This window comes from Marinobacter sp. (assembly GCF_040904845.1).
Taxonomy (GTDB): domain Bacteria; phylum Pseudomonadota; class Gammaproteobacteria; order Pseudomonadales; family Oleiphilaceae; genus Marinobacter.
The window spans coordinates 1-56,453 of the sequence record NZ_JBBDSR010000068.1; the positions used below are offsets into that span (position 1 = coordinate 1).

The window sequence follows — 56,453 nt, forward strand, 5'->3', positions numbered from 1 at the left end:
CACATGGTGCATAGGGCGTAGCGGCCGCCGCTGCGTTGCAGCTGGTGGGCAGCGGTCTGCAGCAGTCGTGCGCCGGACATGCCCAGAGGATGGCCCAGGGCGATGGCACCGCCGTTGGGATTCACCCGGGGATCGTCGTCGGCCACGCCCAAGTCACGCAGAACCGCCAGGCCCTGTGCGGCAAAAGCTTCGTTGAGCTCGATCACGTCAATATCATCAATACTGATGCTCTGTTTTGCCAGCAGTTTGCGCACTGCGGGTACCGGGCCGATGCCCATGACGCGCGGTTCCACACCGGCGGTGGCCATACCGAGGATTTTAGCCATCGGTTTCAGGCCGTGGGTTTTCACGGCGCTGTCGCTGGCCACCAACATGGCAGCCGCACCGTCGTTCACGCCGGAGGCGTTGCCAGCGGTGACGCTGCCGTTCTCGCGAAATGGGGTGGGCAGAGTGGCGAGTTTCTCCAGCGTGCTTTCACGAGGGTGTTCGTCGGTATCGAATACCAAAGGGTCCTGCTTGCGGCGCGGAATGGACACCGGCACGATTTCCTCGGCGAAGCGACCTTCCCTCTGGGCGCGTGCGGTTTTTTCCTGGGAGCGGAAGGCAAACAGATCCTGGTCTTCCCGCGAGACCTTGTACTGCTCGGCGACATTTTCCGCCGTTTCCGGCATGGAATCGATGCCGTACTGCTTCTTCATCAGCGGGTTCACGAAGCGCCAGCCGATGGTGGTGTCTTCAATCTTCTGGCTTCGGGAGAAGGCTGAGTCAGCCTTGCCCATGACATAGGGCGCGCGGGACATGGACTCCACGCCGCCAGCCAGCACCAGATCCATTTCACCGGCGCGGATGGCGCGAAAAGCGGTACCGACGGCGTCCATACCTGAGCCGCAAAGTCGGTTGAGGGTGGTGCCGGGTACGGAAGTTGGCAAACCGGCCAGCAGGGCAGACATGCGGGCGACATTGCGGTTGTCTTCACCGCCCTGGTTGGCGCAGCCCATCATCACTTCGTCAATGGCTGCCGGGTCCAGTTCCGGGGCTTGCTCCAGCACCGCTTTAAATATGTGAGCGGCGAGGTCGTCCGGGCGAACGGCGGCCAGAGTGCCGCCGAAACGACCGATGGCCGAGCGGCGGGGATGGCAGAGATAAACGTCAGTCATGGTAGTCCTCACTATTGGCCGGATTGCGATGAAGAGTGGTGGGCGTCGGTTCTTGCTTTTAAGTCACGCAGAACGTCCAGCTCTTTCGCGGTCGGCTCGGGCGTGGTTGCCAACTGATCGGCAAAGCGGATCTCCCAGCCGGTAGCCTCAATCACCTGTTCCCGGCTCACGTTCGGATGCAGGGAGGTGACGACCAGTTCTTTGGTGTCCGGGTCCGGCTTGAGTATGCACAGGTCGGTAATAACCACGGTGGGGCCCCGGCCAATGTTGGGCACGTTATCCCGGGCCTTGCCGTCACGGCCGAAGCCGACGGTGGTCACGAAGTCCACATCTTTCACGAAGGTGCGTTTGGAGTGCTTGACGGTAACGAATACTTCCTTCGCGTTGGTGGCAATCTCCGGCGCGCCGCCGCCACCGGGCAGTCGAACCTTGGGCTCGCGGTAATCGCCAATCAGGGTGGTATTAAGGTTGGCGAAACGGTCGATCTGGGCGGTGCCCAGGAAGCCCACACTGATGTGCCCGCCCTGCAGCCAGTAGCGGAACATTTCCGGCACGGCGACCGTGGTCAGGGCGGATTCACACAACTCGCCGTCGCCGATGGACAGCGGCAGTACGTCCGGCTTGGTCTGCAGAGTACCGGATTCGTAGATCAGGGTGACATCGGGCGCGTGGGTGAGTCGGGCCAGGTTGGCCGCCTCGCTGGGCAGGCCAATGCCGACGAAGCAGGTCATGTCGCTGGTCAGTGCGCGGGCGGCAGTGACGCTCATCATTTCCGAAGAGGTAAATTCAAGACTCATCACGCAGCTCCTTTTTCGAATACGTTGTCTGTCAGCCAGGCCTGGAAAGTGTCCCGGTCACGGGCGATGCCGTCCCATTCTTTGTAGAAGGCGTTATCACGGTCGTAATAACCCAGGGCGTAGGACGGGCTCGCGCCTTTCGGTGCTTCGGCAATGGCGGTGATAGCCCAGGACGGCAGTACGCAGGCGTTCACGCCAGCGTCCAGGTCGTCGACGATTTCTTCCACCGTCACGATGCTGCGCTTGGCGGCCAGCACCACTTCCTTCTGGATGCCAACGATGCCTTCGATCAGCACGTTGCCCTTGCGGTCGGCGCGCTGGGCATGAATCACTGATACATCCGGGCGCACGGAGGGCACGGCAGCCAATCGCTCACCGGTAAACGGGCAGTCGATGAATTTGATCTGGTCATTTACTTTTGGCAGATCGCTGCCGACGTAACCACGCAGGACCGCAAATGGCAGTCCGGCGGCACCGGCCTCGTAGGCACAGGCCATGGCGGCGTGGCTGTGTTCCAGAATCTCCAGTTTGTTGGGCCAGCCTTTTTCAACCGCGTCCCGCAGACGGTGCAGGGAACCCACGCCGGGGTTGCCGCCCCAGGAGAAGATCAGTTTCTTTGCGCAGCCGGCACCGATCATCTGGTCATAGATCAGGTCCGGGGTCATGCGGATCAGGGTCAGGTTACGCGTTTCCTGACGGATGATTTCGTGACCCGCCGCGAACGGAATCAGGTGCGTGAAGCCTTCCATGCAGACCGTGTCGCCGTTGTTGATATGGCGGCTCACGGCCTCCTGAAGGGAGAGGAATTCAGCCATTTAAGTGTCTCCATTGTGCTTTGCTTGATAAGTTCGATATACGAACATATGTTTAATATGCGAACATAATGGCGTGATTGGTTTGATGTCGTCAAGTACAAATATTCACCAGTTGGCAAAATTGCACGGATGTTCGGAGTGCGAACCAACTGATACCATGCGCTGATATGGAATTCCGAAGGCGCTGAAGGAGCCGGAATGGACGAACAGATTCTCAAGCCGGGTGACCGGGATTATGTGGGTGCCCTGGCTTCAGGGCTGGACGTGTTGCAGGCCTTCGACGCTGAGCATCCCCGCATGACCCTGAGCGAGGTGGCGGCACGGACGGACATGGACCGGGCCAAGGCGCGGCGTTTTCTGCTCACGCTCCATGCGCTGGGGTTCGTGAAGCGCACCGGACGGCAGTTCGAGCTCACTCCACGGGTATTGCAGCTCGGCTACGCCTACCAGGCATCGAACCAGTACCGGGCGGTGATCCAGCAATATCTGGAAGACATCACCGCCGAATTGGGGGAGTCGTCCTCGCTGGCGGTGCTGGACGGTGATGATGTGGTGTACGTGGTGCGTTCATCTGCCCGGCATCGCTTGATGGCTATTACTCTTTCGGTAGGAACGCGGTTACCGGCGGCCTATACGTCCATGGGGAGAGTGCTGCTGGCGCAATTGTCGGAAGCTGAGCGGGAGGCCTTTCTGGCGAGGGTAAAGCTTGAGGCGTTTACGGCTTCGTCTGTGACCAGTGCAGGTGTGTTGAAGGATGAAATCATCAAAGTCCGTGAGCAGGGCTATTCCATTGTGGACCAGGAGCTGGATTCCGGGCTTCGCTCCGTGGCGGTGCCGGTGTTTGCGGGTAACGGCGAGTTGCTGGGGGCGATCAACATCAGCACCAACGCGGCGCGGGTGGATATGGCAACGCTGATGGGGGTGTATTTGCCGCGCTTGCAGAGGGCGGCCGAGGCGGTGCGGCGGACGACGCAGTAGGTGGGAAAGTTTCGGTGTCCGGTTAGCTCCGTTGTCGGATTACGCTTTGCTAATCCGACCTACAGGTTTGCATATTCCGGCGTAGGTCGGATTAGGCGAAGCCGTAATCCGACACCATATCCGCAACGTCCCCCGTAGGTTGGATTAGAACCGCAAAGCGGTTCGTAAACCGACACGCCGCCCACGTATAGGGCGCACCTCTCTCACGGATACCGCCCCGTTAGCCGGTTCTCCACCAATTCATCCAGAATGGTATTGGCCAGCCGCATCACCGCGTTTGGATTCTCTCCCTGCCGCCGCGATGCGATCACCGGCACAGTAATGTTGTCGTCTTCCAGAGGCATGTAGTCCACCCCCTCCCGTTGCAAACGCCGGACCTGCTCCGGCACCAGGGTAAAACCCATATCCGACGCCACCAGCGATAGCGCCGTCTGCACATCATTTACTTGCTGGATCACGTTGACGCGTAAGCCCCGCCGGTGGAACAGGCCCTGGGTCAGGTCGGCGAAGTTGGGGCCGGGGCCGGAGGGGAAGGTGATCATCGGCCATTCAGACAGCTCTTTCATGGATGGTGGATGCCGGGTCAGCGGGCTGCCGGCGGGGATGGCGGCAATCATGGGCTCATCAAACAGTAGCTCCTGGTCCACATCCGGGTCCTCAATGCGCACCCGGCCAAAACCGATGTCGATCTTGCCCGCTTTCAGCGCATCCACCTGTTCCCGGGTCTTCAGTTCGTGGAGGATGATTTCCAGGTTTTTGTTACGCCGTAGCCGCCTGACCATCAGTGGTAGTTGCCCGTAGAACACCGAGGGCACGAACCCGATGGAGAACACCGTCTTGCGATGCTGGGCAATTCGACGGGTGTCGTTCACGGTCGCGGCCACCTTGTCGAGAACCTGTCGTGCCTGTTCCAGGAAATACTCGCCGCCGGTGGTCAGCTCCAGGCCCCGGGGTTTACGGATGAACAAATCGGCACCCACCTCCTCCTCCAGTTGTTTGATGGCACGGGTCAGCGGTGGCTGCGCAATAAACAGCTTTTCAGCGGCGCGGGTCAGGTTCAGTTCCTCTGCCACCGCCACGAAGTACCGCAGGTGTCTCAGTTCCATCCATACCTCCAGGGTATCGGTTAGTACTTAATCAATATTGGTTCATATCCGTGAAACTTCGTACTGTTCGAATCACAGCCTTTTTAACTTGCGATTCGGAGAGCCCATGTCCGCAACCATTCAGTCCATCGAAGCCATACTGGTCGATATTCCGACCATCCGGCCACACAAGCTTTCGATGACAACCATGGGCGTTCAGACCATGGTTATTGTGCGCCTGAGGGATTCCGACGGCATCGAGGGGCTGGGTGAGGCCACCACCATCGGCGGCCTGGCCTACGGCCCGGAAAGCCCCGAAAGCGTGAAGCTTACCATTGACACCTATTTCAAACCGCAACTGATCGGGCAGCCCTCGGATAACATCAATACCCTGAGGGTAATGTTAAACCGCTCAACCCGTGGCAACAACCTGGCCAAGTCCGCGATTGAAACCGCGCTGCTGGATTTTCAGGGCAAGCGGCTGAACTGTTCGGTGTCCGATCTATTTGGCGGTGCCGTGCATGGGCACATTCCAGTGCTTTGGACCCTGGCCAGTGGTGACACGGAAAAAGATATCGAAGAAGCTCTCGGCCTGATCGAAACCGGGCGCCACTGTGATTTCAAACTCAAGATCGGCTCACGAGCGCTGATGGACGACGTTCGGCATGTGGCTGCGATCAAGGCCGCCGTTGGTGAAACCGCCAGTGTCCGTGTTGATGTGAACCAGGCGTGGGATGAAGCCACCGCCGCCAGGGGCATGGCGGAATTACAGGCTGCAGGCATTGATCTGGTGGAGCAGCCCACACCGATGAAAGATTATGCCGCGTTGGTACGTCTGGCTCAGAAGTTTCATCTCCCCATTCTGGCCGACGAGGCGGTTGCCGATGCCAGCGAAATGTACAGCCTTGCCGCCGCCGGTTTTTCCGGTGCCGTCGCCCTCAAGATCGCCAAGGCCGGTGGCCCGGTGCGGGCCCTGGAACAGGCGGCCGTTGCGCAAGCGGCGGGTATCGGCCTCTATGGCGGCACCCTGTTGGAGGGCACGATCGGCACGGTTGCCGCCCTGCACGCCTGGTCCACTCTGGAAACCCTGCGCTGGGGCACCGAAATGTTCGGCCCGCTGCTGATGAAAGACGACATCGTGGTCAAGCCGCTGAACTTCCATAACAACGGCGTGGACCTGCCCAAAGGCCCGGGCCTGGGCATCGACATTGACGAAGACAAACTCGCTTTCTATCGCCGCAAAGACCAATAAACGGAGAAACGCACATGCTGTTCAAAGTTGAAATGAAGGTGAACATCCCGCACGACATGCCAGCTGACGTTGTGGCTGACATCAAGGCTCGGGAAAAGGCGTACGCCCAGGCTCTGCAAGAGCAAGGGAAGTGGCGTCACCTTTGGCGGGTGGCAGGCAGCTACGCCAACGTCAGCATCTTTGATGTGGAAGATAACACTGAATTACAGGATCTGGTCAGCAACCTTCCGCTGTTCCCCTATATGGACATTACCGTGGCGCCGCTATGCCGTCATCCGTCCTCGATTCATGAGGATGATCGTTAACCCCGTATTCGTCACTACCGACGACCGAAGAGCACGTTGTTGCCAACTGATGGGATGTCTTGAGCAACAAAAACAAAAGACCGAGGAGACCAACAATGACCGTTAAAACCATGCAAACCGCTGATGTGAAGGAGCTGCTGGAAAAAGTAGCCGGATTTGATCAGGACGGTGGTAACCAGCGAATGAAGAAGATTGTTCACCGCGTGATGCACGATATCTTCCAGATTGTTGAGGATTTCGACGTCACCCCTGAAGAATTCTGGAGCGCCGTTTACTACGTAGGCGAGCTGGGTGCCAACGGTGAAGCGGCCCTGCTGGCTCCAGGCCTGGGCATGGACCGTTACCTGGACATCCGTCAGGATGCCGAAGACGAACAGGCCGGACTGACCGGCGGCACGCCCCGCACCATCGAGGGCCCGCTGTACGTTGCCGGTGCGCCCATCAGCGATGGTTTTGCCCGTATGGACGATGGCTCCGACAACGACGCGGAAGTGATTCTGATCAAAGGTCAGGTTACCGACGAGAACGGCGAGCCATTGGCCAACGCCATTGTCGACATCTGGCACGCCGACACCAACGGTGCTTACTCCTACTTCGACCAGTCCCAGAGCGAGTACAACCTGCGCCGTCGCATCAAGACCGATGGCGAGGGTCGTTACGCTGCCCAGAGCATCATGCCGTCTGGCTACGGCTGCCCGCCGGAGGGTTCCACACAGCAGTTGCTTGACCAGCTTGGTCGCCACGGCCAGCGCCCTGCACATATCCATTATTTCGTGTCCAAACCCGGCCACAAGCACCTGACCACCCAGATCAACATTGCCGGCGACGAATACACCTACAGCGATTTCGCCTTCGCCACCCGCGAAGAACTGGTGGTGGAAGCCAAGAAAGTGGATCAGTCCGAAATCGGTGCGAAGCACGGTGTCACCGGCCCGATTACCGAGGTTGAGTTCAACGTGACCCTGGTGGCCACCGACAAGCCCGAGCTCCAGGAGCGCCATGCACGTCAACGCGCGCTGGAAACAGACGCGGCGTAAGCGCCACCCAAGAACAAGACGGAGTGAACGACATGACCAGCAAACTCGAAAAACTCGCAGACAAGGTCCGCAACGCCGTAGTGGCCGACCCGGAAACCGGCCGCTATCAGTGTGATCGCGGCATCTTCACCGACCAGGAACTGTTCGACCTGGAGATGAAACACATCTTCGAAGGCAACTGGGTATACCTGGCCCACGAGAGCCAGATCCCCGAGCCGGGCGACTACTACACAACCACCGTTGGCCGTCAGCCGGTGGTGGTCACCCGCACCAAAGATGGCGAGCTTCAGGCCATCCTGAACACCTGCTCACATCGGGGTGCGACCCTGTGCCGCAAGAAGCGGGGCAACAAAACCTCCTTCACCTGCCCGTTCCACGGCTGGACCTTCCGTAACGACGGTACCTTGCTGAAAGCCAAGGACCAGAAAAAAGGCGGCTATCCGGACAACTTCAATACCGATGGCTCCCATGATCTGAAGCATCTGCCGAAGTTCGAATCCTATCGCGGCTTCCTGTTTGGCAGCCTGAATAGCGATGTACTGCCGCTGGATGAGCACCTTGGGGAAACCACCAAGATCATCGACAACATCGTCGACCAGGCGGAAGACGGTCTGGAAGTGCTGCGCGGCGCGTCCACCTATACCTATGAGGGCAACTGGAAGCTCACCGCCGAAAACGGTGCCGATGGCTACCACGTGGGTACCGTGCATTGGAACTACCTGTCCACCATGGGCCAGCGCAACTACGACAAAGGCGGCACCGAAGCCGTGGACGCCAAGAGCTGGTCGGCCGAAGGCGGCTTTTACACCTTCGACAATGGCCACATCATGCTGTGGACCCGCCTGACCAACCCGGAAGTACGTCCGGTGTTCGGTCACCTGGAGCGGCTGGAGGAGCGCTTCGGTGAGGCCCGCGCTGACTCGATTGTGCGCACCACCAAAAACCTGTGTCTGTACCCGAATGTGTACCTGATGGACCAGTTCTCCACGCAGATCCGGGTGTTGCGGCCGATTTCGGTCAACAAGACCGAGGTCACCATCTATTGCTGGGCACCAAAGGGTGAGCCGGCGGCGGACCGCACCAAACGCATTCGCCAGTACGAAGATTTCTTCAACGTGACCGGCATGGGCACGCCTGACGATCTGGAAGAGTTCCGGGCCTGCCAGAAAGGCTACGAAGCCGAAGGCCTCAAGTGGAACGATATGAGTCGTGGTGCCAAGCACTGGATTGACGGCCCCGATGACCACGCTAACCAGCTGGGCATGAAGCCGATCATGAGCGGTGCCAAGCCGGAAGACGAAGGCATCTATGTCAACCATCACCAGCATTGGGTGGAAGAGATGACTCGTGCCATTCAGTCAGAGCGTGCCCGTTTCATCGCAGTAACGTCAGAGGAGGCCTCAGCATGAGCTTTAGCTACCAGGACATTCAGGCGTTTATTTTCCGTGAGGCCAGATTACTGGACGACCGCCAGTGGGATGATTGGCTGACCTGTTACAGCGAAGACGTCGTCTACTGGATGCCAGCGTGGGATGACAACGATGAGCTCACCGAAGATCCGCAGAGTGAGATTTCGCTGATCTATTACCCGAATCGCAACGGCCTGGAAGATCGGGTGCACCGGATCAAGACCGAGCGTTCCGGTGCCAGCTCCCTTCCGGAGCCCCGTACGACGCACATCACCAGCAACCTGGAAATCCTGTCACAGGACGGTGACACCATGGAAATCCGGTTCAACTGGCACACGCTGAACCAGCGTTACAACGAGACCTCGAGCTTTTTTGGCACCTCTTTCTACACCCTGGATGTCAGCGGCGAACAGCCACTGATTACTTACAAGAAGATGGTGTTGAACAACGATTACATCAATCAGGTTATGGATATCTATCACCTTTGATACCAAGCCCGGACATCACGGCCGATTGGTGGGGAGCCAAATATGAGTTACAACATCGCACTGAACTTCGAAGACGGCGTGACGCGTTTCATCGCCTGTAACGAGGGTGAAACCGTTCTGGACGCCGCATTCCGGTCACAGATCAACCTGCCCATGGATTGCTCCGATGGCGTCTGCGGCACCTGCAAGGGTGCCTGTCGCCAGGGCGAATTCGACATGGGTGATGAGTACCTGGAAGAGGCGCTGTCCGACGAAGAAGTGGCGCAGGGTATGGTCCTTACCTGCCAGATGGTGCCGTCCGGTGATTGTGTGGTGGAAGTGCCGGTTGCGTCTTCCATGTGCAAGACCGGGAACGCCGAAGTCAGTGGCACCGTTGCCGAGGTCAATCTGATCTCGGCAACGTCCATTGAACTGAAGATCACCGCCGACGACGATCTCGCGTTCCTGCCGGGTCAGTACGTCAATATCGGCGTGCCCGAGACCGAGGAAACCCGTTCCTATTCGTTCAGCTCGAAGCCTGGTAGCCGGGAACTCAGTTTTCTGATCCGCAACGTGCCGGGGGGGCTGATGAGCTCCTGGCTGGTGGGCAAAGCCCGCACCGGTGACAGGGTCAAACTGACCGGCCCCATGGGTAGCTTCTACCTGCGTCCGATCGAGCGCCCGGTGCTGATGCTGGCCGGTGGCACCGGTCTGGCACCGTTCCTGGCGAAGCTGGAGCACATGAAAGCCAACGGCTGCGACCTGCCGACCCATCTGGTGTACGGCGTCAGCAGTGAGGATGATCTGGTGTGTCTGGACATTCTTGACCGCTTCACCGAAGAGCTGGACAACTTCAGCTACGTCACCTGTGTCTCCGGTAAAGACAGCAACCATCCACGCAAGGGCTATGTGACTCATCACATGGAGGAAGCGCCGCTGAATGAAGGCGATGTGGACGTTTATCTGTGTGGGCCGCCGCCGATGGTCGATTCCGTGCTGAGCTTCTTCCGTGAGAAGGACATCCAGCCGCACTCGTTCCATTATGAGAAATTCACCCCGAGTGTGCCCGGGGCGGAGGAGAAAGTCGCATGAAAAATCGCTTCACCGATAAGGTCGTGGTGATTACCGGCGCTGCCCAAGGCATCGGCAAACGTGTGGCCCAGTTGGCCGCCGCAGAAGGTGCCAGGCTGTTGCTGGTTGATATCGCGGATTATGTACAGGGGTTCGCCGCAGAGTTGCGCGACCAGGGTGCCGAGGCCGTCGCCGTTCAGGCCAACCTGGAAACCTGGGCTGGTGCCGAAACCACCATGGCGGAAGCGCAAAAGCAGTTCGGCCGCATCGACATCCTGATCAACAACGTGGGCGGCACCATCTGGGCGCAGCCGTTCGAGCACTACACGCCGGAGCAGATTGAAAAGGAAATCCAGCGCTCGCTGTTCACCACCCTGTGGTGTTGCCGCGCGGTGCTGCCTTACATGCTGGGGCAAAAAGGCGGTGTGATTGTGAACGTGTCGTCGGTGGCAACGCGGGGTTTGATGCGGGTGCCCTATGGCGCGGCCAAGGGCGGCGTGAACGCGCTGACGGTGAATATGGCGTATGAGTACGCACCGCACAATATCCGTGTGAATGCCGCGGCTCCCGGTGGCACCGAGGCACCCCCGCGACTGACGCCACGCAATGCCAAAGAGCAGAGTGAGCAGGAAAAAGCGTGGTACCAGACGCTGATTGACCAGACCACGGACAACAGCCTCATGCACCGCTATGGAACCCTGGATGAACAGGCCGAACCCATCCTGTTCCTGGCATCGGATGCGTCTTCCTACATGACCGGTACTGTCCTGCCAGTGGCAGGCGGCGACTTGGGTTAGCCAATCACATAACTCCGCACAACAACAAACGCGGAAGTGAGAGATCATGAGAAACATCGACGTAAACGACGTTATTGATAACGCCGCATTCAACAAGTTTCACTGGAAGGTGCTCTTCTGGTGCACCCTGATCATCATCTTCGACGGCTACGATCTGGTAATCTACGGCGTCGTGCTTCCCATCCTGATGGATCAGTGGGAGCTGAGCCCATACGTGGCCGGCCTGCTCGGAAGTAGCGCTCTGTTTGGCATGATGTTCGGTGCCATGGGCTTCGGCATGCTGTCGGACCGGCTGGGACGGAAGAAAGTCATTATCGGCTGTGTGGTGCTGTTCAGCGTCACCACGGTGATCAATGGCTTTGCCACCACGCCCTGGCAGTTCGGCATTCTGCGCTTTATTGCCGGGCTGGGCATTGGCGGCGTCATGCCGAACGTGGTCTCGCTGATGAGTGAATACTCACCGGCGAAGCGTCGGAGTACTCTGGTGGCCCTGATGTTCAGTGGCTACGCGGTGGGCGGCATGGTGTCCGCTGGCCTGGGAATCTGGATTGTGCCCAACTTTGGTTGGGAGATCATGTTCTATCTGGCGGTCGTGCCGATGGCGATGCTGCCATTCATGCTTAAATTCCTGCCGGAATCGGTCGCTTTCCTGATGGCCCAGAAGCGTGAGGGCGAGGCCCGGAAGATTCTTACGCAAGTAGCTCCGTTCAAGCACATCACAGAGCAGGATGTATTGACCGTTCCACCGACCACGAACAGCAAGGCACCGGTGCTGGAATTGTTTCGCGATGGCCGGGCCATGAGCACGCTGATGTTCTGGGTAGCGTTCTTTTGCTGCCTGCTGATGGTCTATGCCCTGGGATCCTGGTTGCCGAAACTGATGTCCAACGCCGGCTATGCCCTGACCTCCAGCCTGATGTTCCTGATGGTACTGAACATCGGTGCGATTGTTGGTGCGGTTGGTGGCGGCTGGCTGGCGGACCGCCTGTCACTCCGCTCGGTGCTGGTGGCGTTCTTTATTCTGGGCTCGGGGTCACTGGTGCTGCTGGGGTATGAGAACCCGATGTGGGTGCTGTATACGCTGGTGGGTATTGCCGGTGCCACCACCATCGGTTCTCAGATCCTGCTGTACGCTTACGTGGCCCAGTATTATCCCACCAGCATCCGTTCCACGGGGCTGGGCTGGGCCTCCGGCATCGGCCGTAACGGCGCTATTGTCGGGCCACTGCTGGGCGGTGCGCTGCTGACCATGGCGCTGCCACACCAGATGAACTTCCTGGCACTGGCGGTGCCGGGTGCCATCGCCACGGTGGCCATTGCACTTGTTGGCCGTCGTGGTCTTGGCCTTGATACGGAGCCCGCGATGCAAAACGCCGGTATGGCAACGGGCAGTCAGTAACGAATTGGAGCGTTGATGCGACCCACGGGTAGACAGTCAGTCTGACCCTTCTTGGCCCCGGCGCACAAGCGTCTGGGGCCCTTTTTCGTTAAGACGAATCATAAAATCAATAATGGATTCATGCTTATGTCGAGATTTCTGAAAGACCTTTCCGTGCCCGCCATCGTCGCCGGGTTTCTGGCGGTACTGGTGTCTTATTCCGGCCCACTGGCGATCTTTTTCCAGGCGGGGTCCAGCGCCGGTATCTCCACCGAGATGATGACGTCCTGGGTCTGGGCCATTTCCATGGGCGCGGCGATCTCCGGCATCATCCTGTCTATCTGGCTGAAAGCACCGGTGGTTACCGCCTGGTCCGCGCCGGGTACTGCGCTGCTGGTGACGCTGTTCCCGGAATTGTCCCTGAATGAAGCCATCGGTGCCTACATCACCGCTGCGATTATTATCTTTATCATCGGCGTATCCGGCACCTTCGATGCCTTTGTGCGTGCTATCCCCAAAGGCATAGCCGCCGGCATGATGGCGGGCATTTTGTTCCAGTTTGGTGTGGGTGCGTTTACTGCTATTGAATCCACCCCGGCCCTGGCCATTGGCATGCTGCTCTCTTATGTGGTGTTCCGTCGACTGTTTCCTAAATACACCCTGGTGCTTTTACTGATTGCCGGTGTGGTCTTGGCCGTGGTGCTTGAAGGAGCGTCGTTATCCGGTGTTCGCTGGAGCCTGGCCGTACCGCAATTTATCGAACCAGAGTGGACGCTGGGATCGACCCTGAGCCTGGCGATCCCACTGGTTCTGGTCAGCCTGACAGGGCAATTCCTGCCAGGCATGGCCATCATTCAGGGGGCCGGTTATCCGGTCAAAGCCAAGCCCATTATTGGGGTTACCAGTCTGGTGTCGCTGCCCATGGCGTTTTTTGGCGGTATCACCACGGTGGTGGCAGCGATCACGGCGGCAATCTGCACCAGCAAGGACGCCCATGAAGATCCGTCCCGGCGTTATGTGGCGGGTGTGTTTAACGGGGTTTTCTACCTGGTGGGTGGCCTGTTTGCGGGCACCATTGTCAGCCTGTTTACCTCATTGCCTGCGGCGTTCGTGGCGGTGCTGGCGGGCCTGGCGTTGTTGGGGGCTATCGGCGGAAACCTGTCTGCGGCACTGGAAGACGCCAGCCACCGGGAAGCATCGCTGATCACCTTTGTTGTGACTGCCTCTGGCATGTCATTGTTTGGGTTGTCGTCGGCATTCTGGGGGGTGGTCATTGGCTATGGCTGCTATCTCGTATTGAACGGCAGTGCCGGCAGAAAATGATGGTTGGATGGGTTAGGCTGATGGCTTACCCATTTTGCAGATTGAGTGGCCATGACTGAATCGACCAACCAGCCCTTCCGCTTCCGTTTCCGCGTCCGCTACGGCGAGTGTGACGCCCAGAGCGTGGTGTTCAACGCGCGCTACGCGGACTACGTGGACATCTCCGTCAACGAATACATCCGCACCCTGTTCGGGGATTACCAGAACCTGCTGGACCAGGATCTCGACATTCAGGTGGTGAGCCTGACGGTGAACTACCGGGCACCGGCGCGGTTTGATGAGGTTCTGGAAGCGCGGATCAAGGCGGGGAGGCTCGGCAACACCTCATTCACCCTGCATCTGGAGTTTGTTCGCTATGGGGATGAGCAGCTCGTGGCAGAGGCGGATATTACCTACGTGCTGATCCAGCCCTCTGAAATGGCGAAGACACCCGTCCCGGCATCGATCCGGGAAAAGCTAGAGGTGGGAGCCCCCGGCGTGATGATTAGCCACGCCGGGGAATAGGGTCCTTCAGGCTTTGGTTCAGCCGTCCTGAAGCGCCTGAACCACTGCCTTGGCGGCACCTTCTGACGACGCCGGGTTCTGGCCGGTGATCAGCTTGCCGTCGACCACAATGTGGGGAGCCCAGTCGTCACCTTTGGAGTAGGTGGCGGTGTTTTCCTTCAGCATGTCTTCCAGCAGGAAGGGCACGATACCGCTCAGCCCTACAGCCTCTTCTTCGCTGTTGCTGAAACCGGTGACTTCGCGGCCGCCGACAATGTTCTGCCCCGGTTTTACTTCCACATTCTTGAACACTGCCGGGGCGTGGCATACCGCACCGATGACTTTGTCCTGCTCGTAAGCGGCTTTGATCAGCGCGATGCTTTTCTCGTCGTTGACCAGATCCCAGAGCGGGCCGTGGCCGCCAGGATAGAAAACGGCATCGAACTGGTTCATGTCCACATCCGCCAGTTTTTTGGTGCTGGCGAGGGCTTCCTTGGCGTGGGCGTCCTGCTGGAAGCGCCGGGTGGTTTCCGTCAGTGCGTCTTCGGTTTCGCTGTTAGGGTCTATCGGCGGCTGGCCACCCTTGGGCGTCGCCAGGGTTAACTCCGCGCCGGCGTTTTTAAAGACATAGTAAGGAGCGGTGAACTCTTCCAGCCAGAAACCGGTTTTATGACCGGAGTCACCCATTTGGTCGTGAGAAGTCAGAACCATCAGAACTTTCATAGAATCTGTCCTTGTGCGTGATGGATGAATGGGACTTCGTACTTTCGTTAACTGCCCTGGTGTAAGACCTTGTGGCCCGTGCCGTCAAATTCAACCGTCGGGTGCTCGAAGTAACAACATGGCAACGAGGCCGCCGGCGATAACCGACACTACAATAGTTGGCCCCGCAGGCAGGTCGTAACCCGCTGATAGCAGCAGTCCGGTCGTGTGTCCTGCGAAGCAGGTCAGCACCGTGGCTGCCGTGGAGCGCCCCCGCATGCAACCAATCAGCAGCGGCGTGGCAATCAGGGAGGCAAAGACGACGTAGATGCCGGCCTGGTTGACGCAAACCGTGACGGCGAGCGCAAACAGTGGGAGAAAGAGCCGCTCCTGCATGAGCCCTGCGAGCCGAACGTGCCAGGCCCAAACCAGCCCGGCGACGAGGGCCAGAGGAATCAGGCTGGAGCCAGTCACCCAAAGCAGGTCGCCGTTGAAGGCATCGTTCAGGCGCTGGGCTCCGTGAGGGTCGCGACTGACCAGCAGCGTTGCAGCGCAGGCACCGAGCACGTACAACAGGCCGATCATTGCTTCCCGGCGATCCGGTGCAATACGAATCGCGCCCTGCACCAGAACCACGGCAACCATCGCAAAGCCGAGGGCGGCCGCCGGCTCGAACCGTGACCAGGCGTTCGGCAGCAGTTGCCCGCCGGCAATGGCACCCAGTGCGGCCCATTGGGCAATGGCCAGGTCCGCAAAAACCACGTTTCGCTCCAGCACCCGTTGGCCCAGGGGTACCAGCGATGTTGCCATCAACAGACTCGCTGCGATGGGCAGCAGCAACCAGAACCAGTCAGTCATCACGCACCGCGGCCGTGGCGTTGGCGAGCTGGTGCAGTTCCTCCACCAGATAGGACAGCAGGTGTTCCAGGCTGATGACCGGGCCGTCCTCCGTGACTGTGCCTGGCAAAACCCGAACCGGCAGGCCGGTTCGTTGGGCGAGCCAGTCTGCCGGGCGGCTGTCCTGATACTGTGCAACGATGATACCGGAGGCAGTGGCGAGAGCCGGGTCCTGCAGCACAGTGTTCAGATGGGATGCACTGGGTGGCAGGCCCGGTTTTGGCTCGAGATCAAAGGCCACGTCGACGCCAAGCCAGCGCAGCAGGTAGTCGAAGTTGCTGTGCTGAACACCCACAGTCATGCCTTCCAGATCCCGGGCCTTTTCGCGCCATTCGCCTTTGCTCAGGTTCCAGCGAACCTGCCATTGCAGCAGCCGCCTGCGCACGTCGACTGCCTGATCAGGCGCAATCGTCGCGAGCCTGTCGGCCAGCGCTGTGGCGATCTTTGGCAGGGCATCCGGATCAAGGTGGACGTGCGGATTACCTTCTGGGTGAACGTCACCCATACTCCGGTCCACGTGGTCATGGGGCTGGTAAAGTGGCACCTGCTCGGCGGCATAGAACAGCCCCGGTTTGCCCTCCTGAATGTCGCGGTTGGATGCCTGGCGAATCAGTGACGGCAACCAACCCGATTCCAGGGAAGCACCGGTGCATACCGCGAGGTCGGCCGTGCGCATGGCGGCGATCAGGCTTGGCCGGGCTTCAATGTAATGCGGGTCCTGGAACGCGGAGGTGGCTACCGTGATGTCGGCGTCTGGCATCAGAACTTCCGTCAGGCTTGCCCACTCCGGTTCACAGGCGAAAATGGATAGGGACGCCTGGGCCGGCAGTGATGTCAGCCCAAGTGTCAGTGTCAGAACGAAACGCTTAGAAACCATGGGCACCGTGCGCTCCAAAGCTCATGACGTATTGCAGCATGACGGTGTTGTCAGCCTCATCAAACCCGTGCGCTTCCTGGTGGGTGTATTGCAGGCGTACGGTGGAAAAGTGCGAGTGGGACCAGGCCAGCATCACATCGGTCTCTTTCAGTTCCTGGTCGTGGAAGTGATCGCCGTGGGCTTCTTTCAGATCTACCTCGCCGTATCGAACACCGGCAGACCACTGGGGCGCAAACTGATAAACCGCTGAGGCGTACCAGCCTTCGTGCACGTCATCGGATGTCGCATGTTCGTCCAGGTCATCCACGTAAAGATACTCGCCACTGAGCGTCAGTTGCTGCTGGCGGTTATTGCCGCCCGGTGCCCATTTCCACACCAGGTCTGCCATGTAGAGATTCTCACCCGTGTATTCGGCACCGTGGGAATGGCCGCCGTGCTCGTCATCATGGCCAGGCTCTTCCTCATGGCTGCCATGAATCTGGCGATTGTTCAGGTAAGACAGGCCTGCCTGCCAGCTTTGTGATCGGGAGAGATCACCACCGAACCGGGTATTGACGGTATACACGCCGATGTCCTCTTCGCCCTCCGACAGCCGGTTACCGTCAAAGGCCTCAGCACCCACCTGCCAGTAGAATGGCGTGGGCAACAGCAGGTTCACGCGCAGCCCATCGTCAAAATAGTGGCTGCCAAGCAGCGCGCGGTAGGCGGCAGGCCGCTCGACAAAGTCGTCCTCATGCAGGTGACGGCTGTTCAGGTAACCGACTTGGGAAAGAAACCGGCCCCCGCGAACGCTGACGTTGTAGGGCAGGCCGGTGGTCTGCAGGAAAGCTTCCTCCAGTTCCAGTTCGGTTTCGCCTTCGTGATCTTCCACCACTGCGGTCAACCTGCCTTCAAACAGGTCGTCGATGGGTGAAGAAAGCGACAGCTCGGTATGGCCGAGCCCGAAGCCTTCCTCACGGTGCGACAGCGCGGTGGCGTTCTGTTTGTAATAGCCATCCAGAACCACGCTGAGATCCGGGTTCAGTTCGTTGGCGAGGGTTGGCAAGGGAAGTATGACCGCTGACCATAGAGCTAGATAACGGTGGTGCACAGATATTCTCCTTTGTGACGTTATAACGTTTCTATTATCTCCGCCTTAAATGTTATGTTATAACGTATAAATTGTGAAGTGGTTTTCAGAAGTCCCGTTATTGCGCTCTCTCATTGGTCCACGCGGATAGACCAAATGGCAATGGTGGTTCGCTTCCTATCTGTATAAAATCCGGAGAAGTGAATGGTTAGCCTTTCGGCTTAGGAAATGACTGGAATTGACTGGAGAGTACGGAAAAATGGCAATCTGGACCCAAACACCCAATCTTGAGCAGATGATGAAAGCCAGCCAGAACACGGCGGTGCACCACTTGGGCATTGAATACCTGGAGGTGGGAGAAGACTTCGTGAAAGGGCGTATGCCGGTGGATGAGCGAACCGTCCAGCCTTTTGGCATCCTGCACGGCGGTGCCTCGGTTCTGCTGGCCGAAACCCTGGGGAGCATGGCGGCCAACTGCTGCCTGAAAGACCCGAACACGGTAGCCGTGGGGCTGGATATTAACGCCAACCACATCCGGCCGGCCATGAAGGGTTGGGTCTATGGCACCGCCAAAGCCATGCACATTGGCAGCGCGACCCAGGTGTGGGAGATTCGTCTGGAAAACGAGGACGGCAAAATCACCTGCATTTCGCGCCTCACCATGGCAGTCACCAAGCGCCCGTAAAACCCGGACGATTGCGGTCAGCCCAGGAGTATCTCCGGCTTCGGGCGTGTGGTAAAACGGGACCATTGCTCGTACTTGGGAGCGTTGCCATGGCTGACCACCGCAGTGTTTCGCTCTGGTACCTGGCGCTTGCCGCCGGACTGGTGCCGTTATTGACCATTCATGCCACCTTTCTGGTGTCTGTGCTGGAAGGGCATATTCCGTTCTGTATCCCCTATTGGGACAGCTGCACCAGCATCAGCCGCACCGGTCGTTATGGCTTTTCCTATTTCATTTTCAAAGGCACGATGCTCCCTGCGGCGGTTTTAGGGGTGCTGTTCTGGTGGTTCAACAGCCGCTGGCTTCAACAATTGGGCGTTCACTCACGGGGTGTTGCCTGCGTGCCTTGGCTCGGGTTGATCGCCTGCGTGGCACTGGGCGCTTACACTCTGGCGCTGGGGCATGCCGGAGAGGGCTTTAACCTGATCCGGCGCATCGGGGTGGTGCTGTATTTCTCGCTGACCTATATTTGTGAGCTCCTTGTCAGTGCTGGGCTACGTAGCCACCCGCTCTGGAAATCCACCGGTAACCGGCTGCTGAATCTGTGTCAGTTGACCCTCGGCGTGGGGATTCTATCGGTAATTCTTAACGGCGTGGCACCTGAGTTTTACAGCCGTAAGGACGATGCCTTTGAATGGATTCTGGCGCTTTTAATCAACGCGCATGCGCTCTGGTTGGCCATTTTGTGGCGTAAGAGCCGATTTCGAATTCGGTTATGGGCCGGTTAAGCCTGGGGTGGTGTGGACTCATGACCCAGACTGGGGTCTGCGCGAATACCCTAAATAGGGGATGTAGTCGCCACCGGCCAGTGAGATGCTCCGTCTGATGCTTTGGCCGACCCCGATTGAAAGGCCGGCTGCGGATGTAAAACTGACGGAGTGGATGTATGAATCACAAAAACAACGCGGGATTTGTAACCGGAAAACTGGCGCTGGCGGCAGCGGTCAGCCTGGTGATCGCTGGCTGTGGCGGCGGAGGCTCGAGTTCCTCCCCCAGCGGTGGCGACACAAGCACCCAAAGCGGGCAATTCAAAGACAGTAACGTGCAGGGCCTCACCTACACCATTGATGGCGAGTCCAGAACGACTGCTGCCGATGGTTCGTTTGAGTACGTCAGTGGCGACGCCATCACCTTCTCCCTTGGCAATGTGGAGCTGGGTACCGTGAGTGGGGATGAAATCATTACCCTGGTGCAGTTAATTGACGACGGTGCCACGGATCAGAACGCGGTGATTAACCGGGCCCGGCTGTTGCAATACCTCGACGCCAACCAGGACACCGCTGATGGCATCCGTATCCCGGCGGCACTGAGAGATGCTGCGGCTGACTGGGCCATTTCTGACTTTTCTGACAGTGCCGCCTTCGAGGCCGATGTGGCAGCGATTGAGGACGATGTGGAAGCCGAGATTACCGGTGCCACCTTACCAACCGCAGGGCAGGCCCGGGATCATATTGAACAAACCCAGCGTTGTGTCAGGGCGGGTGCGTATAGGGGTAGCTACAGAGGCTCCGACGCGGGACCGTTTGGGCTGTTGGTGAGTGCCCGGACGGGCGATGCCACAGGGGTGGCAATGAGCGAGATAAGTGAAGATTTCTTCTCGCTGGATGCCACGCAATCGGTCGCCCTGGATACCGAGGGAGCGTTTGTCAGTGGCAGTGCCAGCAGTGGAGCCAGCTTCAGAGGTGCATTCGATTCGGTGAACGCGCTATCGGGGAGCTGGGAGAACCCTTCTACGGCAGACAGCGGCAGTTTTTCCGGTCGCCGGGTCGGCGGTGATGCTGATGCGAAGTTCCGGTTTACGGGCAGCTTCTCCGGTGGTGATGGCGGCCTGTTCGCCTTTGACGTGAATGGCTCCAACGATGTTACCGGTGTGGCTTATAGCGTCTCCGAGGATGAGCTGTATGACATCTCCGGGAGCGTGGCAGGCAGCACGCTGACTGCTTCCTTCAGCGGTAATGCCGGTAGCATTAACGGTACGCTGGATCTGGACTCGGGCAGCCTGTCTGGCAGCTGGGATAACAGCGATGAAGGCGTAAGTGGTACGTTCAGTGGTGATGGCTGCGCGCTGAACTGACGTCGGTCGTCCAGGCTTCTCGAGCGCTGGCCTGTGCTCTGGAAGCCTGGCGGTCTTTCCACTTCTCTTTTTGCTTCTCCTCTCTCTATATCCGCTAGATCCCTTCAAGTGTCATTGGGCCCGTGCTTCTCATTCATCCTGTGCTAAATTGAAACGTCCGGATGATGAGGAAGCTATGAAAAATACTGATCCTGAAGCCGCCAAGGGTGTGCTCTATGGCCTCGCCGCCTACACCATGTGGGGCTGTTTCCCTTTGTATTTTGCCCTGTTTTCGGGTGTGCCAGCCTTTGAGGTGCTGGTTCATCGGGTGATCTGGTCGTGCGTGTTTCTTGCCGTGGTAGTGAGCTTTCTCAAACGCTGGCAGCCCATCAGAGCGGCACTGGCTCACCCGAAAAAACTGGGGGTGGTGTTCGGTTGCGCGGTGTTCATTGCCGTTAACTGGGGGGTGTATATCTACGCGGTAGAGACTCGCCATGTTCTGCAGGCCAGCCTTGGCTACTTTCTTACGCCATTGGTGAACGTGGGGTTGGGCATGCTGGTGTTGCGGGAGAGCATTACACGGTTGCAGATTGTCGCGGTGGCGTTGGCGACCGTTGCCATCCTGTACCAGTTGTTCCTGCTGGGCGTAGTGCCCTGGATAACCCTGGTGCTGGCCTTCAGTTTCGGTACTTATGGCTTGCTCCGCAAACAGGTTGAGCTGGACGGCCTTTCCGGACTATTCGTGGAAACGCTGTTGCTGTTACCCCTCAGCCTGCTGGCATTGGCGACACTCAGCGCTAATGGCACTTCCCATTTTGCCGATGAGCCGGCACTCACATGGCTGTTAATTTCCAGCGGTGTCGTCACCGCCATCCCATTACTGGCTTTTGCTGGCGCGGCTCGTAGGCTGCGCCTGGCCACCGTGGGCTTCCTCATGTACATCAACCCAACAATTCAGTTCCTGATTGCATTATTGGTGTTTCACGAACCGCTAAGCAACGAGAAGCTGATCAGTTTTGTGATGATCTGGGTGGCTTTGGGGGTTTACTCCTGGTCAGCGTGGTGTGGGCGACATCGCAGCGTAAAGCCTTGACCGGCGGTCTATATTGATCCTTTAGTCTACCCTTACCTCAAGTCAGTTACATGACTGCCGATACGCTATTTATCTGAAAAGCTTTCTGTATTTACTTCATTCAGGAGCGGGTCAGGCTGTTCTGCTGGTGTGCTGAAACTTTGGTTAACATTCTGGAACTGTCTGGTCTGCACGGTCTGTAGATAATGCGTCAAAAGAATAATTCTGTTGGAGCCGGGCACGATGAAAATTCTGAGTCAATTAAAAATAAGAACGCGTTTACTAGTAGCCGTATTGGTGCCGGTTCTGCTTACAGCGGCAACCCTTGCCTGGATCACTGCCAGCCAAATTCAGGCGAATGGCGAGGAAGAGCTCAAGCGCCTTGAAAGCAGCCTGCTGGAAGCACGAAAGGGCGGCCTCAAAAATCTGGTGGATGCCGCCAGGGCGGTTGTTATGGAGGCCAAGAACGACCCGGCGCTCAGTGAGCGGGAAGCGAAAGAAGCGGCTGCAAAACGTGTGCGATCCATACGTTTCGATCAAACCAATTACGTGTTCGCCTACACCCGGGACGTTAACAACCTGGCCTACGCGCCAGACCCGTCCAAAGAAGGCCCGACCACCAACCCAACCCTGAGAGGGCTGGTGGGGGATCTCTTTGACGCCGGTGAGGGGGACGGATTCTATGGCTACGAATGGGTGAACCCCGCCTCCGGCAATGACGAGCCGAAAATGTCTTATTCCACCATCATTCCGGACTGGGACTGGATGGTTGGTGCGGGTGTCTATATCACCGACATTCAGGAAGAGGTGGCGGCTGCCCGACAGGAAATCGAGGAAAACATGGCCGCTACATTGGGCTTTATCCTGCTGGTAACGCTGGTTGTGGTGGTTATTGCGCTGGTTATCGGCCTATTGGTTGGCCGCACGGTCACGACACCGCTGAAAAACGTCAGCAACATCATGCAGGAAATCGCCGACGGTGATGGTGACCTGCGCCAGCGCCTGCCAGATGAAGGCACCGATGAGCTCGCCGAACTGGGCCGGCGTTTCAATGGGTTCGTGGTCAAGATCCAGACCACCATCCGCGAGGTGGGCTCCACCACCGATCAGGTGGCGTCTGCTGCGGAAGAACTCAGCCGGGTGGCGAACGAGACCCGCGCCTCGGTTCAGGAACAAGGCTCGGAAACGGATCAGATTGCGTCCGCCATCAATGAGATGGCTGCCACCATTCAGCAGATTTCCGGTAACGCCAATGAGGTGGAAAGTGCCGCTTCGGACGCCGATCGCATGGCGCGGGATGGTGGCGAGACGATTACCAACGCCCAGGCGGCGGTCAATAAACTGTCTGGCGAAATTGAGGAAACTGCTCGCAGCATTAATACCCTGGCGGAAAAATCGGATGACATTCAGCAGGTGCTTGACGTTATCCACGCCGTTACTGAACAGACCAACCTGCTGGCGCTGAACGCTGCCATTGAGGCCGCCCGCGCCGGTGAGCATGGCCGTGGCTTCTCGGTCGTGGCGGATGAAGTTCGCCAGTTGGCCAAGCGCAGTGCGGAATCCGCCGATCAGATTCGTGAAATGATCAGTGGCTTTGTAACCGAATCGCGGTCAGCGGTTGATCGGATGAACGCCTCCCGTGATCACTCCACGGACACCGTTGAGCGCATCAATCACGCCACCACCGCGCTGGGTACCATCGAAACATCCGTGGGCCAGATCCACGATCAGGTAACGCAGATCGCAGCGGCGGCGGAGCAGCAAAGCCAAGTGGCCGAAGAGGTCAATCAGAATGTGGTGCGCATCGTGGACGCCGCCCAGCGCAGCGACACCGGGGTTACCCAGACTAACGAAGCCAGCCAGGAACTGGCCCGCCTGGGTGAGAATCTGCGCGATCTGGTGGGGCAGTTCAAGGTATAGATTGATCCGGAAAGGGAACCCTTTCTCTCCGTCGTTCGTTTATTGATGACAGGGCGTCAGCTTTGTGACCAACAATAACAAGGACGGATGAGACCATGACACCTACAATAAAACTGGGCGGGATTGCTTTGGCGGCAATCCTGCTTTCCGGCTGCCTGAGCAGCAGCGGTGGTGATGACAACTCGAATGCCCCGGCACCTGTCGTCGGGGGTGATCAACAGGTCTTCAAGGCAACCCTCAGGCGAACGGCCTTCGGTATCCCCCATATTGAAGCCGATGACTTCGCGAGCATGGGCTACGCCTACGGCTACGCCCAGGCGGAAGACAATCTCTGCCTGTTGGCTGAAGACACCCTGACCATCCGTGGGCTCCGTGCCCGGTTCCTGGGTGCCGGCGGAACCTACCGGATTCCTTCCAACGGTGCGACGACCACCAACCTCAATGCTGACTTCTTCTGGCGGGCCACGGTAACGGATGAGGCCATACAGCCCCTGAAAACCGGCAGCGATCCGGAGGTTGGCGAAGCTTCCCGTGGGTTCGTTGCCGGGTTCAATCGCTACCTGCGGGAGCTGCGCAACGGTGAACACCCCGGCCGCCACGAAGCCTGCCGTGGCGAACCCTGGCTGATGCCGATGGCAGAGGATGACATGTACCGACGTTATCTTCGCCTTGCGGTACTGGCGTCTTCATCGGTATTTGTGGACGGGGTAGCAACAGCCCGGCCACCGGCGATGGACGTGCCAGAGCTTTCCGCCGACGAGATTCTCGATGCGCTGGCCGCTGCCGGTGTTGAGGATAACGGGGACCTGCCGTTCCCCTTTGCGGACGAACTTCCCATTGGCAGCAACATGTATGGATTGTCGGCCGGAGCCAGTCGTTCTGGTGAGTCCATGTTATTCGGAAATCCCCATTTTCCCTGGGAAAAAACCGAACGTCTCTACCTGGCTCATCTCAAGGTCGGGGACCAGGCCGAGATCATGGGCGCGGCTCTCTATGGCCTGCCTGCGGTGCTGATAGGCTTCAACGAACACTTTGCCTGGAGCCACACCGTTTCCACGGCGTACCGTTTCAGTTTCTACGAACTGACCCTGAACCCTGCCGACCCGACCCAGTACCTGTATGAAGGCGAGTTTGTGGATATGGACGCCACCGACATCACCGTGCAGGCGATGGATGACAATGGCGAGGTGAGTGACGTAACCCGTACGCTCTACCGCTCCCGCTACGGGCCGCTGCTGATCTTTGAAGCGGCTGGCGTGCCAATTCTGAACTGGTCGAATGCCAAAGCGTACACCCTGCGTGATGCCAATGCCGAGAACGACCGCTTACTGAACCAGTTTTTCCGCTGGAACCAGGCTGACAGTTTCGAGGAGTTCGTGGAACTCCACGGCAGCGTACTTGGCGTGCCCTGGGTAAATACCGTGGCTACGGGACCGGGCAAGCCGGCTTACTATGGCGACTTGACAGTGGTGCCCAACGTACCGGACACCAAGGCGCAAACCTGCGCCACGGCGCTGTCACCGGTGTTCGACCTGCTTGCCCCGGGCCTGCCGCTGATGGACGGCGGCCGTGCCGATTGCCAGTGGGACACGGATGCGGACGCTCCGGCAAAGGGCATTTTCGGGCCCTCGAATCTTCCGGCATTGCAGCGGGACGACTGGGTGCATAACTGTAACGACAGCCACTGGGTCTCTAACCCGGCGGAGCCGCTGACCGGATTTTCCGCCATCATTGGTGATGAGGAAACGCCACGCACGCTGCGCACCCGTAAATGCATGGAACAGGTGATTCAGCGCCTGGACGGTTCGGATGGTCGCCCCGGCAGCACCGGGTTTGATGTCGCCAACCTGCAGGATATGGTGCTCGACAGCTCGCTTCAGTCCGAGCAATTGGCACGGGAAGATGTGCTGAGTGCCTACTGCCCGATCGGCGTGCTGCCGGGCAGTGATGGCCAGCCTGTGGATATATCCGGTGCCTGCTCTGTTTTGCAGCGCTGGGATGGTACCCACAATCTCGATTCTGTCGGCGGGCACATCTGGCGAGAGTTCTGGCGCAATGTGGATCCGTTACCTGTGGAGTCCCTCGACAAATGGCTGACGCCCTTCGATCCCGCGGATCCGGTCAATACGCCGGCGATGCTGAATGTGGCCAGCCCGCTGATTCAGGCGGCCTTTGCGGACGGTGTCAAAGCCATACAGGACTCACCAATGGCCATGACATCCGCCATGGGCAAACTCCAGGTGTCCGGCATTCACGATTCCGTGATCCCTCTGTTTGGCGGAGAAGGGTTTGAGGGTGCCTTTACCATTGCCAGTTCACGGCCAAACGATCTTAGCGATGGCCGGTACGATGTGAACTACGGCAACAGTTACATCCAGACCGTCACCTGGGATGAAGCGGGGCAGCCGGTGGCGGAGGGGTTTGTGACCTATTCCCAGTCGACCGACCCGGCATCGCCCTGGTTCAGCGATATGACGGAAGCCTATTCCGGCAAGCAATGGATTCGTTTCCCCTATCAACAGGATGAGATTGAAGCCGATCCGGAATTGGTGCGTTATCGCTTGGTGGAACTGGAACGCGACTGATTGAAGTGACCAGGCCGCGGGCGCGGGGATTAGCGCCCGCGGCATTGGCTAAGCGGTATTTGGCACGCTACTATTGTCGGGATTATCAGAAAATAACCGGTAATAGGTAATACGATGCCAACAATGACAATTCGCAACTCTATCCTTGCGGCTTTTGCGCTGATGCTGTCTCTCGTGAGCACTTCGCTGATGGCCGAAAAAACCTACACGATTCGACTGGCGGAAACCTGGGGGCCGGGGTCGCCCATTCTGGGGGAAACTCCCCGCAGTATGGCCGCCATGGCTGAAAAGATGTCCAACGGGCGTCTGAAGTTCCGTATTGATTCCTCCAACAAGCACAAGGCTCCGTTCGGGATTTTCGATATGGTGCGCCAGGGCCAGTATGACATGGGCCATACCGCGTCCTATTACTACAAGGGCACGATTCCCAACGCCATGTACTTCACCACCGTGCCGTTCGGCATGCTGGCTCCGGAGCAGTACGCCTGGTTCTATTACGGTGGTGGCATGGAGTTAATGGAAAAGGTCTACCAACCCCATGGATTGCTATCGTTCCCGGGTGGCAATACCGGCAACCAGATGGGCGGTTGGTTCCGCGAGGAAATCAACTCCCTGGAGGACCTGCAAGGTCTGAAAATGCGCACACCGGGCTTTGCCGGCGAAGTCATGTCGGAAATCGGCGTGGCGGTGACCAACATTCCACCGGGTGAGCTCTATACCGCCCTGGAACGTGGCACCATCGACGCCCTGGAATGGGTCGGCCCGGCGCTGGATCTGCCGATGGGCTTTCACCAGATTGCCGATTACTACTATTCCGGCTGGCAGGAACCGGGCGCGGAAGTGCAGTTTTTGATCAATCAGGAAGTCTGGGACAGCCTGCCGGAAGACCTGCAGGAAATTCTGCGCGTGTCCATGCGCACCGCCGCCTATGACATGTACAGCCAGAGCACGCACATGAGTGCCGAAGCCTGGGACCGCATGAAAGAAGATTACCCGAACGTGACCCACAAAACCTTCCCGCCGGAAGTCATTGATGCCCTGCGGGATGCCACCAACAAACTGCTGGAGCAGGAAGCGGAAAAGGATCCGTTGGCGAAGGAAATCATCACCTCCCAACGTGATTATCTGCGCAAGGTTCGTAAATGGACCAACATTTCTGACAAGGCGTATCTGAACAGTATTGCCACTGACTGATCAGGCAATGTCGAAGAAGGGCACGCGCGGGTATCGATAAAAACCCGGCGCGGCCTATAATCAGGGCAGATCAATCCGGAAGGTCGTGTTCAGGATGGGCTCTGTAACTCTTTTATTCATCAGGCTGTGTGTCATAACCGCCTCTTTTGCTCTGTTCGGTAGCGCCTCCGCCGCGCCCCTGCCGCTGTCTGAAGGTTGGGAATACCGCTGGGGCGATTCTCCTTTCACCGAAAGCGGCCGTCCGGAATGGGCCCTCGCTGACGCCGCGGATGGCGACTGGCACACCATCGGCTTTCCTTCGGGCCCGCCCAACCGGCAGGGCCGCGAGCATGTCTGGTTCCGTATCACGCTGCCAGGCGGAGAGTGGCGTGAGCCGGTGCTGTACATCTTCAGCGTGGACTTGATCTTTCAGGTGTACTTTGAAGGTGAGCCGATCTACCAATACGGCACCTTTGACGATGCGGGGCGTGGCCGGTTTGAAGGCTGGCCTTGGCACGAAGTCGCGCTGCCTCAGGGGTTTGAGGGTAAGCCGCTGTATTTCCGCGTGTTCTCCAATTACACCGATATCGGCCTCTGGGGCGAAGTGTCGATCATGGATCGGCCGGATCTGGTGCTCTATATCCTGAAAAACTCCCTGGAAGCGTTAGTTATTGCCGGGTTTTCGGCGCTGATCGGGTTACTTGCGCTTATTTTCGCGTCTTTGCAAACCGAGAAAAAGAGCTTTGGCAGTATTGCCCTGTTTGCTTTCTCGTCGGCTACCATGCTGCTGGCTGAAAGTCAGGCGAGCCAGTTGTTATGGCACGCACCACTGATCTGGGATTACGTGTCGGCGGGGTCTTATTATCTGTTGCCGGTGGCGATGGCGCTGTTACTGGAGCAGTGGCTCACGGATCAGCGTCCGTGGGTGATTAATCTGATCTGGAAATTTCACCTGCTTTATGCGACAGCGGCACTAGGGTTAGCGGCCATCGGGGCTATTGACCTGTCTTCAACCTTTCCACTATTCGATGGGCTGTTTCTGATCACTTTGGTGACCATCATCCTGGTGGTGATTCGAAGCTTCCGTAACCTGATTATGGAACAGCGGGTTATCTTGCTGACGTATGGGTTTTTCTGTGCGTTGCTGGTGGTGGATATGGGCGTTGCCCATGGCATCTTGCCCTGGGGCAGAGTGCCGGTGAGCTGGGGCACGTTGTTGTTCTCGCTCTCCGTGGTGCTGATTTCGCTGTGGCATTACGCCCACAACCAGCAGGCACTCCATGTGTTAAACCTGTCCCTCGAACAGCAGGTAACCGAGCGCACGCGAAAGGCCGAATCGCTGGTGCGGCGTGAGCAGGCGCGGGTGAGACTGCTCACGTTCGAAAATGAAAAGAGCCGTATCCTCAATGACATCATTGCCGGCCTCCAGGATTGCCTGAGCCTCAGCCAGGCCCTTAATTATCTTGCCCGGGTGATGCCCGATTTGTGCAGCCCCCTGCGAGGGGCGCTGTATCAACGCGTTGATGACGGCAGGGCGTATGACCGCCTGGCCTACTGGGGGTATGCCGGAGAGGTGCCGGGTTTTTCGCCAACCCTCGACACCTCGGGAGACATCCCCCAGCCAACCCCGCTTCCGTCCCGTTATCGTGCCTTGCCTGACAGTGACCCCGCTGACGAGGAAGCCGGGGTCGAAGGCACTGTGTGCTTTCACATTGATGTGCAATCAGCCAGCGAGGGCATGCTGACCTTGGGACTGTTGATGGTGGAAATTCCGGAAAATTTTGCGCTCCAGGGCAGTGATTACGGGGCCGCGCGCCTGTTTCATGCCCTGGATCAGGGCTTGCAACGCATTGGGATTACCCTGTCCAGCATCAGCCTGCAAGAAGACCTCCAGAAATACTCTTACGAAGATGCTCTGACCGGCCTTAAAAATCGACGTTATTTTAATCAGTTACTGGAACACGAAAACGCAGTGGCCGAGCGCAGTAAAGTGCCTCTTGCCCTGCTGATCGTGGATATAGATCATTTCAAGCGGTTTAACGACAACCATGGTCACGAAGCGGGCGACAGCGCGCTTCAGTCCGTGGCAAGGGTATTGTCGCAGCAGTTCCGGGATAGTGACGTGGTCTGTCGTTTTGGTGGCGAGGAGTTTGTGGTCATCATGCCCGGGGCCAGCCTCTCCGGTGCTCGGGAGAAAGCCGAAGACCTGTGCCGGCGCATGCGCGCTACGCCCCTTCACCATGGCAATCAGGACCTTGGGTTTATCACTCTGTCAGTGGGCGTGGCCGCATGGCCTGAATGCACAGACGACACGGAAACCCTGCTCGGGCTTGCGGATCGGGCATTGTACAAAGCCAAGGAAGGTGGCCGGGACCGCATCGAAGGCTGCCCGGCAGACTTACCCGCCGGGCTGGGTTGAAGGCGGTTCAGACGACCAGTGTGGGGCACTTCGCCATGCTGGCTACCCGGTGCGACACGCTGCCCAGCAGCATGCCGTCTTTATCGCTGTGAGTGCCGCGGCTACCTACGACGATCAGGTCGGCTTCCTTGTCCTGGGCGAATTTGACGATCACCTTGGAGGGTCTGCCCCCCTTCACAAACCCTCGAACTTTGGTGGCCCCGTGCTCCTTCGCGAGGTCTTTGGCGTGGTTGACCACGCCTTTGGCATACTCGGAGAGGGCTTTGTCGGGAATATCGATGTCGACCGGCCGGCCCATGGAGAGCGATGCTTCAAACAGGCTGTGGTGCTTGTAAACACAAAGAATAACAATCTCCGTGCCCACCATCAGCTTCTGCAGCTCTATTGCCTTATCCAAAGCCTTTAATGAGGCCTTGGAGCCGTCAACTGCCACCAGAATTCGCTTGAACATCTGTGATCTCCTGAGCGCTGTGTTGTCCCGTTTCGTCCGTCAGCCCGGATACGCCAGGTCGCGAAGGAACAAGGCGATCTGCGGGAAGGCTATGAGCAGGCCGGCTGCCGCCACCAACATGAAGATGAACGGCGGTGTTCCCCGGATGACTTCCCAGTATGGCCGCTTGAAGATCGCAATGGCCGTGAAGATGTCACAACCGAATGGCGGTGTGGCGGAGCCGATGGCCACCTGCAGCGTTATCAGCACACCGACGAGTACCGGGTCGAGCCCCGTGGCCTGGATGGCGGGGGCAAAGATCGGCGTCAGCACCAGTATGACCACAATGGGGTCAACGAACATGCAGGCCACGAAAAAGGCAACACAGATTGCAATCAGCACACCGACCGGGCCGGCTTCATTGACCCCCACGGACTCCAGAATCGCCTGCGGGATCTGCGCAAATGAGATGATCCAGGAGAAGCCATTGCCGACCGCCACCAGGATGAACACCACGGCGGTAATGAGACCGGTGGACTTGGCGATGCGGTAAATATCGGCCAGCTTGAGTGAGCGGAAAATAACGAACTCGAGCAGGAATGCATAGAGCACGCACACGGCGGCGGCCTCGGTCGGGCTGAAAATGCCGCCGTAGATACCACCGACAATGATCACCGGGAAAAACAGTGGCCATAAGGCTTCCCGTATGGAGCGCCCACGCTCGCCCCAGGTTGCTTTCGCTTCGGTGGGGACATTGTTCTTGTAGGCGTAGACCAGGCAGTAGAGTGAGAACATGAACAGAATCATGATTCCGGGACCAATGCCGGCGATGAACAGCTCGGCGATGGAGGTCTCGGAAATAACGCCGTAGATAATCATGCCGATGCTTGGCGGAATCAGGAAGGCAATGTCACTGGAGTTGATGATCAGTGCCAGCGAAAACGAGTCGGAATAGCCGGCTTTCAGCAGTTTCGGGCGTAACGGCGAGCCGACGGCAACCACAGTGGCCTGGGTTGATCCGGAGACCGCACCAAACAGGGTGCAGGAGGTGGCGGTACTGATTGCCAGGCCGCCTTTGATGTGGCCGATAAACGCCATCACCATGTTAATCAGGCGGTCGGCAGAATGGCCGCGGGTCATGATGTCCGCCGCCAGAATAAACATGGGCACAGCAATCAGTGAGGCGGGTCGGATACCGCCCATCATCTGCTGGATAAAGGTTCCCATCTGGCTGAAGCCATCAAACATCATTACGAACCCGACCACGGCCGCAGTGGTCAGGGGGATCATCATCGGGAAGCCCAGCAGCAGTAGCCCGATCATGATCAGCATGAGTATCGTTGTCATGAGCGTGTCCTTCCTTTCTTGTTCCAGCCTAAGGCCAGATCAGACTTCCGATTCGGTATCAGCGTAGCCGTCCACCACACCCGTGGAGAGATAAACGTCTTTGCTGGTGAAATTTTTAACCGCAGTCAGCAGGTACTGAATGCCGGTAACTGCAAAACCGATGGGAACCCACACGTAGATAATCCAGATCGGCAGACTGAGCGCAGGAAGGATCCTGCCGCGACCATACAGCGTTTCGATGTAGCCGTAGGAGTGATAGCACAGGAAAAACATCACCGCCGAGGTAAACAGCGCAATGATGATCATCAGCACTTTTCGGCCCATGGTTGGCAACACATCGTAGAAAGCCGACATGCGGATATGCCGACCGTGCCGAGCGGCGTAACCAATGCCGGCAAAAGTGATCAGTATGATGAGGATGCGGTTAACTTCACCGGAAAAAAACAACCCCGAGCCAAACACAAAGCGGCCGATGACATTAACGCAGGTGTTAACGGCCATGAGAATGACGCCAACGGCCAGCATGACGGCCTCGGTTTTGGCAATCCATTCATCAATAGTGCCCAGAATGCCGGGCAGGCCAGATTTGTAGGTACCGGTATCGTCTTCGAGATCCGGGGATGCGTCGGACATGGTATGTGCTCCAGAACATGTCGCGCCCGGCGGGGTTGAGTCCCCGGCGGGGCGGGGTAATAACGCGCCGACGAACCTGGCAGTTCGCCGGCGGTTGCCGTTTTATTCGCCCTGAACGGCTTCGAGGTCGGCCTTGAACTGTTCGAGCAGTTCCTTGCCACGGTCCCCGGTCATTTCGATGAACTTGGCTTCAACCTGTGGCGCACGCTGGCGGAAGGTTTCGATCTGTTCTTCGTTCAGACGGGTGACGGTGACTTCATCGCTGCCCTCTTGGATTTTCGCCAGTGCTTCGTCGGCAAGACCGTCGATGTGCTCCAGGATTTCCTCGTAGGCGTGATCAGACGCATCCCGAACCAGTTGCTTGTCATCATCTGACAGACCGTTGTAGAAGTCCTGGTTGGCCATCATGGCGGTGGTGAACCAGCCGTGACCGGTGAAGATCAGGTTCGGAGATACTTCGTACAGACCACCGGATTCAATCCAGAAGATCGGGTTTTCCTGACCCTGAATCATGTTGGTCTGCAGTGCGCCATACACTTCACCCCAGGGCAGCGGGGTCGGTGTGGCACCGAACGCATCGTAGGTTTCTGACAGAAGCGGGTTGGTCATAACCCGGATCTTCTTGTTGTTGAAATCTTCCGGCGACGTGGCTTTCTCGTCGAGCGTGACCACCATCTCCCCTTCCGGGTACATCTTCAGCAGCTCAAGGCCGTTCTCGGAGTAGAGCTCCGGAAAGTCTTCGTTGATGGCCTTGCTCTGGTTAAAGAACTTGACGACGGTGTCCATGTCCGTTGGCAACAGGTACGGAATGAAGAAAATTTGCGCTTCCGGAATCAGCGAACCGGTGAAGCCGGGAGACTGGTTGACGAAATTCAGGATCCCCGCCTGGGTCTGCTCCATGATGTCATCGGATTCGCCGAGCTCACCAAAGCGGTATACTTTCACGCTGTGTTCGGAATTCTCTTCCACGTATTCCTTGAACTTGTAGGCAAACACATCCTGGACATCACCCTCGTATTCTTCGTGCGCGTAACGCCACTCTGCCGCAGAAATGGAGTTGGCTGCAGTCATTGCTGCGAAGGCCATCGCTGATATACCGGCCAGTTTTCTGAACTTGCTCAAGCTATTCATCGTGTTGTCTCCGTTTGATTTTTTTGCTGCAAACTGTTGTTACATTATTCAAGACTGGCAAAACAAAGCAGTTTTCGCAAGAAAATGGCTAATTTACATATCTGGCAAGGTACAGGTTAAAATGATAGCGAAGGCTCATGATCGCGTCCCGGGGATACCTGGGGTGACGGTGAGACACTCGTGCAAACGGAAAAGGATGAACCCATGGACAGGTTTTGGCGAGGCTGGCGATTAATTCTGGCTGGCATTGGGGTGGCGATGCTGGCGATACTCACCGGCTGTGTATCCCAGCCGTTACCGGAGGAGGGCGGGCTGGAATCCGCTGTGCCGCTGACCAATACCTATTGGAAACTGCAGGAAGTGGCGGGTGACCGGGTGTCGGAAACCGGCGCTGCCAGCGAAGCCCACCTGATCCTCCGGGACGATGGCGTGGCCAATGGGTTTGGTGGCTGCAATGCGTTTCGCGGTGAATACGAGGTCATCGATCACCGCAATCTGGTGTTCAGCCGCATGGGCAGCACGCGGCGGGCGTGTCAGGGTGAGGGTGATCTGGAACAGGCCCTGTTCGAGGCAATGAAAAACACCGCCGGTGTGCAGATGGACGGGTATCGGTTGCAACTGCTCGATGCCGACGGTGATGAACTCGCCGAATTTGAGGCTATAAACCAGCCCTGATCAGAAACTGGCGGAATTCAGCCACCACCCGCGTCAGGCTGTTTTCGAGGCGATGGCCGTCGGGCAGCATCAGGATCGGTAAAGCCTGTTGGTCTGCCAGCGAGAGCACCGGCATGGCCGGAACCACGTCGTCGTGCCAGCCGTGGATGATCTGAACGTGCTCGGCCTGAACGATCGGGCTGGACTGCGGGTAGAGGGACAGCGCCAGTGCCGGGGCGAGCAGGAAGCAGCCGAGCACAGGCCGTTCGGCACTGGTTTGTGCGCACACCCAGCCACCCATGCTGGACCCGGCGAGAATAGTGCGCTGAGGCACCGCTCCGGCCTGTTCCATGGCGCTGTGCATCTGCGCCAGGCGGGTGGCCGGGTCTTTCGTGCTGCGATGATCAACCGCCACGGCGGTGACGCCGGGAAAGGCCTCCGCCGCCGCTTTCATGGCCTGGATCTTGGTGCTTCCCGGGCCGCTTTCGAGGCCATGGGAAAGAAACACGTGGGTCGTTTCTGTGCTCATGTCTGGCTGAGTATGTTCAGCGCGCGGCGGCGCTTTTGCGGATCGTAAATATCGACCGTGAACATGATTTCGTCCACGTCGACGGTGTCTATCAGCCGGTCCAGTTGATCCCTGACAACTTCCGGGCCGCCAAGGACCTGCAGCCCCAGGAAATCCCGCACACTGGCCTCTTCACCGGCATTCCACAGGCCGTCCATGGTATCCACGGGCGGTTTCATCCACAGCGGTTGCCCGCGGAACAACGCCAGGATGCGTTGGTAGCTGGTAGTGGCCAGCCACTGAGCCTCTTCGTCGGTGTCCGCGGCAACCGCGGGTACCGCCAGCATGGCGTAGGGTGACTGTAGCTGCTCTGATGGCTGGAAATGGTCGCGATACACCTTCAGCGCTTCACGGTAGAGCCGGGGGGCAAAATGACCGGCGAAAGCGTAGGGCAGACCACGCATAGCCGCCAGTTGAGCGCTGTAAAGGCTGGACCCCAGAAGCCAGATCGGTACGTTGGTGCCGGCACCAGGAATGGCCTTGACGGGTTGCCCGGGCTGCAACGGCCCCAGCAGTGTCTGCAGGCGGGCTACGTCCTCCGGAAACTGCTCCGCGCCCAGGCCGTCGCGCCTCAGAGCACGGCTGGTGATGGGGTCGGTACCGGGCGCGCGACCCAGCCCCAGATCAATCCGGCCCGGGTACAGGCTTGCCAGCGTGCCGAATTGCTCGGCAATCACCAGCGGCGGGTGGTTTGGCAGCATCACGCCCCCGGAGCCGACACGCAGGGTGTTGGTTTGGCCGGCAATATGGCCGATCAGCACGGAGGTGGCGGAACTGCTGATGCCTTCCATGTTGTGATGTTCCGCTAGCCAGAACCGTTTGAAACCCAGTTCCTCAGCGTGTTGGGCGTAGGCCACGCTATTGGCGAGCGTGGCACCGACGGAATCTCCTTCGCGAACGGAAGCCAGCTCCAATAGCGAGAAAGGCGGGCGTGATGGCATGTGGTACTCCGGCTGCATCGGACGGTCGGGTTAAAGATCGATCACGATGGGTGGATTCAGGGGTTGGAAGCAGCCGGTACAGGTGCTTGCATTGATATACCGGCACTGGCCAATCTGTTGCTGGCCATAACCCTCATGGATGTGCCCAAAGATATGGAGCTTGGGAGCGAGAGTTTCAACCGCCCTTGTGAGATCTTCACAGCCAACGTTGAGGAAGCCAGTGGCGGTGGGGACCGCATCGAGAATGCCAGCCGGTGGTCCGTGGGTGATCAGCACATCGGTGCCTGCCGCAATTTGTGCCCATCGCTCGGCCATTCGCTCGCCGCGCTCAAGGTTAAACGCCCAGTTAAAGAACACCGGTGTCCATGGGCTGCCCCAGAAGGTCAGGCCTTCCAGCTCAAAGCTGCTGTCCTGCAGGTAGTGGGCATTCTGAACCAGGGCACGTGCGTCCTGGGGTTCATCCTGAAAGCACCAGTCGTGATTGCCGGCGATGAGAATTTTGTGGCGGTGGGGTTGCTCGGCAAACCAGCTATCGAGATCTTCCAGCTCTTCGAGCGTACCCACGCCAAGGCAGTCACCGGCGTGGATCAGGATGTCGCCTTCGGGCACCTGGATCTGACGGTGCATGCTGTGGGTGTCGGAAATGCAGACCAGCCTCATGTTGCGGTATCCGTGTCATGGTATAGGTTGTGGTAAGGGGACTTTCCCTGTTCCTACCTTAGCATTGCCGGTTGATCTGTTGTGAGGCCCTTCTGTAAGCCACGGTTCAGCGTGTCCTCCGGGAAAGGTTTCTTTAACGGGCTGATTGTGTAAATTGGTAGGTGTCGAAGACTTCATCCGTTCCGGAGGACGCCAGCCAATGACCGCGCAGTTCTACGATGCAGCCCCGAACGCTACCCGGGTAGCCCCAGCCCGGGAAACGGAGCGGCACTATCCCGACAAGCCGGCGGAGGTGTCGCTGTTTGGCACCTGCGTGGTGGATCTGTTTTTCCCCGAAGCCGGCCTGGACGCCATTCGCCTGCTGGAACAGCAGGGCATTGGTGTGCATTTCCCGCAACAGCAGAGTTGTTGTGGCCAGCCAGCCTGGACCTCCGGTTACCGTGACGAGGCCAGAGCGGTGGCGCTGGCGCAGCTTGATCTCCTGGACGACGGTCGTCCGGTGGTGGTGCCCTCGGGTTCCTGTGCCGGTATGTTCCGCCACCACTACCGGGAACTGTTTGCCGGCGAACCGCACAACCTTAAGCGGGTCGACGATCTGGCCGAGCGCACGTTCGAGCTCACCGAGTTTCTGCTCAAGGTTTGCAAGGTGCAGCTCGTTGACGGTGGGGAGCCGCATAAAATTGCTCTGCACACCTCCTGCACGGCCCGCCGGGAAATGAACACCCATCTGCATGCGCGGGAGTTGCTGGCCCAGCTTGACCAGGTAGAGCGGATCGACCACGACCATGAAAGCGAATGTTGCGGCTTTGGCGGCACGTTTTCTGTGCGCATGCCGGATATTTCCGGTGCGATGGTGCTGGACAAGACCACCGCGCTGCGGCAATCAGGGGCGGTCGAAGCCATCAGTGCTGACGGTGGCTGCCTGATGAACATCAACGGCGCTCTGGAAAAGCAGCAACAGCCCTTTCGTGGCCGCCATCTGGCCAGTTTCCTGTGGGAGCGTTGTGGACCACAAGTGGGTGAACAGAAGCGTCGTGGACCACAAGCGGGTGGAGGTAACTCATGAATCGACGCATTCCGGTCACCGAACTGGCCACTGATTTTAAAGGCCGCGCTCATGAGGCGCTGGCGGATTCGCGGCTGCGAAAGAACTTCCGCACCGCCATGGACTCGCTGATGCGCAAACGTGCAGACGCGTTCACCGATGAGGCGGAGCGGGAAGGTCTGCGGGAGTTGGGTAACCGCATTCGCGCGCGATCACTGTCAAACCTGCCGGATTTGCTTGAAGAACTGGAAACCAAACTCACCGCCAATGGCGTGAAAGTGCACTGGGCGGAAACCACCGAGCAGGCGAACGAGATCGTGCACGGCATTATCGATGCCCGCAATGGTCGCCAGGTGGTGAAGGGCAAGTCCATGGTCAGCGAAGAGATGGAGATGAACGACTACCTCGCTGACCGGGATATCGAATGCCTGGAATCCGACATGGGCGAGTACATCGTTCAGCTCGACGGTGAAAAGCCGTCTCACATCATCATGCCCGCGATTCACAAGAACGCGCAGCAGGTATCCCAGTTGTTCAGTGACAAGCTGGGAGAGCAAGTGTCAGACGATGTGGACGAATTGATCCAGACCGGCCGCCGTATTCTGCGCCGTAAGTTTCTGGACGCTGACGTGGGGGTGTCTGGCGTCAACTTTGCCATCGCCGAAACGGGCACGCTGCTGTTGGTGGAAAACGAGGGCAATGGCCGCATGAGCACCACGTCGCCCCCGGTACACATTGCCGTGACGGGCATTGAGAAAGTGGTGTCGAACCTGCGGGATGTGGTGCCGTTGCTGTCCCTGTTGACCCGCTCGGCACTCGGCCAGCCCATCACCACTTACGTCAATATGATCTCCGGCCCGCGCAAACCCGATGAGCTGGACGGCCCGGAGGAAGTGCACCTGGTACTGCTGGACAACGGTCGCACCGGCGCATTCGCCGATGCCCAGATGCGCGAGACTTTGAACTGCATCCGCTGCGGTGCCTGCATGAACCATTGCCCGGTGTATACCCGGGTGGGTGGTCACACCTATGGCGAGGTGTATCCGGGGCCGATCGGGAAAATCATCACCCCTCATATGGTGGGATTGGACAAGGTGCCGGATCACCCCAGTGCATCGTCCCTGTGCGGGGCCTGCGGGGAAGTGTGCCCGGTCAAGATTCCCATTCCCGACTTGCTGCAACGGTTGCGGCAGGAGAATGTTCAGTCGCCGGACCACGAGCCGAAAGCGGTCAAAGGAGCGGGCAGCAAATATTCCCGTAAGGAACACGCCATGTGGCGGGGCTGGGTCATGCTGAACACACGCCCGGCGTTCTACAAACTGTTCCTGTGGGCCGCCACACGCTTCCGTGCCCTCGCGCCGAAACGGGTGGGGCCGTGGACTGAAAATCACAGTGCCCCGGTGCCCGCCGCCCGCTCCCTCCACGATCTCGCCAGGGACCATCTGCGCAAATCATCTACCGGAGGCCGGAAGTCATGAGCGCCCGTAGCAACATTCTCAACAAGCTCAGAACCAGTCTGGAAGGCACCGTTCCGCGCCCGGATGAGTTTGACGAAGCCCTGGTGACCGGCCCTTGGCGTTATCCGCCACAGGAGCGGGTGGCCCAGTTACGCACCCTGATGGAAGCGGTTCATACCGACGTGCATGAAATAGCGGAGGCCGACTGGCCTGACGTTGTGGCGCAGTTGCTGGCCCAGCGCGATATTGCCAGCTTGCTGTACGCTCCCGCCACGCCTCACGGGCAGATGCTGAATCAGGCCTGGCAAGATCGCGCCGACACCCCGCAGCTGCGAGCCTATGACCGCCCCATCGAACAGTGGAAAGCCGAGTTGTTCAACGACGTGCCAGCGAGCCTGACCGGCACCGTTGGCGCTATCGCCGCCACCGGCTCACTGGTGCTCTGGCCGGACCGCCACGAACCCCGGCTGATGAGCCTGGTGCCGCCGGTGCATATCGCTTTGTTGAGGGCCAGCGAGATCCATGACAATTTCTACGATCTGATCACCGCACACAACTGGGCTGCGGGCATGCCCACCAACGCACTGCTGGTGTCTGGCCCATCCAAGACCGCCGACATTGAACAGATTCTGGCTTATGGTGCCCATGGGCCGAAGGAACTGATTGTGCTGGTGCTGGAAGACGCCTGACTTTAGCGCCCCTGGAAGCGCGCTGGCCGCTTGGCTAGAAAGGCGGCCACACCCTCCTGAAAATCGGCGGTTTCCGTGATGTCGAGAAACGCCTGCCGCTCGTATTCAAGATGCGAGGCCAGGGTGTTGCCGTCGGCGTGGTCCATCAGCCGACGAAACGCTCCGAATGATCGGGTGGGTCCGGCGGCTACCTGATCCACCGTCCGGGCCACCGTGTCATCGAATTCCGCTGCCGCTACGGCTTTGTTGATCAGCCCCCACTCGAGCGCTTCGGATGCGGTCAGGGTTCGCCCCAGAATCATCATCTCCGCGGCGCGGGTCGCCCCGATGCGGTGAGGAAGAAACCAGCTTCCGCCACAGTCGGGCACCGCGCCAATACCGTTGTAGCCGATCAAAAAGCGCGCGTTTTCTTCGGCAATGATCAGATCCGCCGACAACGCCAGGCTGAGCCCGGCACCGGCGGCCGCGCCTCTGACGGCGGCGATCACCGGCGCGTCGATGCTGCGTAGCTGTGTAATGGCCGGGTTCAGCGCCTCCAGCATGTGTTGGATAACCTGGCGCGCCTGTTCCGGTGTCCCGCTCATGCTGGCAATATCGCCGCCGGCCATGAACGCCCGTCCGCTGCCGGTCAGCACGATAGCGCGCAGCCCATCCCGGGCTTTCAGGTCTGTCACCGCGTCCAGAAACGCCCGCGCCATGGCCACGTTGATCGTGTTCAGAGCCTCAGGGCGGTTGAACGTCAGGGTTGCAATCCCGCGGGTCTCATCGAACCCGGAAAGAACCGTGTCTGTTGTCATTGTTGTTTTCTCCTGGCCGAAAAATGTTTGCTGTGCTGCAACTTTTTGTCGGTCGCATCCGTTTCATCATAGGCCATATCGGCTTGGCTATTGTCACAGGAATAGACTACTTTAAACGTGGCTCAGGTAACTGACCTGACGATAACAACAATCATAATTCTGGTTAAGCGGGACACGATGTGAGTATCCTTGAAATCAGTAACCTGTCTCTGTCTTTTGGTGGTGTGAAGGCATTGCAGGATGTCAGCTTCCGCGTGCCGGAAAACACCATTACCACCATCATTGGCCCGAACGGTGCCGGCAAAACGTCGCTGTTTAATTGCATCTCCGGGTTCTACAAGCCCCAACAGGGGACCATCCGTTACCAGGGTGAGCTGCTTAAAGGCATTCGCCCCCCGGCCCGGGCGGCCATGGGCCTGGCCCGTACCTTTCAGAACATCGCCCTGTTCCGGGGCATGACGGTGCTTGATAACATCAAGCTCGGTGCCCACGTGCACATGAAAAGCGGCCTGCTGAGTTCGCTGGCGTATTTCGGGCCGGCCCGCCGGGAGGAAATGTCGATTCGCCGGGAAGTGGAGCATCGCATCATCGACTTTCTGGAAATCGACCACATTCGCCGTCAGCCGGTGGCCAGCCTTTCCTACGGCTTACAAAAACGGGTGGAACTGGCCCGTGCCCTGGCCATGCGCCCGACCGTGCTGATGCTGGATGAGCCGGTGGCCGGCATGAACCGGGAGGAGAAGGAGGACATGGCCCGGTTCATTCTTGATATTCGCGAAGAATGGGGTATCACAGTGCTGATGGTGGAGCATGATATGGGCATGGTGATGGATATTTCCGACCACATCGCCGTACTCAACTTCGGCCAGGTGATCACCGAGGGCCTGCCGGCAGACGTTCAGAACAACCCCGAGGTGATCAAGGCGTACCTGGGCAACAGCGATATCGACAGTCTTCGCAGGAAACTGAATTCCGATGCGGAGGCTGCTTGATGGATTGGCTGTTCTTCGGTGAAATCAGTCTGGCCGGCCTTGCCATGGGTGGGCTTTACGCGCTGATCGCCCTGGGCTTTGTCATCATCTACAAGGCAACCCGGGTCATCAACTTTGCCATTGGCGAAATCATGATGTTCGCCGCCTACCTGTTCCTGGCGTTTGCCGGGGGCATGGAGCTGTCTGCCTGGATCGCGCTGCCGCTGGCGGTGCTGGGGGGCGCGGTGCTCGGCGGGGTGATCGAGAAAACCATGATCCGGCCGATGCTGGGGGAGTCGCCCATCGCGGTGGTGATGGTTACCATTGGGCTTGCCAGCATTCTGGTGGGGCTGGTGGAGTTTATCTGGACCGCAGACCCGCAACTACTCCCCAGCTTCCTGCCCCGGGAACCGGTGTTTATCGGTGAGCTTTATCTGGCTCCGAAACTTGCCTATGGGTTCCTGATCGGCTTTTCGCTGTTGATTATCTATCTGCTCTATTTCCGTTTCTCCCGGGGTGGCGTGGCGCTGCGTGCGACCGCGTCCGATCAGGCGGCGGCCTATTCCATGGGTATCAATGTGCGCCGGGTGTTCAACCTCGCCTGGGTGTTTGGGTCTTTGGCGGCGTCGCTGGCGGGTGTGCTGGTGGCAGCCACCGGTGGTCTCAGCCCCCAGTTCGGGATCGTCGGGCTGAGTGTTCTGGTGGTGGTTATTGTCGGTGGTCTGGACAGCATTCTGGGTGCCCTGGTGGCTGGCGTGTTCATTGGTTGGCTGGAAACCGTGGCAGGGGCCTACCTGGGCGGTGAGTACCGAATGCCGGCGACCTTTCTGGTGTTGGCAGTGATTCTGGTGATTCGACCCTATGGCCTCTTTGGCACCCACGAAATAGAGCGAGTGTAAGATGCGCATTGGTGACGCAAAAGAAACCTACGTGGCCGACGAGGCCATCTGGACCAGCCCGACACAGACGTTCTGGTTTGCCCTGCTGATGGCAGTGCTGCTGGTATTCCCGTTCCTGGCCAATTCCTATCTGCTGTACCTGGGATGCCTGGTGGGTATTGCCGTGATCAGCACCACCGGGCTTAACATTCTCACCGGGTTTACCGGCCTGATTTCCCTGGGCCAGGCGGGCTTTATGGGGGTGGGTGCCTACACCGTGGCGGTGATGTCAACGCACACCGCATTGCCGTTTCCACTGGTGCTGGTGTTGGCCGGCCTGGCCGCCGCCGCGGTGGGTATTCTTGTGGGGTTGCCATCGCTGCGGGTCAAAGGTCTGTACCTGGCCATCGCCACGCTGGCGGCCAGTGTGTTCCTGCACTTTATATTCGCGGAGTGGGAAAGCGTTACCGGTGGCATGGAGGGCATGAGCTTTGCGCCGGCGCACATGTTCGGATTTACTTTCCGCAGCGATTTTGCGATGTATTTCATCATCCTGTCAGTCGCTGTGCTGGCGCTGTTTGCCGCAAGAAACCTGTTTCGCACCCGGGTTGGTCGCGCGTTTATTGCCATCCGTGACCGGGATATCTCGGCGGAAATCCTCGGCATCTCGCTGTTAAAATACAAGCTTATGTCGTTCGCCCTCAGCTCGTTTTACGCCGGTGTGGCGGGTGGTCTGTTTGCCTACTTCTATCGGGTGGTCACGCCGGAGAGTTTTCCGCTGTCTATGTCGATTTTCTACCTGGCCGCCGTCATCGTCGGGGGCATGGGCAACCTGCTGGGTGGCGTGCTCGGTGCAGCGTTCATGACCCTGGTACCGGAGGCGCTAAAGTTGCTGACGTCGGCGTTGACGCCGTTTTTCCCGAATGCCCCGGTGTTCATGTCACCGATGCTGGAAATTATTTTCGGGGCCCTGATCGTCGGCTTCCTGATCTTTGAACCACACGGGTTGGCGGAAATCTGGCGTCGTGTCCGCCGGTTCTTCCACCTGTGGCCATTTCGCAACTAGCGGTGTATTCATTCTGAACCGGTATTAACAACAAAAAGCAAGGAGACATCTCATGTTCAACAGCATGATGCAACAAAGCCGCCGAATCGCAGGCGCGGGCAGTCTGATGGCGGCGCTGGCATTTGCCACACCGGCACTCGCCGAGGACAAGGAGCCCATCGTCTTCGGTGGTTCCATTCCGCTATCCGGGGTGTTTGCCTTCGCCGGTATCCACATCCATGACGGCCTGACGGATTACACCAGCTGGATCAACAGCGAAGGGGGTATCAATGGACATGAGGTGGAATACGTCATGGAAGATACCGCCTATGAGGTGGACCGTTCGGTGGCGGCGTTCAAGAAAATATCCGGCAGCGATAAGCCTGCAGTGTATTACGGTGACAGCACCGGGTTCATGAAGGCCATTGCCTCAGAGCTGAACAACCAGGGCAACACATTGATGAGCGGTGCCTCGTTTGCCACGGCGTTGACTGATAATGAAAAGTACCCGTTCCAGTTCATTCCGGGTCCCAACTACTCCCAGATGTTCGGCATCATCCTGGAGTACATCAACTCCGAGGCAGCGGAAGGTGACACGCCCACGGTGGCCTTTGTCTACAGCGATACCGAGTTCGGCAAGGACCCCATAGAGAACGGCAAGGCCCGTGCTGCGGAAATGGGTATCGAGGTGGTCGAGGAAATCGTCACCAAGCCGGGCAGTGTGGATGTGTCGGCGGAAGTACTGAAGCTGCGCCGCGTTCGTCCCGATTACGTGGTGTTCCACGGCTACGTGCTGTCACCCATCAACGAGTTCATGGTGCAGATGCGTCAGATGGGGCTGGACACCAAGTTCATGGGTACCTTCTGGTCGTCCGACAAGCTGATCGTCGACAAGATGGGTGAAGACGCGGACGGTTACATGGGCGTGATGCCCTACAACTATTACGACAGCGATGAAAGCGGCCCAATGTTGGATGCGCTGCGTGCCCAGGCCGAGAAGAGCGATCCGGAGGCGGGTTATCGACCTACTGGCTACATGCAGGGCTGGTTCAACGCCATGGTCTGGACCGAAGTCATCAAGCGCACGCTGGACGCTGATAAGGAACTGACGGCGGAGAACATGGCAGCATCGCTGGCCTCCATCGAGGATTGGGATACCGGCGGCATTATCGGTATTCCGGTGACGGTCCATGACATGTCCTTCCCGGTGGGCCGTATCTGGCGGGTTAACGCCGCCGAGGGCAAGTACGAGCCGGTATCCGAGTGGATTCACCTCGACTGAGGGGCAGTATGGAAGCCTTACTGGAAATCGATAACATCGAGGTGGTCTACAACAAGTCGGTGCAGGTCCTCCGGGGCCTGTCACTGCGGGTGCCCAAGGGCGGGATTGTGGCGCTGCTGGGCTCCAACGGCGCTGGCAAATCCACCACCCTGAAAAGCGTGTCTGGCTTGTTGTCTCTGGAAGACGGCGAGGTGACCGCCGGCGAGGTGCGCTTCCGCGGCCGTGACGTGAAAGCCAGCGCGCCCGAGAAGCTGGTCCGCAATGGCCTGTTCCACGTGATGGAAGGTCGGCGCGTGTTCGAGGATCTGACCGTAGAGGAAAACCTGGTGGCGGCCACCTACGCCCTCAGTGGCCGCAAGCCTTCCCTGGCCGACAGTTACGAGCTGGTTTACAACTATTTCCCCCGTCTGAGAGATCGTCGCAAACAGCTGGCGGGGTATCTGTCCGGTGGGGAGCAACAGATGCTCGCTTTGGGGCGGGCACTGATTGCCCAACCCGATCTGATCATGCTGGATGAGCCTTCCCTCGGGCTGGCCCCGCTGCTGGTGGAGGAAATCTTCACCATCGTGGCCCGCATCAACCGGGAGCAGGGCACCGCTATCCTGCTGGTGGAGCAAAATGCGGCGGTCTCCCTCGCGATTGCCTCCTATGGCTACATCATGGAGAACGGCAAGATCGTGATCGACGGCCCTGCTGACAAACTCACCGCCAACGAAGACGTGCAGGAGTTCTACCTCGGCGTCGGCGGTGCCGGAGGCGAGGCCCGCAGTTACCGCGACATCAAGCACTACAAACGCCGTAAACGGTGGCTTTCATGACAACACCTGCAATTCCTGATCTGACGCTGACCCAGATGCTTCGGGCCCATGCCCGGGAGCGGCCGGAGGATCTCGCGCTTCGGCAGAAAGACTTTGGCATCTGGCAGGCCTTCTCCTGGCAGGATTTTTATCAGCGTGCCCGCCATTTCGGCTTGGGACTGCGGGCCCTGGGGCTCCCGGAAGGCGGCCACGTGGCGATCATCGCGGAGAACCGGGTGGAATGGGTGATCGCCCAGATGGGCATCGGCCTGGTCCGCGGCATTTGTGTGGGTGTGTACCCGACCAGCCCCTGGAACGAAGTGGCCTATGTGTTGGAACACAGCGATGCCGAAATGGTGGTCTGTGAAGATCAGGAGCAGACCGACAAGGTGCTTGAAGCCTGGCCGCAACTGCCGAAGCTGAAACACAACATCGTGATCGACATGAAAGGGCTGCGCCATTATCCGCAGCCGCCATCGTCGTTTGACGACATTGAAGCGCAGGGGCGGGCATTCGAACAACAGCATCCGGACCTGATCGACGAGCTTCTGGACCATCAGCCGATGGAAGACACCGCGCTGATGGTTTACACCTCCGGTTCCACCGGTCGCCCCAAGGGTGCCATGGTCAGTTGGCGCAACCTCCATGCTGCCGCCCCGGGCCTGATTGACCTGCTGGGGGCAGATAAACACGGGTCCAGCCTGTCCTATCTGCCGCTGTGTCATATCGCGGAACAGGCTTTCACCAACATCGCACCCATTTATGTGGGCAGCCCCGTCAGTTTCGGCGAGAGCCTGCGAACCGTTCAGGAAGATTTGCGGGAAATCGCACCGACTTTCTTCCTTGGGGTGCCACGGATCTGGGAGAAACTGCACTCTTCCATCTACATCAAGATTCAGGAAACCGGTCGTTTCCGTCAACGCCTTTTCCACCGGGCGATGCGTGCCTGTGAGCCGCTGGCGACCAAACCAAGGGCACAGTGGAGCCTGAAGGAGCGGTGGGTATTCGGGTTCAGCTACTGGATGGTATTTCGTGCGTTGCAGAATTTCATCGGCCTTCGACGCTGCACTGTGGCGCTGACGGGTGCGGCACCAATTTCGACCGGCATTCTTGAGTTCTTCCGTACCATCGGTATCCCGCTGGTGGAGGTATACGGCCAGACCGAAACTACCGGCGTCGCTACCGCTCAACGGGTGGACAATGTTCACCTGGGCACCGTGGGCGCGGCGATCTCCGGCGTTGAGGTGAAATTGGGGGAGCACAACGAAATCATCATGCGCGGCGGCAGCATGTTCAAGGGCTACTACAAGAATGACGAAGCCACCGCCGCCACCCTGAAAGACGGCTGGCTGCACACCGGTGACGTGGGTGAGTGGCGGGGCGATCAGCTGAAAATCGTGGACCGCCTGAAAGACATCATGATCACCGCTGGCGGCAAGAACCTGTCGCCCACGGAAATTGAAAACACCATCAAGGCCAGCCCCTACATCAAGGAGTGCATTGTCATCGGCGAGGCCCGCAAGTTCGTATCTGCGCTGATTCAGATCGACTACGAAACCGTCGCCAAGTGGGCCGAGCAGGAGCGAATTGCCTACACCACCTTCCGCAGCCTGACCGAGCTTGACGAGGTGAATGAGCTGATTCAGACGGAAGTCAACCGGGGCAACGATCAACTGCCCCAGGTCGCTCAGATCAAACGTTTCCACCTGCTGACCAAAGAACTGGACCACGACGATGACGAAGTGACGGCCACCATGAAGGTGCGGCGTAGTAAGATTTATGAGAAGTACGATGAGGTGATTGAGTCTCTGTATGCCTGAGCTAGGCACCTGCCCGGCCCTTTAGCGGGTCTGACCCCGGTTCAGCTCATACACCGCCATATTGACCGCAGAGGCGAGATTCAGGGATTCAACTGCGGCGGCACCGGGGATGGTGAAGCGTTGGGCGCTGAGCTGGGTCAAGGCTTCGCTGGGTACACCCCGGGCTTCGTTGCCGAACAGGTAGCAGTCATGGGCCTGGAAATCTGGGTTGGTAATGGCATCGCCGCCAATATCCAGGCAGGCAATGCGAGGGTAGCGGCTGGCGAGGGTATCAAGGCTGACGTCGGTTTCTACTGGCACATGGAAGATGGCCCCCATGCTTGCGCGCACCACTTTTGGATTGTAGGGATCCACACTGCCGGGGCTGAGCAGGCAGCGAAAGCCGCCAAACCAGGCCAGGGTGCGCAAAATAGTGCCGAGGTTGCCGGGGTCCTGCACTTCGTTCAGATAAACGGCTTTTTCAATCTCTTCCGGAACACCGTTGGCCGCTGGCGGCAAGGGCACAACCGCGAGTATGCCTTGTGGGGATTTGGTGTCCGCCAGATGTGCCATCTGACGGTCGCTGATCAAGTGCCGGGGCCAGGGGCCAGGCCAGTGTTCATAGGCACTGGTGACAAACAGTTCGGCCTTTTTCCAGTGCGGGTTGCGGGCTGCCGCCTTTTCCAGTTCCAGCACCAGGTGCTCGCCTTCCACCAGAAAGTGCCCCAAGGCCTGGCGGTATTTCTTCTGATGCAGCTTACGGATGTCATCCAGCTTCACGGTGTGTTGCCCGCCTTTATTTCCTGGGTGGGTTCAAGATCCGCCAACATGGCTTTGGCCACCGCCTCCGCGACCTTGATGCCGTCCACACCAGCGGAAAGGATGCCGCCGGCGTAACCGGCACCTTCACCGGCCGGGTACAGGCCGCGGGTGTTCAGGCTTTGCAGGCTCTCACGGTCTCGGGTAAGGCGCACCGGAGAAGAGGTGCGGGTCTCGACACCCGTCAGCAGCGCATCCGGCCGGTCATAGCCCCGAATCTGTCGCCCGAAGGCCGGCAGGGCTTCGCGAATGGCTTCGATAGCGTAATTCGGCAGGGAAGGTGCAAGGTCGCCCAATAAGATACCGGGCTGGTAGGAAGGCTCGACCTTACCCAGCTTTGCTGACGGTTTGCCTGCAATAAAGTCGCCCACCAGCTGCGCGGGCGCGCAGTAGTCACTTCCCCCCAGAGCATAGGCTTTGGCTTCCAACTGCTCCTGCAGTTCCACCCCTGCCATGGGGTCGCCGGGGTAGTCCTGCTCGGGGTGGATGCTGACCACAATGCCGGAGTTCGCGTTGCGCTCGTTGCGGGAATACTGGCTCATGCCGTTGGTGACCACCCGACCTTCCTCGGAGGTGGCGGCCACCACGGTGCCGCCGGGGCACATGCAGAAACTGTACACCGCGCGGCCGTTGCTGGCGTGATACACCAGCTTGTAGTCCGCTGCGCCCAGGGCGGGGTGGCCGGCGTATTTGCCCAGCCGGGCATGGTCGATCAGGCTTTGCGGGTGTTCGATGCGAAAGCCGATGGCAAAGGGTTTGGCTTCGAGGAAAACACCCCGCTTGTGCAACATGCGGAAGCTGTCCCGTGCGCTGTGGCCCAGCGCCATGACCACATGGCGGCTCATCAGCTGTTCGCCATTGGCAAGCTCGACACCCGATACCTGCCCACCATCCACGAGCAGATCGGTGACTTTATGCTCGAAGCGGATGTCACCCCCGAGGCTGATAATCTCTTCGCGCATGCGAGACACCACGCCGGTCAGGCGGAAGGTGCCGATGTGGGGCTTGCTGACGAACAGGATTTCGTCCGGCGCGCCGGCTTTGACGAACTCGGCCATGACTTTGCGGCCGTAAAATTTCGGGTCCTTGATCTGGCTGTAGAGTTTGCCATCCGAGAACAGGCCGGCACCACCCTCACCAAACTGGACGTTGGATTCCGGCGATAACTGCTTTTTGCGCCACAGAGCCCAGGTGTCCTTGGTGCGGCGGCGCACATCCTTGCCCCGCTCCAGCACGATGGGCCGGAAGCCCATCTGGGCCAGCAGCAAAGCCGCGAAAAGCCCGCAAGGCCCCAGGCCAACCACGATGGGCCGCTCGCTCAGGTTGGCGGGTGCCTGGGCTACCGGATAGTAGGCCGTGTCCGGTGCCGGGCGAACATGGGCGTCGTCCGCAAACCGCTCCAGCACTGCGGATTCGTTCTTTACGTCCATGTCGATGATGTAGACGAACTTGATCTCACTGTTCTTCTTGCGGGCGTCGTAGCTGCGCTTGAACACGGTAAAATGCAGCAGGTCCGCATCGCGGAGTTGCAGGCGCTGCAGGACAGCGGCCCGCAGGGCGTCGTCCGGGTGATCAAGGGGTAATGCCAGTTCGGTAACGCGAATCATGAGATTTCCTGGCCGCCGGACCATAACCCGGCAGGTTGCGATTGGAAAAGTGGGCCCATTGTACTGCCGTGCACGGTGCTTGTCAGGCGCTTGTCAGACCGCCTGGCTGCTTTTGCGGTAGGGCAGGGCGCGGCGTACAATGCGGCTTTTCCCGCAGTGAACAGAAGGCACCCATGGCCCGTTCCAAAAGCAGTAACCGCTGGCTCGAAGAGCACGTCAACGATCCGTTTGTGAAGCAGGCACAGCAGGATGGCTACCGCTCCCGTGCCAGTTACAAGCTGCTGGCAGTCAATGACAAGGATCGCCTGATCCAACCTAACGCGCTGGTGGTGGATCTGGGGTCGGCTCCCGGGGGCTGGTCTCAGGTAGCGGCCAAACTGGTGGGCCATAAGGGCCGCGTAGTGGCGTCGGATATCCTCGGCATGGACGCCATCGCCGGGGTTGAATTCATTCAGGGGGATTTCACCGAGCAAGCGGTGTTTGACCAGATCATGGCGACGCTGGACGGGGCTCGTGCAGACGTGGTCATCTCCGATATGGCACCCAACATCAGTGGCGTGACCGTGGCGGATCAGGCTGCGTCCATGTATCTGGTGGAACTGGCGCTGGACATGGCCTGCCAGGTGCTCAAGCCCAAAGGCAGCTTTGTGGGCAAAGTGTTCCACGGCGAAGGCTACGACGAGTATGTCAAAGCCGCGCGGGAATCCTTTGACAAGGTGGTCATACGCAAGCCGGATTCCTCAAGAGCACGCTCCCGTGAAGTCTACCTGGTGGCCAAGGGGTTCCGGGGTACCTGAACGATTATGGAGATTGCGGGTTGGGTTGGCGCTCACGGGGAGAGCAGGCGAGACAGATACGATAGCGAATGACGCCAGCACCCTCTTCCCGGATCGATTCGATCCGATGGCCGGTTAGCTCACACAGGGTCTCCAGATCCTTGCGGCCGCTGGGGTCATCGGTTAGAAACTCGATCTGCGTGCCGCCAGGTAAGTCGCGGGTGCGTTTTTTTAACCGCAGGATAGGAAGAGGACACACCAGGCCGACGGCGTCGATCTGGTGCACTTCGGTGTCACTCTGGTTTGACAGCTCAGTCAAGCCGAACATTCTCGCTGCTGGTCTGCTCAGCCGAGGACCAGCCGAACTGATTCAGAGCGGCCGGTGCAATCGCGGCGATGATCAAGGCTGCGACAAACGCGGAAATCATGACTTTCACGATGACTCTCCTTTGCCCTGTTTGGCTTCCACTTCAGCGACCCACAAATCGTGGTGCTGGCGTGCCCATTCCACATCCACCTGGCCGTTGCCCATGGCATCGAACGCACCTTCCATACCGACAGAGCCGATGTAGATGTGGGCGATGATGGCGACCATCATCACGAATGCCACAATCGAATGCCAGATGTTGGCCAGCTGCATCTCTTCGTGGGGTGCCAGAGCGGTGGGGAAATCGGTCCCCAGAATACCGTTGATGAAGGCGAAGGTGTCGGCAAACATGAAGATTTCAAACGGGAACAGCAACGACAGGCCTGAAAGGGATACGGAGACACCCAGCAACATCACGGTCCAGAAAACAATTTTCTGGCCGGCATTGAATTTCTTGGCCGAGGGATGACCCTTGCCAATGAACCCGCCGCCTTTCTTGAGCCATTGCCAGTCGAGCTTGTTGGGAATGTTGTGGGCCACCCACATGACAAAGGTCATCACCAGCCCCAGCATAAAGGCCCAAGCAATGTTGTTATGAACCCATTTGGAGCCAACCGCCAGAGTGGAAAAAGCGTCGTGTCCGATGACAGGAATCAGGAAACTTCGCCCCATCAGCGTGAACAGGCCGGTGATGCCCAGGGCGATAAACGAGCCTGCGAGCAACCAGTGACCAAACCGTTCGACAGCCTTGAATCGTTCAATTGTGGTGCCGGCAGGGCCACCGTCGATCTTGATTCTGCCCCGAACGAAATAAAACACCGCCAGCAAAGCGATAATGCCCAGCAAGGCCAGGCCGCCATAGGTTATCATCGGGCCTTCGCGCAGCTTGTACCAGGGCATGCCGCCATCCTGGATCAGAACGTCGGTTGCCGGTCCTCTGACCTGGGTTGTAATGTCAGCTTCGTTATAACGAACGGCACGCCAGGTATCGGAGTCAGAGACGCCGCCCCGGGTTCCCAGTGGCTCGGTGATTTCCGCCGCATTGGCCGGGTCGCCGAGGTTTTCTGAGCGAAAGGACTCGTCAACGTTCATTTGCTCCTGACGAGCCATGATGTCTTCCAGGGTCTGAGCGCCCCCGGTAGCCGTCCGGTCAACTTCAGGGGCGTCTTGCGCCCAGGCCGGGGTAGCGAGCAGGGACGCCAGCGCAAGGATGGCGGCACCCAATAATTTAGCGTTCATGAGAGCACTCCAGCGGAATCAACAAAAAGAATTCGTTGCCTTAATGACGTCCGGGGCCAGAGGGCCCCGGAATCGTCAGGCTGCCTCAGGCACCCTTCTTCTCGTAGGCTGTGCCCCACCCCCAGGCACCGGAACCGAAACCACGGTTCACGATACGCTGGCGATAGATGTCCGCTACCTCGTTGCCGTCACCGGCCAACAGGGCTTTGGTCGAGCACATTTCCGCACAGATCGGTAACTTGCCCTCTGCAATGCGGTTGCGACCGTATTTGTTGAATTCAGCCGTGGAGTTGTCTTCTTCCGGACCACCTGCACAGAAAGTGCATTTGTCCATCTTGCCCCGGCTGCCAAAGTTGCCCGCTTGCGGGAACTGTGGCGCGCCGAATGGGCAAGCGTAGAAGCAATATCCGCAACCAATACAAAGGTCCTTGGAGTGCAGTACCACGCCGTCCTCCGTCTGGTAGAAGCAATCCGTTGGACAGACGGCCATGCAGGGCGCGTCTGAACAATGCATGCAAGCTACCGAGATGGAGCGTTCGCCGGGTTTGCCATCATCGATGGTGACGACACGTCGGCGGTTGATGCCCCAGGGGACTTCGTGCTCATTTTTACAGGCCGTTACGCAGGCATTGCATTCGATGCAGCGTTCGGCATCGCAAAGGAACTTTGCGCGTGCTTGTCCTTCAAGTGCCATGTTATGTACCTCTTATTATGCTGGCCTGATCGCACACAGGGTGCACTTGGTCTCTTGCATCTGTGTGACCGAGTCGTACCCGTATGTCTGAACCGTGTTAGTGGATTCCCCCAGAACGTATGGATCGGCCCCTTTGGGGTACTTGTCCCTCAGATCCTTGCCTTCCAGATGGCCGCCGAAGTGGAAGGGCATAAAGGCCACACCTGCGCCAACGCGTTCGGTGACCATCGCTTTCACTTTGATCTGCGCGCCCTCAGGCCCCGAAACCCAGACGTCCTCGCCGTCACGCAGGTTCAGGTCGTTCGCATCGCGTGGATTCACCTCGATGAACATGTCCTGCTGCAGTTCCGCCAGCCACGGATTTGACCGGCTCTCGTCACCACCACCTTCGTACTCGACCAGTCGCCCAGACGTCAGAATGATGGGGAAGTCGTTGCTGAAATCCTTCTTCTGAATGGATTCATACAGGGTCGGGACACGCCAAAAGGTTTTGTCGGCGTAGGTCGGGTAATCTTTCACCAGATCACGGCGGTTGGTGTAGAGCGGCTCGCGGTGAAGCGGCACGGGGTCAGGGAAGTTCCAGACAACGGTACGGGCTTTGGCGTTACCAAAAGGCGCGCATTCGTGCTTGATGGCAACCCGCTGGATGCCGCCTGACAGGTCGGTTTTCCAGTTGGTTTCGGGGCCCGCAACAGCATCAATGGCGGCACGTTCTTCAGCCGTCAGGTCGCCATCCCAGCCCAGATCCATCAGCATCTGCATGGTGAACTCCGGATACCCGTCCTTGATTTCCGAGTTCTTCGAGTAAACGCCTTCTGCCAGAAGGTTTACACCGTCGCGCTCAACACCAAAGCGGGCACGGAAGGTGAGACCGCCCTTGGACACCGGCACCGACATGTCGTACAAGTTCGGTGTTCCGGGGTGGTTCATCTCGGCTGTACCCCAGCTTGGCCAGGGCAGACCATAGATGTCGCCATCGCAGGGGCCGCCCACCGCACGCAGCGTGGTCTTGTCGAAGTGGTGCTGGTTCGCCATATGCTTTTTCAGGCGCTCAGGCGATTGACCGGTGTAGCCGATAGTCCACATGCCACGGTTGAACTCACGGGTGATGTCTTCAATCACCGGCTCGTCGCCTTCAATGGCAATGTTACGGAACATGCGATCGGTGAAACCGAACTTGTCAGCGAACAGCTTCATGATTTCATGATCGACCTTGGAGTCGAACAGTGGCTCGATGACCTTCTCACGCCACTGCAGCGACCGGTTGGACGCAGTGACTGACCCGCTGGTTTCGAACTGGGTGGTTGCGGGCAGCAGGTAGGCACCGTCTTTACGGTCGTGCAGTACCGCCGATACGGTTGGGTAGGGGTCCACCACGACCAGCAGGTCGAGCTTCTCCATGGCCTCTTTCATTTCCAGTTGACGGGTCTGCGAGTTGGGCGCGTGGCCCCACAAAACCATCGCCCGGGTGTTGTCCGGCTGCTCGAGGTTTTCCTTTGCCTCCAGAACACCGTCAATCCAGCGGGATACGGGGATGCCCTTTTCGTTCATCATGGCCCGGGATTTGCCATCCTTGTCCATGGTGGCAAAACGGCCCTTCAGGTAATCCAGATCCTCTTCCCAGACCCGGGCCCAGTGAGCCCAGGAACCGGCGGTCAGGCCATAGTAGCCAGGCAGGGTATCGGCCAGCACGCCCAGGTCTGTGGCACCCTGTACGTTGTCGTGTCCACGGAAGATGTTGGTGCCGCCGCCGGCGACGCCCACGTTACCCAGTGCCAGCTGCAGTACGCAGTAGGCGCGGGTGTTGTTGTTACCGTTGCTGTGCTGGGTTCCGCCCATGCACCAGACCACAGTGCCCGGGCGGTTATTGGCTAGAGTACGGGCAACCCGCTCGAGCTGGGCACCAGGAGTTCCGGTTACACGTTCAACCTCTTCAGGGTTCCAGCGCTTCACTTCTTCACGGATGTCGTCCATACCGTACACACGGGTACGGATAAATTCTTTATCTTCCCATCCGTTTTCAAAGATGTGCCAAAGAATACCCCAGACCAGCGCAACGTCTGAACCGGGACGGAAGCGCACATACTCATCAGCATGGGCCGCCGTGCGCGTGAAGCGCGGATCACAAACGATCAGTGGTGCGTTGTTCTCTTCCTTGGCTTTCAGGATGTGCAACAGCGACACCGGGTGAGCTTCAGCTGGATTACCCCCGATGATGAAGATCGCCTTGGAGTTGTGCATGTCGTTGTACGAGTTGGTCATCGCACCGTAGCCCCAGGTGTTGGCTACCCCGGCCACTGTTGTGGAGTGACAGATACGGGCCTGGTGATCGACGTTGTTGGTGCCCCAGTAGGCGGCAAATTTGCGGAACAGGTAAGACCCTTCGTTAGAGAACTTCGCGCTTCCCAGCCAGTAGACCGAATCGGGGCCGCTCTCATCGCGGATCTGCAGCATCTTGTCGCCGATCTCATTGATCGCCTGATCCCAGGGGATTTTCTGCCATTGGCCGTTGACCATTTTCATGGGGTATTTCAGACGACGTTCACCGTGGCCGTGCTCGCGTACGGATGCGCCCTTGGCGCAGTGCGCGCCCATATTGAAGGGACTGTCCCAGCCCGGCTCCTGGCCGGTCCAAACGCCATTCTGAACTTCAGCCTCGACCGTGCAGCCTACCGAGCAGTGCGTACATACTGATTTTTTGACAACAACGTCGCCTCCCCCTGTTGCAGTAGCCGCAGCCTTGACTCGCGTTGACGGCAACGATAAAGCGGCCAGACCACCCACTGCGACACCCGAAGATGCCAGGAACCCACGACGGTCCATGGTTTTTGTAGCGAGGGATGAAAGTAAAGATCCCGCACGGGAGCCTTTCGCTACCCCGTTGGTTTTCTTCCTTAACATGTCGAATACCTCTCTCTTTTTTTATTCTCGTTTTGCGGGAGGTGAAATCCATTCAAGAGCCTTTCGCAACCTTGAATGATTCACACTTCCTTAAAAGCGAGCCGACTCGAAATACTTGCGTGTGTGCTCAGTGTCTCGCAGACCACGGCTTTTCTTCGGAACGTCCTGTACCGCCTCGGCTGCGGCGTTTGGTGCAACGACGACGGCAGCGGCAGCCGGAATTGCGGTTGCGGCCATCTGCAGGAAACGACGACGACTGTTTTCACCCTTCTGGTTGTCCATCGGGTACCTCCACCTGAGTTACGGGGTCGAGCAGACCCCGGTTACTGAATTGCAAACGCTTCCGCTTCTATGGTCATGAAGGCTCGCCCCAGCGACCCCACCGGCCCATAGAAGACCGACGCCTGCGCTTTTTCCAAATCGGTAAAAAATAACATGGCCCACTTCGCCAGATGCGCTTCAAAAAACGCTTTCTGGGAAGGCAGGTCACTGTCACATACGAATTCGCTGGTAATGATGCCCGCCATGATTTCACAAAGGGTGCCAGCGTGATCTTCCGGTTCTTTTACGTCGTCACTGGCTTTTATGCCGCGCACCATCAGATCGCCGCGCAGATCCGCCAAGGGCTTCTCATTCAGAAAACCGGTCAGGTAGTAACTGGCATAGGGTAGGAGTTCGCCCCGGCCGACTCCGACGAACAGGTTGTTGAACTCCCGTTCGGCATTGGCAGGCGTGGTGCGTTCCGCGAGAGCCGCCAGGTTTTTAGAGGCGGCTCCCATGGGCGTTTCATCGCCCTGTAGGGAGGCCAGTCCGCGAAGCAGCTCACTGGAAGGCGGGCTGCTTAGCAGGACTGCCAGAAGTTGATACATCTGGGCCCGGGCACGGTCTTCATCACTCACCGAGCGGGGGCACTGGACTTCCGCAGTGTTGGCCAAGGTTTTCTCTCTCAGTTCATTTTTGTTTAATTTTTAGTCTTTAATTTATAGTCGCGATTCAGCTTGAGTGCAACATAGACTCTGACTACTGGCTCAATAATCAAAACGCATTCTGGGGCGGTAGCGCGGTGCTGTTTCAGCATGCG

General features: G+C 58.6%; 56 protein-coding genes (1 of these 56 running past the window's edge). 30 read left to right on the forward strand and 26 right to left on the reverse strand.

Annotation, left to right across the window (positions count from 1 at the left end; genetic code table 11):
- The 3 genes from pcaF to WD429_RS08590 all read right to left on the reverse strand — a co-directional run.
- Positions 1-1,157 (reverse strand): 3-oxoadipyl-CoA thiolase (gene pcaF / locus WD429_RS08580; protein WP_368421763.1); only part of this gene is annotated, 1,157 nt, incomplete at its 3' end.
- Between the two features lie 11 nt (positions 1,158-1,168).
- A complete protein-coding gene (locus WD429_RS08585) occupies positions 1,169-1,954 on the reverse strand; it encodes a CoA-transferase subunit beta (protein ID WP_368421764.1) in 786 nt (261 codons plus the stop codon).
- Complete coding sequence (locus WD429_RS08590) at positions 1,954-2,769, reverse strand: CoA transferase subunit A (RefSeq protein WP_368421765.1); 816 nt, start codon at positions 2,767-2,769, stop codon at positions 1,954-1,956. Before WD429_RS08590 ends, WD429_RS08585 begins: the two co-directional genes overlap by 1 nt.
- 198 nt (positions 2,770-2,967) lie before the next feature.
- Here WD429_RS08590 and WD429_RS08595 point away from each other — a divergent pair, with 198 nt between their 5' ends.
- Positions 2,968-3,747, forward strand: coding sequence for an IclR family transcriptional regulator C-terminal domain-containing protein (locus WD429_RS08595; RefSeq protein WP_368421766.1), 780 nt, complete (start codon positions 2,968-2,970; stop codon positions 3,745-3,747).
- A 203-nt stretch (positions 3,748-3,950) separates the two neighbouring features.
- On the opposite strand, the gene WD429_RS08600 is transcribed toward WD429_RS08595, so the two are convergent.
- Complete coding sequence (locus tag WD429_RS08600) at positions 3,951-4,853, reverse strand: LysR family transcriptional regulator (RefSeq protein ID WP_368421767.1); 903 nt, start codon at positions 4,851-4,853, stop codon at positions 3,951-3,953.
- Positions 4,854-4,959: 106 nt separating this feature from the next.
- Here WD429_RS08600 and WD429_RS08605 point away from each other — a divergent pair, with 106 nt between their 5' ends.
- From WD429_RS08605 to WD429_RS08650, 10 genes are all read left to right on the forward strand, one after another.
- On the forward strand, positions 4,960-6,084 hold the full coding sequence (locus WD429_RS08605) for a muconate/chloromuconate family cycloisomerase (RefSeq protein WP_368059112.1): 1,125 nt from the start codon (positions 4,960-4,962) through the stop codon (positions 6,082-6,084).
- Positions 6,085-6,098: 14 nt separating this feature from the next.
- On the forward strand, positions 6,099-6,389 hold the full coding sequence (gene catC, locus WD429_RS08610) for a muconolactone Delta-isomerase (RefSeq protein WP_368059114.1): 291 nt from the start codon (positions 6,099-6,101) through the stop codon (positions 6,387-6,389).
- Between the two features lie 95 nt (positions 6,390-6,484).
- Positions 6,485-7,426 (forward strand): catechol 1,2-dioxygenase, encoded by a 942-nt coding sequence (catA, locus tag WD429_RS08615; protein WP_368421768.1) that lies wholly within the window; start codon positions 6,485-6,487, stop codon positions 7,424-7,426.
- A 32-nt stretch (positions 7,427-7,458) separates the two neighbouring features.
- A complete protein-coding gene (locus WD429_RS08620) occupies positions 7,459-8,835 on the forward strand; it encodes a Rieske 2Fe-2S domain-containing protein (RefSeq protein WP_368421769.1) in 1,377 nt (458 codons plus the stop codon).
- Positions 8,832-9,323, forward strand: a complete 492-nt coding sequence (benB, locus tag WD429_RS08625; protein WP_368421770.1) for a benzoate 1,2-dioxygenase small subunit — start codon at positions 8,832-8,834, stop codon at positions 9,321-9,323. Before WD429_RS08620 ends, benB begins: the two co-directional genes overlap by 4 nt.
- Positions 9,324-9,365: 42 nt before the next feature.
- Positions 9,366-10,394, forward strand: a complete 1,029-nt coding sequence (gene benC / locus WD429_RS08630; protein WP_368421771.1) for a benzoate 1,2-dioxygenase electron transfer component BenC — start codon at positions 9,366-9,368, stop codon at positions 10,392-10,394.
- Entirely contained in the window at positions 10,391-11,170 is a 780-nt protein-coding gene (gene benD, locus WD429_RS08635; RefSeq protein WP_368421772.1) for a benzoate diol dehydrogenase BenD, read from the forward strand. The genes benC and benD overlap by 4 nt, the downstream gene beginning before the upstream one ends.
- 46 nt (positions 11,171-11,216) lie before the next feature.
- A complete protein-coding gene (locus tag WD429_RS08640) occupies positions 11,217-12,569 on the forward strand; it encodes an MFS transporter (RefSeq protein ID WP_368421773.1) in 1,353 nt (450 codons plus the stop codon).
- A gap of 126 nt (positions 12,570-12,695) precedes the next feature.
- A complete protein-coding gene (locus tag WD429_RS08645; protein WP_368421774.1) occupies positions 12,696-13,871 on the forward strand; it encodes a benzoate/H(+) symporter BenE family transporter in 1,176 nt (391 codons plus the stop codon).
- 51 nt (positions 13,872-13,922) lie between these two features.
- Positions 13,923-14,375, forward strand: a complete 453-nt coding sequence (locus WD429_RS08650; RefSeq protein ID WP_368421775.1) for an acyl-CoA thioesterase — start codon at positions 13,923-13,925, stop codon at positions 14,373-14,375.
- Between the two features lie 18 nt (positions 14,376-14,393).
- On the opposite strand, the gene WD429_RS08655 is transcribed toward WD429_RS08650, so the two are convergent.
- The 4 genes from WD429_RS08655 to WD429_RS08670 all read right to left on the reverse strand — a co-directional run bounded on the left by WD429_RS08655 (position 14,394) and on the right by WD429_RS08670 (position 17,920).
- Positions 14,394-15,077, reverse strand: a complete 684-nt coding sequence (locus WD429_RS08655; RefSeq protein WP_368421776.1) for a type 1 glutamine amidotransferase domain-containing protein — start codon at positions 15,075-15,077, stop codon at positions 14,394-14,396.
- 90 nt (positions 15,078-15,167) lie between these two features.
- Positions 15,168-15,914, reverse strand: coding sequence for an ABC transporter (locus WD429_RS08660; RefSeq protein WP_368421777.1), 747 nt, complete (start codon positions 15,912-15,914; stop codon positions 15,168-15,170).
- Complete coding sequence (locus WD429_RS08665) at positions 15,907-16,830, reverse strand: metal ABC transporter solute-binding protein, Zn/Mn family (protein ID WP_368421866.1); 924 nt, start codon at positions 16,828-16,830, stop codon at positions 15,907-15,909. Before WD429_RS08665 ends, WD429_RS08660 begins: the two co-directional genes overlap by 8 nt.
- Positions 16,820-17,920 carry a hypothetical protein gene (locus tag WD429_RS08670; RefSeq protein ID WP_368421778.1) on the reverse strand — a complete coding sequence of 367 codons (1,101 nt, stop codon included), beginning with the start codon at positions 17,918-17,920 and terminating at the stop codon, positions 16,820-16,822. The genes WD429_RS08665 and WD429_RS08670 overlap by 11 nt, the downstream gene beginning before the upstream one ends.
- Positions 17,921-18,158: 238 nt before the next feature.
- Here WD429_RS08670 and WD429_RS08675 point away from each other — a divergent pair, with 238 nt between their 5' ends.
- The 8 genes from WD429_RS08675 (at position 18,159) to WD429_RS08710 (ending at position 29,845) form a co-directional block, all read left to right on the forward strand.
- Positions 18,159-18,584 (forward strand): hotdog fold thioesterase, encoded by a 426-nt coding sequence (locus WD429_RS08675; RefSeq protein ID WP_368421779.1) that lies wholly within the window; start codon positions 18,159-18,161, stop codon positions 18,582-18,584.
- A gap of 89 nt (positions 18,585-18,673) precedes the next feature.
- A complete protein-coding gene (locus WD429_RS08680) occupies positions 18,674-19,351 on the forward strand; it encodes a hypothetical protein (protein WP_368421780.1) in 678 nt (225 codons plus the stop codon).
- Between the two features lie 158 nt (positions 19,352-19,509).
- Positions 19,510-20,697: a hypothetical protein gene (locus WD429_RS08685; protein ID WP_368421781.1), complete on the forward strand. Its 1,188-nt coding sequence runs from the start codon at positions 19,510-19,512 to the stop codon at positions 20,695-20,697.
- A 175-nt stretch (positions 20,698-20,872) separates the two neighbouring features.
- Positions 20,873-21,769 carry an EamA family transporter RarD gene (gene rarD, locus WD429_RS08690; protein ID WP_368421782.1) on the forward strand — a complete coding sequence of 299 codons (897 nt, stop codon included), beginning with the start codon at positions 20,873-20,875 and terminating at the stop codon, positions 21,767-21,769.
- Between the two features lie 222 nt (positions 21,770-21,991).
- Positions 21,992-23,668 carry a methyl-accepting chemotaxis protein gene (locus tag WD429_RS08695; protein WP_368421783.1) on the forward strand — a complete coding sequence of 559 codons (1,677 nt, stop codon included), beginning with the start codon at positions 21,992-21,994 and terminating at the stop codon, positions 23,666-23,668.
- A gap of 95 nt (positions 23,669-23,763) precedes the next feature.
- A complete protein-coding gene (locus tag WD429_RS08700) occupies positions 23,764-26,253 on the forward strand; it encodes a penicillin acylase family protein (RefSeq protein ID WP_368421784.1) in 2,490 nt (829 codons plus the stop codon).
- Positions 26,254-26,376: 123 nt separating this feature from the next.
- A complete protein-coding gene (locus tag WD429_RS08705; RefSeq protein ID WP_368421867.1) occupies positions 26,377-27,447 on the forward strand; it encodes a TRAP transporter substrate-binding protein in 1,071 nt (356 codons plus the stop codon).
- Between the two features lie 94 nt (positions 27,448-27,541).
- Positions 27,542-29,845: a diguanylate cyclase gene (locus WD429_RS08710; RefSeq protein ID WP_368421785.1), complete on the forward strand. Its 2,304-nt coding sequence runs from the start codon at positions 27,542-27,544 to the stop codon at positions 29,843-29,845.
- A gap of 7 nt (positions 29,846-29,852) precedes the next feature.
- Here the strand turns inward: WD429_RS08710 and WD429_RS08715 are convergent, their stop codons facing one another.
- The 4 genes from WD429_RS08715 to dctP form a co-directional block, all read right to left on the reverse strand.
- Positions 29,853-30,296, reverse strand: a complete 444-nt coding sequence (locus tag WD429_RS08715; protein ID WP_368421786.1) for a universal stress protein — start codon at positions 30,294-30,296, stop codon at positions 29,853-29,855.
- Positions 30,297-30,335: 39 nt separating this feature from the next.
- A complete protein-coding gene (locus tag WD429_RS08720) occupies positions 30,336-31,622 on the reverse strand; it encodes a TRAP transporter large permease (RefSeq protein WP_368421787.1) in 1,287 nt (428 codons plus the stop codon).
- A gap of 39 nt (positions 31,623-31,661) precedes the next feature.
- Positions 31,662-32,255 carry a TRAP transporter small permease gene (locus WD429_RS08725; protein ID WP_368421788.1) on the reverse strand — a complete coding sequence of 198 codons (594 nt, stop codon included), beginning with the start codon at positions 32,253-32,255 and terminating at the stop codon, positions 31,662-31,664.
- A gap of 102 nt (positions 32,256-32,357) precedes the next feature.
- Positions 32,358-33,386, reverse strand: a complete 1,029-nt coding sequence (dctP, locus tag WD429_RS08730; RefSeq protein WP_368421789.1) for a TRAP transporter substrate-binding protein DctP — start codon at positions 33,384-33,386, stop codon at positions 32,358-32,360.
- A 204-nt stretch (positions 33,387-33,590) separates the two neighbouring features.
- On the opposite strand from dctP, the gene WD429_RS08735 reads away from it, so the two are divergent.
- Positions 33,591-34,061: an META domain-containing protein gene (locus tag WD429_RS08735; protein ID WP_368421790.1), complete on the forward strand. Its 471-nt coding sequence runs from the start codon at positions 33,591-33,593 to the stop codon at positions 34,059-34,061.
- Here the strand turns inward: WD429_RS08735 and WD429_RS08740 are convergent.
- From WD429_RS08740 to WD429_RS08750, 3 genes are read right to left on the reverse strand one after another with little or no spacing between them, the layout of a single operon-like run.
- Positions 34,045-34,569, reverse strand: a complete 525-nt coding sequence (locus WD429_RS08740; protein WP_368421791.1) for a YqiA/YcfP family alpha/beta fold hydrolase — start codon at positions 34,567-34,569, stop codon at positions 34,045-34,047. The genes WD429_RS08735 and WD429_RS08740 overlap by 17 nt on opposite strands.
- Positions 34,566-35,549, reverse strand: a complete 984-nt coding sequence (locus WD429_RS08745) for an LLM class flavin-dependent oxidoreductase (protein WP_368421792.1) — start codon at positions 35,547-35,549, stop codon at positions 34,566-34,568. The genes WD429_RS08740 and WD429_RS08745 overlap by 4 nt, the downstream gene beginning before the upstream one ends.
- A 30-nt stretch (positions 35,550-35,579) precedes the next feature.
- Complete coding sequence (locus WD429_RS08750) at positions 35,580-36,209, reverse strand: metallophosphatase domain-containing protein (protein ID WP_368421793.1); 630 nt, start codon at positions 36,207-36,209, stop codon at positions 35,580-35,582.
- Between the two features lie 199 nt (positions 36,210-36,408).
- Between WD429_RS08750 and WD429_RS08755 the strand changes: the two genes are divergently transcribed.
- The 3 genes from WD429_RS08755 to WD429_RS08765 are packed head-to-tail and all read left to right on the forward strand — an operon-like array spanning position 36,409 to position 39,400.
- Complete coding sequence (locus WD429_RS08755; RefSeq protein ID WP_368421794.1) at positions 36,409-37,275, forward strand: (Fe-S)-binding protein; 867 nt, start codon at positions 36,409-36,411, stop codon at positions 37,273-37,275.
- The gene (locus WD429_RS08760; RefSeq protein ID WP_368421795.1) at positions 37,272-38,732 is read left to right on the forward strand and encodes a LutB/LldF family L-lactate oxidation iron-sulfur protein; all 1,461 of its coding nucleotides are present in this window, start codon (positions 37,272-37,274) and stop codon (positions 38,730-38,732) included. The genes WD429_RS08755 and WD429_RS08760 overlap by 4 nt, the downstream gene beginning before the upstream one ends.
- Complete coding sequence (locus WD429_RS08765; RefSeq protein ID WP_368421796.1) at positions 38,729-39,400, forward strand: lactate utilization protein C; 672 nt, start codon at positions 38,729-38,731, stop codon at positions 39,398-39,400. Before WD429_RS08760 ends, WD429_RS08765 begins: the two co-directional genes overlap by 4 nt.
- Positions 39,401-39,402: 2 nt before the next feature.
- On the opposite strand, the gene WD429_RS08770 is transcribed toward WD429_RS08765, so the two are convergent.
- Positions 39,403-40,197, reverse strand: a complete 795-nt coding sequence (locus tag WD429_RS08770) for an enoyl-CoA hydratase-related protein (protein ID WP_368421797.1) — start codon at positions 40,195-40,197, stop codon at positions 39,403-39,405.
- Between the two features lie 179 nt (positions 40,198-40,376).
- On the opposite strand from WD429_RS08770, the gene WD429_RS08775 reads away from it, so the two are divergent.
- Genes WD429_RS08775 through WD429_RS08800 form a run of 6 tightly spaced genes read left to right on the forward strand, consistent with a single transcriptional unit; the run spans position 40,377 to position 46,990 of the window.
- Positions 40,377-41,189: an ABC transporter ATP-binding protein gene (locus WD429_RS08775; RefSeq protein WP_368421798.1), complete on the forward strand. Its 813-nt coding sequence runs from the start codon at positions 40,377-40,379 to the stop codon at positions 41,187-41,189.
- Positions 41,189-42,067 carry a branched-chain amino acid ABC transporter permease gene (locus tag WD429_RS08780; RefSeq protein WP_368421799.1) on the forward strand — a complete coding sequence of 293 codons (879 nt, stop codon included), beginning with the start codon at positions 41,189-41,191 and terminating at the stop codon, positions 42,065-42,067. The genes WD429_RS08775 and WD429_RS08780 overlap by 1 nt, the downstream gene beginning before the upstream one ends.
- A gap of 1 nt (position 42,068) precedes the next feature.
- A complete protein-coding gene (locus tag WD429_RS08785) occupies positions 42,069-43,112 on the forward strand; it encodes a branched-chain amino acid ABC transporter permease (RefSeq protein ID WP_368421800.1) in 1,044 nt (347 codons plus the stop codon).
- 52 nt (positions 43,113-43,164) lie between these two features.
- Positions 43,165-44,373 (forward strand): ABC transporter substrate-binding protein, encoded by a 1,209-nt coding sequence (locus tag WD429_RS08790; RefSeq protein WP_368421801.1) that lies wholly within the window; start codon positions 43,165-43,167, stop codon positions 44,371-44,373.
- A gap of 8 nt (positions 44,374-44,381) precedes the next feature.
- Positions 44,382-45,191 carry an ABC transporter ATP-binding protein gene (locus WD429_RS08795; protein WP_368421868.1) on the forward strand — a complete coding sequence of 270 codons (810 nt, stop codon included), beginning with the start codon at positions 44,382-44,384 and terminating at the stop codon, positions 45,189-45,191.
- The gene (locus WD429_RS08800) at positions 45,188-46,990 is read left to right on the forward strand and encodes a long-chain fatty acid--CoA ligase (RefSeq protein ID WP_368421802.1); all 1,803 of its coding nucleotides are present in this window, start codon (positions 45,188-45,190) and stop codon (positions 46,988-46,990) included. Before WD429_RS08795 ends, WD429_RS08800 begins: the two co-directional genes overlap by 4 nt.
- A gap of 21 nt (positions 46,991-47,011) precedes the next feature.
- Here the strand turns inward: WD429_RS08800 and WD429_RS08805 are convergent, their stop codons facing one another.
- Positions 47,012-47,749: a TrmH family RNA methyltransferase gene (locus WD429_RS08805; protein WP_368421803.1), complete on the reverse strand. Its 738-nt coding sequence runs from the start codon at positions 47,747-47,749 to the stop codon at positions 47,012-47,014.
- Positions 47,746-49,395 (reverse strand): NAD(P)/FAD-dependent oxidoreductase, encoded by a 1,650-nt coding sequence (locus tag WD429_RS08810; RefSeq protein ID WP_368421804.1) that lies wholly within the window; start codon positions 49,393-49,395, stop codon positions 47,746-47,748. The genes WD429_RS08805 and WD429_RS08810 overlap by 4 nt, the downstream gene beginning before the upstream one ends.
- A gap of 173 nt (positions 49,396-49,568) precedes the next feature.
- Between WD429_RS08810 and rlmE the strand changes: the two genes are divergently transcribed.
- Positions 49,569-50,192: a 23S rRNA (uridine(2552)-2'-O)-methyltransferase RlmE gene (gene rlmE / locus WD429_RS08815; RefSeq protein ID WP_368421805.1), complete on the forward strand. Its 624-nt coding sequence runs from the start codon at positions 49,569-49,571 to the stop codon at positions 50,190-50,192.
- A 4-nt stretch (positions 50,193-50,196) separates the two neighbouring features.
- Here the strand turns inward: rlmE and WD429_RS08820 are convergent, their stop codons facing one another.
- From WD429_RS08820 to WD429_RS08855, 8 genes are all read right to left on the reverse strand, one after another.
- Positions 50,197-50,490, reverse strand: a complete 294-nt coding sequence (locus WD429_RS08820; RefSeq protein WP_368421806.1) for a sulfurtransferase TusA family protein — start codon at positions 50,488-50,490, stop codon at positions 50,197-50,199.
- Complete coding sequence (locus WD429_RS08825) at positions 50,483-50,608, reverse strand: hypothetical protein (RefSeq protein ID WP_368061506.1); 126 nt, start codon at positions 50,606-50,608, stop codon at positions 50,483-50,485. The genes WD429_RS08820 and WD429_RS08825 overlap by 8 nt, the downstream gene beginning before the upstream one ends.
- Complete coding sequence (locus WD429_RS08830) at positions 50,605-51,777, reverse strand: formate dehydrogenase subunit gamma (protein ID WP_368421807.1); 1,173 nt, start codon at positions 51,775-51,777, stop codon at positions 50,605-50,607. The genes WD429_RS08825 and WD429_RS08830 overlap by 4 nt, the downstream gene beginning before the upstream one ends.
- Positions 51,778-51,862: 85 nt before the next feature.
- Complete coding sequence (fdh3B, locus tag WD429_RS08835) at positions 51,863-52,471, reverse strand: formate dehydrogenase FDH3 subunit beta (RefSeq protein WP_368421808.1); 609 nt, start codon at positions 52,469-52,471, stop codon at positions 51,863-51,865.
- 15 nt (positions 52,472-52,486) lie between these two features.
- On the reverse strand, positions 52,487-55,372 hold the full coding sequence (locus WD429_RS08840) for a formate dehydrogenase subunit alpha (protein ID WP_368421809.1): 2,886 nt from the start codon (positions 55,370-55,372) through the stop codon (positions 52,487-52,489).
- Between the two features lie 90 nt (positions 55,373-55,462).
- Complete coding sequence (locus WD429_RS08845; RefSeq protein ID WP_368421810.1) at positions 55,463-55,654, reverse strand: twin-arginine translocation signal domain-containing protein; 192 nt, start codon at positions 55,652-55,654, stop codon at positions 55,463-55,465.
- A gap of 41 nt (positions 55,655-55,695) precedes the next feature.
- A complete protein-coding gene (locus WD429_RS08850; protein WP_368421811.1) occupies positions 55,696-56,307 on the reverse strand; it encodes a molecular chaperone in 612 nt (203 codons plus the stop codon).
- Between the two features lie 93 nt (positions 56,308-56,400).
- Positions 56,401-56,453, reverse strand: partial view of a DUF3306 domain-containing protein gene (locus WD429_RS08855; protein ID WP_368421812.1) — the end only. It continues 571 nt past the right edge of the window; the window shows 53 of its 624 coding nt (coding positions 572-624); the start codon falls outside the window, past its right edge; its stop codon occupies positions 56,401-56,403.

What these genes read in the sequence shown, in the direction of transcription:
- WD429_RS08585 (WP_368421764.1), bottom strand. Translation starts at nt 1,954, where the DNA reads ATGAGTCTTGAATTTACCTCTTCGGAAATGATGAGCGTCACTGCCGCC.
- WD429_RS08590 (WP_368421765.1), bottom strand. Translation starts at nt 2,769, where the DNA reads ATGGCTGAATTCCTCTCCCTTCAGGAGGCCGTGAGCCGCCATATCAAC.
- WD429_RS08595 (WP_368421766.1), top strand. Translation starts at nt 2,968, where the DNA reads ATGGACGAACAGATTCTCAAGCCGGGTGACCGGGATTATGTGGGTGCC.
- WD429_RS08600 (WP_368421767.1), bottom strand. Translation starts at nt 4,853, where the DNA reads ATGGAACTGAGACACCTGCGGTACTTCGTGGCGGTGGCAGAGGAACTG.
- WD429_RS08605 (WP_368059112.1), top strand. Translation starts at nt 4,960, where the DNA reads ATGTCCGCAACCATTCAGTCCATCGAAGCCATACTGGTCGATATTCCG.
- catC (WP_368059114.1), top strand. Translation starts at nt 6,099, where the DNA reads ATGCTGTTCAAAGTTGAAATGAAGGTGAACATCCCGCACGACATGCCA.
- catA (WP_368421768.1), top strand. Translation starts at nt 6,485, where the DNA reads ATGACCGTTAAAACCATGCAAACCGCTGATGTGAAGGAGCTGCTGGAA.
- WD429_RS08620 (WP_368421769.1), top strand. Translation starts at nt 7,459, where the DNA reads ATGACCAGCAAACTCGAAAAACTCGCAGACAAGGTCCGCAACGCCGTA.
- benB (WP_368421770.1), top strand. Translation starts at nt 8,832, where the DNA reads ATGAGCTTTAGCTACCAGGACATTCAGGCGTTTATTTTCCGTGAGGCC.
- benC (WP_368421771.1), top strand. Translation starts at nt 9,366, where the DNA reads ATGAGTTACAACATCGCACTGAACTTCGAAGACGGCGTGACGCGTTTC.
- benD (WP_368421772.1), top strand. Translation starts at nt 10,391, where the DNA reads ATGAAAAATCGCTTCACCGATAAGGTCGTGGTGATTACCGGCGCTGCC.
- WD429_RS08640 (WP_368421773.1), top strand. Translation starts at nt 11,217, where the DNA reads ATGAGAAACATCGACGTAAACGACGTTATTGATAACGCCGCATTCAAC.
- WD429_RS08645 (WP_368421774.1), top strand. Translation starts at nt 12,696, where the DNA reads ATGTCGAGATTTCTGAAAGACCTTTCCGTGCCCGCCATCGTCGCCGGG.
- WD429_RS08650 (WP_368421775.1), top strand. Translation starts at nt 13,923, where the DNA reads ATGACTGAATCGACCAACCAGCCCTTCCGCTTCCGTTTCCGCGTCCGC.
- WD429_RS08655 (WP_368421776.1), bottom strand. Translation starts at nt 15,077, where the DNA reads ATGAAAGTTCTGATGGTTCTGACTTCTCACGACCAAATGGGTGACTCC.
- WD429_RS08660 (WP_368421777.1), bottom strand. Translation starts at nt 15,914, where the DNA reads ATGACTGACTGGTTCTGGTTGCTGCTGCCCATCGCAGCGAGTCTGTTG.
- WD429_RS08665 (WP_368421866.1), bottom strand. Translation starts at nt 16,830, where the DNA reads ATGGTTTCTAAGCGTTTCGTTCTGACACTGACACTTGGGCTGACATCA.
- WD429_RS08675 (WP_368421779.1), top strand. Translation starts at nt 18,159, where the DNA reads ATGGCAATCTGGACCCAAACACCCAATCTTGAGCAGATGATGAAAGCC.
- WD429_RS08680 (WP_368421780.1), top strand. Translation starts at nt 18,674, where the DNA reads ATGGCTGACCACCGCAGTGTTTCGCTCTGGTACCTGGCGCTTGCCGCC.
- WD429_RS08685 (WP_368421781.1), top strand. Translation starts at nt 19,510, where the DNA reads ATGAATCACAAAAACAACGCGGGATTTGTAACCGGAAAACTGGCGCTG.
- rarD (WP_368421782.1), top strand. Translation starts at nt 20,873, where the DNA reads ATGAAAAATACTGATCCTGAAGCCGCCAAGGGTGTGCTCTATGGCCTC.
- WD429_RS08695 (WP_368421783.1), top strand. Translation starts at nt 21,992, where the DNA reads ATGAAAATTCTGAGTCAATTAAAAATAAGAACGCGTTTACTAGTAGCC.
- WD429_RS08700 (WP_368421784.1), top strand. Translation starts at nt 23,764, where the DNA reads ATGACACCTACAATAAAACTGGGCGGGATTGCTTTGGCGGCAATCCTG.
- WD429_RS08705 (WP_368421867.1), top strand. Translation starts at nt 26,377, where the DNA reads ATGACAATTCGCAACTCTATCCTTGCGGCTTTTGCGCTGATGCTGTCT.
- WD429_RS08710 (WP_368421785.1), top strand. Translation starts at nt 27,542, where the DNA reads ATGGGCTCTGTAACTCTTTTATTCATCAGGCTGTGTGTCATAACCGCC.
- WD429_RS08715 (WP_368421786.1), bottom strand. Translation starts at nt 30,296, where the DNA reads ATGTTCAAGCGAATTCTGGTGGCAGTTGACGGCTCCAAGGCCTCATTA.
- WD429_RS08720 (WP_368421787.1), bottom strand. Translation starts at nt 31,622, where the DNA reads ATGACAACGATACTCATGCTGATCATGATCGGGCTACTGCTGCTGGGC.
- WD429_RS08725 (WP_368421788.1), bottom strand. Translation starts at nt 32,255, where the DNA reads ATGTCCGACGCATCCCCGGATCTCGAAGACGATACCGGTACCTACAAA.
- dctP (WP_368421789.1), bottom strand. Translation starts at nt 33,386, where the DNA reads ATGAATAGCTTGAGCAAGTTCAGAAAACTGGCCGGTATATCAGCGATG.
- WD429_RS08735 (WP_368421790.1), top strand. Translation starts at nt 33,591, where the DNA reads ATGGACAGGTTTTGGCGAGGCTGGCGATTAATTCTGGCTGGCATTGGG.
- WD429_RS08740 (WP_368421791.1), bottom strand. Translation starts at nt 34,569, where the DNA reads ATGAGCACAGAAACGACCCACGTGTTTCTTTCCCATGGCCTCGAAAGC.
- WD429_RS08745 (WP_368421792.1), bottom strand. Translation starts at nt 35,549, where the DNA reads ATGCCATCACGCCCGCCTTTCTCGCTATTGGAGCTGGCTTCCGTTCGC.
- WD429_RS08750 (WP_368421793.1), bottom strand. Translation starts at nt 36,209, where the DNA reads ATGAGGCTGGTCTGCATTTCCGACACCCACAGCATGCACCGTCAGATC.
- WD429_RS08755 (WP_368421794.1), top strand. Translation starts at nt 36,409, where the DNA reads ATGACCGCGCAGTTCTACGATGCAGCCCCGAACGCTACCCGGGTAGCC.
- WD429_RS08760 (WP_368421795.1), top strand. Translation starts at nt 37,272, where the DNA reads ATGAATCGACGCATTCCGGTCACCGAACTGGCCACTGATTTTAAAGGC.
- WD429_RS08765 (WP_368421796.1), top strand. Translation starts at nt 38,729, where the DNA reads ATGAGCGCCCGTAGCAACATTCTCAACAAGCTCAGAACCAGTCTGGAA.
- WD429_RS08770 (WP_368421797.1), bottom strand. Translation starts at nt 40,197, where the DNA reads ATGACAACAGACACGGTTCTTTCCGGGTTCGATGAGACCCGCGGGATT.
- WD429_RS08780 (WP_368421799.1), top strand. Translation starts at nt 41,189, where the DNA reads ATGGATTGGCTGTTCTTCGGTGAAATCAGTCTGGCCGGCCTTGCCATG.
- WD429_RS08785 (WP_368421800.1), top strand. Translation starts at nt 42,069, where the DNA reads ATGCGCATTGGTGACGCAAAAGAAACCTACGTGGCCGACGAGGCCATC.
- WD429_RS08790 (WP_368421801.1), top strand. Translation starts at nt 43,165, where the DNA reads ATGTTCAACAGCATGATGCAACAAAGCCGCCGAATCGCAGGCGCGGGC.
- WD429_RS08795 (WP_368421868.1), top strand. Translation starts at nt 44,382, where the DNA reads ATGGAAGCCTTACTGGAAATCGATAACATCGAGGTGGTCTACAACAAG.
- WD429_RS08800 (WP_368421802.1), top strand. Translation starts at nt 45,188, where the DNA reads ATGACAACACCTGCAATTCCTGATCTGACGCTGACCCAGATGCTTCGG.
- WD429_RS08810 (WP_368421804.1), bottom strand. Translation starts at nt 49,395, where the DNA reads ATGATTCGCGTTACCGAACTGGCATTACCCCTTGATCACCCGGACGAC.
- rlmE (WP_368421805.1), top strand. Translation starts at nt 49,569, where the DNA reads ATGGCCCGTTCCAAAAGCAGTAACCGCTGGCTCGAAGAGCACGTCAAC.
- WD429_RS08830 (WP_368421807.1), bottom strand. Translation starts at nt 51,777, where the DNA reads ATGAACGCTAAATTATTGGGTGCCGCCATCCTTGCGCTGGCGTCCCTG.
- fdh3B (WP_368421808.1), bottom strand. Translation starts at nt 52,471, where the DNA reads ATGGCACTTGAAGGACAAGCACGCGCAAAGTTCCTTTGCGATGCCGAA.
- WD429_RS08840 (WP_368421809.1), bottom strand. Translation starts at nt 55,372, where the DNA reads ATGTTAAGGAAGAAAACCAACGGGGTAGCGAAAGGCTCCCGTGCGGGA.
- WD429_RS08845 (WP_368421810.1), bottom strand. Translation starts at nt 55,654, where the DNA reads ATGGACAACCAGAAGGGTGAAAACAGTCGTCGTCGTTTCCTGCAGATG.